Source organism: Shewanella basaltis (genome assembly GCF_023283885.1).
Lineage (GTDB): Bacteria > Pseudomonadota > Gammaproteobacteria > Enterobacterales > Shewanellaceae > Shewanella > Shewanella basaltis.
This window is the reverse complement of the sequence record NZ_JAKILA010000011.1, coordinates 57,672-115,342: the sequence shown is the minus strand read 5'-3', so window position 1 is coordinate 115,342 and position 57,671 is coordinate 57,672. Positions and strand designations below refer to the sequence as shown.

Sequence of the window (57,671 nt, the reverse complement as noted above, 5' to 3'; positions counted from 1 at the left end):
TCCTGGACCGTAGGACATATTGTCTGTAATCGACAACTCATTAAATGATTATAACAATGGCTTGTTTGACGTTTCTGAATATATTTTGTTCTAATGTAAAGCGATGCGTGATTGACTAAGGCCGCATTCGACAGCGCATATTGCCATTTCGACTTCGTTAACAAGTTATTATTACTGTTTATACGAGAAGAAATTCAATTAAGTTCATTATTTATAAACGTTTTCACTATAAATTGACTCACTACTCACTATAGTCAGTAGGTATCATTATCACAACATGGCACAGCATCAAAAAATGATAAAAAAAGCAGAACCTGAGTCCTGCTTTTTTATTAAAAAGGGTTTAGCCTACCCGGGACTTGGCTTTACTCCCTACGTACTCAAGCCCCCATACTAAACCTATGCCAATACAAGCACAGACAACAGCAATCATTATTTGCGAAGGTTCACCTGTAACCTGCTCAAATTGCCATGGTGACAAATTTTGCTCCAGTAATGGCACTTGTTCCCCCTTGCTGTTTTCGCGCCAGCTGATCACTTCTTTCCACGGCCAAATTTTACCTAATGTACCTAGCATCAACCCGGTTAAAAACAACACAGTAGCGTCGTGAAACTGACGCAGCAGTGCCGACAGCACATGACTAAAACTGAGTAAACCAATCGCCGCCCCCGCGGCAAAACACGCCAAGTAAACAATATCGACCCCTTTTGCCGCAGCCAGTACCGCGGGATACATGCCCAGTAGCAGCAAAATAAAACTGCCAGAAATCCCAGGTAAAATCATGGCGCATATTGCAATGGCGCCACAAAAGAAGAAGTTGAGATAAGTAATCTGCATCTCTATTGGGTGCAATACCGTGATAGCCCAAGCAAAAGCGACCCCGAAAATAAACATCAAGATGCGCATGGCGCTGTATCTATCGACCTGTTTAACCATGTGCACCACAGAGTAAATAATTAAGCCAAAAAAGAACGACCATACTGGGATGGGATGCGTAGCCAACAGCCACGAAATCAACTTAGCTAAAGTGAAAATACTGGTTAAGATGCCGCCAAACACACACAACAAAAATGGCCCATTAATGTGCATAAACGCCGCGTTAATCCCTTGCTGCTTAATAATACCAAACAAAGAAAAATTAATTTTACGGATGCCTTCTAAAAGTGGGTCTAATATTCCGGTAATAAATGCAATGGTTCCGCCTGACACCCCCGGAACCACATCCGCCGCGCCCATGGCCATACCTTTGATATAATTCAACAACAAGTTCGATTTCACAATTTATCCTTAACTGTTCAGCACTGATAAAATTATACCTGTCACCAAGCAAATGAGCGATGAAAAAGAGTTGCCATCTCTTCACCCAAGGTTACAACAATGTTAACCTCGTCCGACCAGATTGCTTTTTCACAATAATAGAGTTCTTTATATGACACTAACTAAACCCAACAAAGTCATGTCACTGTATAAAAAAGTGACCTCATACCCTTTTGGTAAACATATTTTTTCTAAAATGGTTGCCCGCATGGCACCTTATTTTGGCACGATTCACCCTTACATTACTGACTTAACAGTCAATCGTTGCGAATGCCTAATCAAAAAACGCAAAAAAGTGCAAAACCACATAGGTACTGTACATGTGATTGCAATTTGTAATGGTTTAGAAATGGCAATGGGCACCATGGCCGAAGCCTCTATACCAGCTCATTTACGTTGGATCCCAAAAGGCATGTCGGTCGACTATACCGCCAAAGCAGGAACTGATATTTTGTGTGTAGCAGAGGTAACACCAGAACAATGGCAAGTCGGTGATATGTTAGTTGACGTAAAAGCCTATGACACAAATGGTGTGGTAGTTGTTCAAGGCCACATTAAACTGTGGATTTCAGAAAAACCAAAAAAATAGTTACAAAAATCATACTATCATCATACTCATTTTATTTTTGTAAGGGACTGCTAATCTTTGCTGGTTTAATTTGGTTCGAGTTAAACACGTGTTTAGCCGAACCTTTAAGGCAGCGTTTGTTGGCCATTTTTACTGCGTTATCGACTTTTTATGTAGAATAACGACACCTTTACGTCTCTGACGCGCACTTGTATATGAGTAATGGTCAACAATTCGCTGCAAAAACAACCTTGAAAAGTCAACAACCGCTAAGGAAGCACAATGTTAAAAAACGATCTATCAAGAGTGAGTACTAATCATTTAGGTAAAATCATTCCAGTTTCTATATTACTGCTATTGCTGATTAGTCTGTATGGCAGTTGGTATACCGTCGACCAAGGTGAGCGTGGTGTGGTATTACGCAATGGTAAAATCATCGACACTGCAGAGCCTGGGCTTGGATTTAAAATTCCATTAATGGACACTGTGGTAAAAATCTCAACTCAAACGCACACCGCAAGCTACCAAGCATTGCAAGCCTATAGCCGCGATCAGCAACCTGCCACCTTACGCGCGTCAGTGACGTTTAGTGTGCCGCCTGATCGTGTTGAAGAAGTCTACGCCAAGTTTAAAGGTATCGACTCTATGGTTTCGCGCTTACTCGATCGCCAGGTACCCACTCAAGTTGAAAACATTTTTGGTAAATATACTGCGATTTCTGCGGTGCAAGAACGTATTAAGTTTGGTATTGATGTAACCGAGGCAATCACTAAATCAATTAAAGGTCCGGTAACCATTACCTCAGTACAAATTGAAAACATCGACTTCTCTAATGCTTATGAGAAATCGGTAGAAGACAGAATGCGCGCCGAAGTCGAAGTTCAAACCCAATTGCAAAATCTTGAAAAAGAACGTGTAAGTGCGCAAATTGCGGTGACTCAAGCACAAGCTGAAGCAGACTCACAATTAGCCCGCGCGATTGCCGAAGCCGAAAGTATCCGCATTAAAGGTAATGCCGAAGCATCAGCCATTAAAATGCGTGCTGAAGCCCTAGCGCAAAATCAAAATTTAGTAGAACTGACTAAAGCAGAAAGATGGGACGGTAAACTCCCATCGACTATGTTGCCAACGGGTACTATTCCGTTTTTAGAAGTGCAAAAAAACAAATAACACAATTAAATCCTTAAACGATAAACCTAACAGAACCAAGCTAAGTGCTTGGTTCTTTTTTTTTATTTTAAAAAGAGTCATATTGACTGGCATGCTCGATTCATTAATGATGGCTTTTATCGGTCACACATTACAAAAGGAATACTGTAATTAACAGTGCAACCTCCATGGATGAACATTGCCAACAAACTCACCCACCCCGTTTAGCCAACCTCGATGCGATTCGTGGTGTTGGCGTATTAGGGATATTTTTCCTCAATATTTACTTTATGGGCAACAGTTTTTATGGTTATGCCCCACACGCAGTGCAGCCTTATAGTGACATTGCCATCGAGCTGTTGAGTAACTTCTTTTTAGAAGGACGCTTTTTTAGTTTATTTGCGATCATTTTTGGCGCGGGTATGTTAATTCAGTTTCAAAAATACCAATTAGCGTTAACACAACCATCATCACATCAGTTCCTCAAACAACAAAAGTGGCGTTTATACTGGCTGATCATCTTTGGTATTATTCATGGGATTTTTATCTTCCCGGGTGATATTTTACTGTCATATGGGATCAGTGGATTACTGGCGTTTAAATATCGCTACCTCGATGCAGATGCGTTAATTAAACGGGCTAAATGGTTTATTTTTTTGTCGCTTATTCCTATTGCACTCATTTCCCTTAGCCCAGATGACCAAGTGTATCTGCGTGACTCAGCGTTATTTACTGAGCAATTATCAGCCTGGACTGGTACTTATACAGAACAACTGCTCATGCATCTTATGTTGGTTGGTTACATGGTCATGGTTATTCCATTAACCTTAATGTGGTATATCGCCGGATTGATGCTTATTGGCATGGCCATGTACAAACGTCATGTATTTAGCGAGGGATTTGATACTCCATCAGTTAAGCAGTTTACCTTTTGGGCTATCATGTTATCGCTAATTGATTGCGTGCTCAGTTTTAGCGGCAACAGCATATTGATGAGTTTATCTGATGTGATTTTACTGCTCAGTGCTTTAGCGTGTGCGTTAGTGTACATCCATATTATTTGCCTCGTGTGTAACAACAGCCCACAGCGTTTAAGCGCGCTGCAAAACGTCGGGAAGCTAGCATTCAGTTTATATATTCTACAGTCCATTGTCGGGATTGTATTGTTGCGCTACTTTGCACCTCAATGGCAGCAAGAGCTCGACCGTATTGGTTATTTCTTTATCGCGATGATTTATAGCATGGTGCAACTAGGGTTGGCACATGTGTATTTACGCTACTTTAACCAGGGGCCGTTAGAAAAACTATGGCGTTATTTGGTATCAAAGTGTGCATAAATAACCGTAAACGCAACATTAAGGAAGCAGTACAATGAAAGCAAAATCGCTCTCTTTAGCTCTGGGATTAGCCTTGTGTTTTACAGTCAGTAGCTGTGTTAGTTGGCTTGCACCATCGGTGAACACGAATCTGGTTACACTCGAGTCTGGACAATATAAACTCGACCCAAACCATGCTGCATTACTATTTAAAATTCAACATTTAGGCTTATCAACTTATGTAGGTCGTTTTAATCAATTTGATGCCAGCTTAAATTTTGACCCGCAAAATATCAGTACTGCGAGCTTACAAGCGCTAGTCGATATTCGTTCAATTGATGTCAACAATGCCGACTTGGCTGACACCTTGCAGGGCAGTGACTGGTTTGACAGCCAACAATTTCCTCAAGCCAAATTTGTCAGCCAAGGTGTAAAACCATTAGCAGATGATCAATTTGAATTTTATGGCCAATTAACCCTACATGGCGTAACACGCCCAGCCAGTTTTATTGCTCGTTTTCATGGTGGTGCCGATAACTGGATGACAGGTAAATACACATTAGGATTTAGTGCAACAGGCAATATAACGCGTTCTGAATTTGATATGGCAAGTTACATCCCTTTAGTTGGTGATGAGGTACAACTTGAAATTTATGCAGAATTTCTAAAACAATAATCTTTTACTGTTAAATAACCTGAGTTCGGGATGAGGGATGAACTTATGCTATTTTAAATCAACATGTTACCTTTTATCACTTTCAAGCTTGTCATTTGTTCTGCTAACAAGGCGAATTGACGCGTCAATAGCTAACCTATTGCAAGTCGATTCAACGCAATTAACAGGGCAAAGGACTGTTTGAAAGGCGTTTATTATCCCGAACTCAGGTTAAATAATACACTCAATGATATGAATACATTTTCTTGGCTACTCCTAGTATTTTCCCTCAGTTTAACCCTTATCCAGCCTTGGTTGGGTGCAGGTTTTTTGTTACTGAATTTACTCACTCTTGGGTTGTATTTTATCGATAAACGCGCATCGATAAAAAACGCATCACGCATCAGCGAGAAAACCTTGCATATTGCAGCTGTACTCGGTGGCTGGCCAGCGGCGCTGCTCGGGCAACATTACTTTCGCCATAAAACGCAAAAAACATCGTTTATTCGTATTTTATGGTGCTGCATATTGACCAATACGATGCTCGTGAGTGTGGCCAGTTATTGGTATTATTCGTCGGCAACAATACAATAAGGCCGCGCCTGTGGTACCGCCATATTTAGAATGACAAGCTGTGTAAGCCTAAGTGGTTTTACGGTAAACTCAAGCAACAAAAACCAATATTTAGAGAATGACTATGCGTATGATTTTGGCCGTCGTGGTAATTGCTGGAGTAATATTTTACTTTTTTACTCAAGCTAATAACTCAAAAGCAGCAAAAGAAAACATCGAAAAAGGGAAACTATTTTTAGCCGAAAACGCTAAACGCGAAGGTGTCATACAAACCTTGTCTGGTTTGCAGTATGAAATCCTCACCAAAAGCGATAACACCGAAAACCCTAAAGCCAATAGTAAAGTAACAGTGCATTACCATGGCACATTAATCAACGGTACTGTATTTGACAGTTCGGTTGATCGCGGTGAAACCATTAGCTTTGGCTTAAACCAGGTGATTAAAGGCTGGACAGAAGGCGTACAATTAATGACAGTGGGCGACAAGTTTCGCTTTTATATTCCAAGCCAACTCGCCTACGGTAACCGCTCAACCGGCAAAATTGTTGGTGGCTCGGTACTGATATTTGATGTTGAGTTATTTGAGATTAACTAATTACAACGCAAGATAATCGAACATAAAAATGAAAAGCCTCCAAAGACGGAGGCTTTTCATTTTTCAACGCATGTGCGATGACAATTTAACGCTTAAAATCAGCCTAGGTAAAACGGGTCGTCAATTGATTTAGCTGGCGGAGTAAACCATTTAGGCCCTTGAGGCGTCATGTAAAAGTGGTCTTCATGACGAATACCAAACTCACCTGGCACGCACAACATGGGCTCGTTACTAAAACACATGCCACTGGCCAGTAAAGTTGAATCATTGCCGACTAAATACGGCCATTCATGAATATCTAAACCTATGCCATGACCTGTTCGATGCGGTAAACCTGGTACTTTGTAACCAGGGCCAAATCCTGCATCTTGTAATACTTTGCGTGCGGCAACATCAACCTCACAACAAGGCGTACCAATTTGTGCAGCAGCAAATGCCGCAAGTTGTGCATCTTGCTCTAACTGCCATAACTGGCGTTGACGTTCACTGGGCTCACCAAACACATAAGTGCGAGTAATATCAGAGTTATAACCGTGCAACTGACAGCCGGTATCAATCAGCACTGTGTCGTTAATCGCTAACGACTTTGGCGACTTAACGCCATGGGGATAAGCGGTATCTTCGCCAAATAATACAATGCAAAAGTACGACCCGTTCGGTGCTCCTACCGCATAATGTGCCTGGTCGATAAAGTCTTCAACCTCCGCAGTAGTAATGCCTTCAAGCAATATACTTGCAGCCGCTTTATGCACCTCAAGCGTCATGTCTTTTGCTCGTTGCATTAACGCAATTTCGGCAGCAGATTTAATCATACGACAACCTGCTGTTACGGTTGTAGCGCTGGTAAAGCAATGTTGAGGCGCAGCTTGAGCAATGCCGTTGCTTATAAAAAACGGGGTGGACTCATCAATACCAATTTGGCCTTGCGTTAGGCCCATGTTGTCGAGCACATTGGCAAATAATTGGTATGGACTTTGGTCTTCATGCCAGGTATTAACCTGACCTTGAATGGCCATATACCCTTGCAAGGTATCGAGTTCAAATGCAGGAGCAATATATTGCATGGCCCCCACAGCAGGAATAATCGCCCCAACCATACGCTCGCTTGAATACCAGCGCGTACCAGTAAAATAATATAAGTTCGTCCCCGCATTTACATAAATAGCATCTAAGCCATGTTGTGCCATTAACTGCTGTGCACGCTGTATGCGTTGATGAAATTCATCCTCGCTTATTGCTGCTACACCGTCTGTCATTTTACATAATTTAGCTAAAGCCTGCTGCGGGCTAACACCACCAACGCCGATTGTCATCACGAGTCCTTTATTATTGTTATTGTCAGATAAACGCTAACAAGAATAGCGCTTACAATGCAGAGTGACCATTGTATACAATATAAGTTTACAATTTAAGCCACGCTATTGTTAGCGACTTTACTTGCAAGGCTGCTGTTGCCCTTGCGATAATTGAGCCTCATTTACAGAGCTGAGTTCATCAGTCGCCTCCAACGGAGAAACCATGTCTAATAATATTGCCACCCGCCTTAATGCCATTCGCCAGCAACTTGAAGTTAACCAAATCGATGCTTTTATTATTCCCCGTGCCGATGAATATTTAGGTGAATACGTACCTGCGCGAAATGAGCGCTTACACTGGGCCACCGGCTTTACCGGCTCAGCAGGTATGGCGATTGTATTAAAAGACCGCGCCGCTATTTTTACCGACGGCCGTTACACAGTGCAGGTGCGCCAACAAGTTGATGGCAGTTTATTTGAATACTTAAGCCTGTATGACGACCCACAAATTGACTGGTTAATCGATACATTACCCGCAGGAGCTAGCGTGGGTATCGACAGCCGATTACATACCCTTGCTTGGTATCAACAAACCAAAGCCCAATTTGATAAGGCCCAAATCAATTTGGTTGAAGTGAATGACAACCCCATTGATGTGAGCTGGCTAGATCGCCCCGCGCCATCAGCATCAACCATGACCTTATTTAGCCATGAAGGTGCTGGGCGTAATAGTGTTGAAAAACGCCAACAAATTGGAGCACTTGTAAAAAAACAAGGTGCCGATGTGGCACTTATCGCGGCATTAGATTCATGCTGTTGGCTGTTAAACATCCGTGGTAATGACGTGCCACGCTTCCCGGTCATACTGGGCTGCGGTTTATTATCGGCCAATGGCGACATGACCTTTTTTACCGATTTAGCCAAAGTGCCTAACAACATTGCTGAGCATGTAGGCGCTGGTGTGAGCTTTAAAGAAGAGTCTGAATTAGCATGCGTTTTAGCTAAAATGGAAGGCGTTAAGTTATTAGCCGACCCACATTCAGCCAATGCATACTCACAATTATTGGCGCAAAAAGGCGGTGCTAAACTGATTGCCGGTACAGATCCTGTCGCAATACCTAAAGCGCAAAAAAATAGCGCAGAGCTTGCTGGTATGCGCGCCTGCCATATTCGTGATGGCGTTGCTGTTAGCCGCTTTTTAGCCTGGTTAGACAGCCAAGTTGAACAGCACATCATGCACGATGAAGCACAATTGGCAGATAAATTAGAAAGCTTTAGACTGCAAGACCCTCTCTACCGTGAACCAAGTTTTGACACTATCTCAGCCACCGGTGCCAATGCCGCCATGTGTCATTACAACCACAATAATGGCACCCCAAGCACCATGACCATGGACAGTATTTATCTGGTTGACTCTGGTGCGCAATATATTGATGGCACCACCGATGTCACCCGCACTATCGCCATTGGTAAAGTTACTGACGAGCAGAAAAAAATGGTCACCTTAGTACTAAAAGGCCATATTGCATTAGATACAGCACGCTTTCCTAAGGGCACTTCGGGCCAACAACTCGACGCTTTTGCCCGCCAGTATTTATGGCAACACGGTTTTGATTATGACCACGGTACCGGCCATGGCGTTGGCCACTTTTTGAGTGTGCACGAAGGCCCACAGCGTATTGGTAAAAACGTTAATGGCGTTGCGCTGTTACCTGGCATGGTATTGTCAAACGAGCCAGGCTATTACCGCGCCGACGGTTTTGGTATTCGTATCGAAAACCTTGTGGCGGTGCAGCCGTGCCAAGCCCTACAAGGGGCTGAACGTGAAATGTATGAGTTTGACGCATTAACTCACATCCCAATGGATGCCCGCTTAATAGACAAGTCATTATTAACTGATTTTGAAGTAAATTGGTTTAATCAATACCAACAAAAAGTACGTCAAACCCTTGCGCCATTAATGCAAGGCGACGAGCTAGCCTGGTTAAATAAAGTCACTGAGGTCATTTAAAATAGTGGTTAAAGCATAACAAGATAAAGGCTTAGAGTGAGTTAATCTTCTAAGCCTTTTTTTACAACGAATCAAAGTCAAAAGGTATGGCAGTGATAGAAAACACGCTATCTGCTTTGGGTAGCGCAATGGTCTAACCGATAAAGTGGATCATTATCGATGCCATTATTGAAGGGGGCTCTTTGTGGTTATGGTTATGGTTATGGTTATGGTTATGGTTATGGTTATCTTAGCCTCAAACTCATCACCTTAAGCAACTACCCTAAAGCGGATCAACATAATAATGCAGGGGGATTATCTGCGGTGTGATTGCCACTATACCAATGAGTATTGTTGTGTTGTTTATCGAGCCAAACCTGGCATATTAACAATAAAAAACGCAGGCACTTACAAGCCTGCGTTTTTATTATGTTAACCTCAACTCTGGATAAGAGATGTATTGATAACGATATAAATCAATAGATTGACTAAAATCCACTGTCAAGCTTGTGATTTGTTTTGCTAACAAGGCGAATTAACGCGTCAATAGCTAGCCTATTGCAAGTTAATTCAACGCAGTGAGGAAGGCAAAGGACTGCTTGAAAGGCGTTTGTTATCCAGAGCTGAGGTTATGTTAGGTCAAAAATTTAGTTTACATCACGTACTAAACGAACATAGTTGTAAATGCGAACGCTATCGTATTGAGGGCCATAGCCACCAGAGTAGTCTTCACCATCCCATACTTTTGGGTCGCTGCGTTGCGCACCGGCACCATGCACATCGACCCAACGTCCGGCATCACTGTCGTAGCCAAGCGCTTTACCAAAGGCGACATAAGAGGCTGCATTACCATAGGTTGTATTTAACTCCGTATCATCAGAATAAGCACCGTCTGTTGCATGGGTTGTGCTGCTCCAATATAGGCCATAATCAGCTTCCCCATTTTCGTCGGTAATCGTGGTAATGTTAAACACATCGTCAATCACAGCATAATCGGTATCAGCGAGTTTTTCGGTGTATTCAACTAGGCTATGTAACTCTTTTATGTTCGGTAAACGCCAATCGCTGTAACCTAAATAATTAGCCGCATTCATGGCTTTAACGTAAGCAAAGGCATCTTGCCATAACATTGCACCAGCCAAATCTGTGTCATCGGCAATGATCAAGCCATTGCCATCGGCGTCGGTCCAATCAAGTTTGGTGTAATCAAACCCTGCCGACTCTGTCACAGTGCCCGTTGTTTCATCATAATCTGCACCACTGTCAGATTGCGCCCACATTAAGTTAGTGGCATTGTCGGTAATAGTATGATCACCGTTGTCGATAAAATCGTTGGTCGCATAACTGGTATTGCCACGCATACACATGACAAAATAGGTTTTGTCGCCATTAAAGAACTCTTCTTCGTAACCTTTAATACGTCCATCAGCAAAATTCACCCCAAACATCATCGAAGTACCTTCACCATTAGTAAACGTTGAAGTTGTTGCATATTGAGAATCGATGATTCGTTCATTGTCGGTGCTGCCGTAGGCAAAAGCAAAATAGTTCCAATCGATAAACGGTTGTAGGTAAGTAAGATCGTCAGACGTTGGATCGGTTCCTTGAAAGTTCATCAATGAGTAAAGCTGTTTTACATTAGGCAGTTGCCAATCGGTTTGGCCTGCGTAATCTAATGCTTCACAATAACTTGCCGCTGCACTAGAGCTTAGCTTGTCATCACTGGTAATTTCACCATCATTGTTCATTTCTGGGCTTTGGGTCCAGATAATTCCTGTGACATTATCGGTGACCGTAATGTCGCCATCATCAGTTACATTGGTGGTGTAACTTTGCTCACTGCCATTGACGGTTTGACCATCTTGACCATAAAAATCTTCTAATGATGCAGGGCAAGCTAGCTCGATATTATTGTCATAACACAGGCTTTGGGCAGAATCGGCAATGGCATAAGAATATACCGTTGCTGCATCCTCACCTTCTATCGTTTCTGAAGTTCCATCCGTTACAGCAAGCTCTGTCGTTTCATCTGAAGATGAGCTACCACACCCACCCATTATCAGTAGCATTACAAGCATGCTAACTTGGGTTAACTTAGTTTGAATTTTCATTCCTAATCCTCTGCACCTGGCGTATTAATGCTTTACAACCTGGCTGTACAATAGCGCCTTAACGTGCAGAAATTGTGCATAAAAAACGCAAATACTGTTAGCTATTGCTAAAGCGGGATCGAGCTCACATTGGCATTAGGAAAGTTGAATGTCAGTATTGAGGAAAAAGCATAAAATGCGTTAACAGGTGCTAACTTGTCGCCAATGGCAAGCGAAACAAGTTATTGATATTGCAGGCACAACGCTTCAAAGTCATCTTTGGGGTCCAGTAAAAAGTCTTTACCGACAACTGAGGTGATTTCAGCTTCTGAAATATAAGGATTATCAATTTTGAAAATTAATCTGTTATATAATTTTGCATTGAGCAAAAACTCGCAGTGATGTTGGTAAAACAATTGATCAAATTGGCCATTGGCAATAATCCGCTTTAAGCCAACCTCAATTCTCTGAGCAAGCCGAGGTTTGTTTGGCGATACATAATAGTAAGTTGCCAGAGGAATGTGCAGTAACACATGCTCATCAACCACTAATTCCGGATACAAGGGCTTAAAGAGCGACAACTCTTGAAAAACCTCATTAACTCCCCGCCCAAAAGTGATAAAGCGGTCTTTAGACAGCATATTAAATAAAGTTTCATACTGGGTGCTTTCAACAACATCAAAACCTGCTTTTGTCATGGCAAATTTTGTCGACCACTGGCTACCTGAGCCGGTTTTAAGCACCATTAACTGCGCCAGAGTGCTGACATTAGCAAGCGTCCTTATATTGTCTTTTTTAATAATAAATAATCGAAAGCCCTGAATGCCCTTGCGTATAGGGATTTTTATCGGAATAAGCTCTTGGTTCCACTCAAGCTGTGGCGCTTCGGCAATAACATTAACGCCTTCGCCGCCCTTTAATGATCTAAAAATACGATTTCGGCTCATTCTAGTATCTGCAACCACTAAACTCCCCTCGCCAAAATCAGCATGAGTTGCCTCAATCACCAATGCCAATAGGTCATAGGTATATTGGTAGCGACTGTCTAATTCTGATTCAGAGCGATTAATCACAAATTGGTCTTCTGAATGGCAGGTAGAGGCAAGCATCATTCCCCCTGTAATAAGGAGGGTTAATAATAAACAAGAGCGCTGAACTGCATTCATCAATTAACTCGTGACAGTAAAAAAAGCATAATGGGGACATACCTATAATAGCCGTAAAAGGCAGCACTGTTTGATAAAATCGACAGCTTTATCAGATTTATTTTAGATTGGCTTTGTATGAATATCAAACAACAGTACAACACAATTTAACGAGCGTGATATGGGCTTGTAATGCAGATGACCAAGCAAGTGAGATGTGCAACACCTCACAGAATGAGCAAGTACGCCCCTCAACTTAAGCATGGTTGAGTTGAGGGAGCCAATTAACAAATGACTGCACAAGATGCTCACACAAGATTACGCAACCGATTGCTCCGTTGGCGAGCAACTGCCATCCTGCTTGGGGCTATAATAGTTTGAGAACATTTTTAACAATGCTTCGCGGCGGATCACACCGCATAATCGCCCCTGTTCAACCACAGGATAAACGCTTGGCACTGCCGCTGACGCACCACGTAAACGTGCTTCGTAGCTTTGATACCCTCCACTGATGTACATTCCATTGTCGCTCACAGGGAAGAGCTTGTTTTTATCAACCACCATAAACTCAAGTAACTGAGCAAGATTGTCGTTGGGCGACACGGTAAGTATGTTAGTTTGCATAATGTCTTTAACAGAAATCGGTAATTTAGCTGAAAACTCCTCAGACCAAAGTAAACGCATTAAATCTTGTTCAGAAACAAAACCTAACAACTGATTATCACTATCGATCACTGGCGCACTAGGCACATTATTACGAGCAAGCAATGTCAACGCGTCATAGATAGACATATCAATTGAAAGTGTGGCAGGTTTAGTGTCCATCAATTCACTGACGATAAGTTTTTGGATTTTATTTTTCATGGCGATGTACTCTTTACTGTGTGGATGTTGAGTGTGTAAAGCACTGTAAGTTTGTTGCAATGGATCAAAATCAGGCGGGCCTTGCTGAACACTAGGCGTGTGAACATGTACAGATGTGTGGATATGGGCGTCGCTAAAAGGACTAACATGCAGCGATGTCGCGGTTTGATTAGCATAAGTGCCTTTATTATCAATCCAGTAATAACCTAAACCGACAAATACAGCGCCACCCAAAATATTACCCAGTGTCACAGGGATCAAGTTATGTACAACAAAATTACTGATCGTTAAGTCTGCAAATACTTGTGGTACCACACCTAAAGCAACAAAATACTCACTGCCTGCAAAATGCTGAATGGCAATGCCTAAAGGCACCATAAACAAATTGGCAATACTGTGCTCAAAGCCGCTTGAGACAAACATAGCCACGGGCAAAATCAACAATAAAGATTTGGCCAAAACCTCTTTACAGCTAAAAGTCATCCAAACACCCAAACACACTAATAAGTTGCATAAGGTGCCTAAAGCAAAAGCTTGGCTCCAGTCATGGTGAATTTTATGCTGGGCCAGGTGTAGCGCATTGAGCCCCCACTCATTACCATCTAAGCCATACATTTTTGACAGCATCACCAATAGCAATATCAACATGGCGCCACATAAGTTGCCTAAATACACACGTATCCAACAGCTTAATAACTGCTTAGTAGTGACCTTGTTTTGTGCCCAGGCAATGGCACTTAATACGGTACTGGTAAAAAGCTCTCCACCTAGCACCACGACGAGGATCAAACCTAAGCTGAAGGCCACACCACCACTAAACCTCACTAAGCCCCATGAGTGTTGAGCCGAACCTGTGGTGACAGTAAGGTAAAATACAAATGCTAACGCGATAAAAGCCCCTGCAAAAACCGATAATCCAAATGATTGCGCAACATTTTTCGTGACTTTGGTTTCGCCATAGTTGGCCGCTTTGTCAAATGAGCTCATCGGTAAAGGTGTTTCAACTACCGTAAGGTGGTTTATTGACCGACAAGGCCCATGATGATGAGGTGCCTCTTGAATGTAAGGCGCTCTCATAATGTCATCCTCATCGTATTGCAGATAACATAATAAGAGGAATATCCAGTAGCTATATACATAGGTAACTCCTTGAATTTGTTTATGACATAAATCACTACATATTGAGCATATCCCCAGCCAAGCAAAAATAATATTGAGTCTTTTTTAGGTGTAGTATCAATAAAACTGATACCCAAAGCGTGCAAAAAATACTGCTGTAAACAGGCTTTTTTGAGGGGTGACTGGTTTAAAAAAGGGGGGAAGTGTAAAAAACAAGCGGTTTGAATTAGGCTCCACACGCTGAATTGAATGCCAAAGCGCCCACTCTTATTCCATTGCGCATTAATAAACCTCAGCTCTGGATAACAAACGCCTTTCAAGCAGTCCTTTGCCTTCCTCACTGCGTTGAATTAACTTGCAATAGGCTAGCTATTGACGCGTTAATTCGCCTTGTTAGCAAAACAAATCACAAGCTTGACTGTGGATTTTAGTCAATCTATTGATTTATATCGTTATCAATACATCTCTTATCCAGAGTTGAGGTTAATCAGTGACTATGCAGAATGCGTCCAGCGGTTGTTGATTAAGGCGTCGCTATGTCGTCATGGTTGTTCCCTTTCAAATAGCGAGAACGCAAAGCCCAGTAACGACGTGGAAAAACAGACTTGATACTAAGTAACCTGAGCGCGGGATAATAAATGCCTTTCAAACAGTCCTTTGCCCTGCTCACTGCGTTGAATCGACTTACAATAGGCTAGCTATTGACGCGTCAATTCGCCTTGTTAGCAGAACACATGACAAGCTTGAAAGTGAGAATGGGTAACATGTTGATTTTAAATAGCATAAGTTCATCCCTTATCCCGCGCTCAGGTTAAGTATCAAATTTACAGGTAACCACAAGCAATTAAATTGAAGGTTGATACAAAGGCTAATATAGATAACTGCTGTTGATGAGGTAACGCGCACTTAAGTTAGGGATTCTAGGGTAAAATAAGCACGATAATATTGAGCGAGTATAGCAATAATCCTTTATACAGCCTCAACCCAAGCGTTGTCATGTGCATACCAAATTATCCTGGCAGCGACTTGTTTGACTGGGTTTACTGTATCGAAAAAAACTTATCAACAAACACAGATAAAGTTCAGGATTTAAACAAAAGTTTGTTATACTCCGCGACCGCTTATTGATGGCGCCCCAATAGGGTATCTCATTCAAGCTTAACGTTTTTCAACTATCCTAAATAAGTTAACAACACTGTTAAGCATGAGTTTAGCCAATTCAATCACGCTAACGACCTAAATTATCCAGATTTACCTTGTTCAGCTAGCACGCTAGACGCAACTAAATCGCTTTGTTTTGATGTACATACAGGAACCGCACCATGAAATTCGAATCTTTTAGCTTCGCCCCAGAAATATTACGCGCGATCGCTGAGTGCGGTTATCAATCAATGACCCCCGTGCAAAAACAAGCGATACCGGCCATACGCCGTGGTGAAGATGTCTTAGCAAGCGCCCAGACCGGTACAGGCAAAACCGCAGCCTTTGCTTTACCCATATTGCAAAAAATGTGCGAAAACCCAAAAGACACCTTACCGTCTAATACTCGCACTCTTATTTTAACGCCGACACGTGAACTGGCCGCACAAGTTGCCGACAACATCAGCGCTTACAGTAAACACCTCAATGTGACGGTATTAACCATTTATGGGGGGGTGAAAATGGACAGCCAGTCACAAAAGCTCAAACGCGGAGCAGACGTGATTGTTGCCACTCCTGGTCGTTTACTTGAGCATATTGTTGCTTGTAATTTAAGTTTATCTAACGTCGAGTTTTTAGTGCTTGATGAAGCTGACCGCATGCTTGACATGGGCTTTAGCGCCGACATTCAAAAAATCCTTCAAGCGGTAAACAAAAAACGTCAAAATATGCTGTTTTCTGCAACTTTCTCAAACGAAGTGAAAAAGTTAGCTAATGACATGCTCGATAGACCTAAAGTGATCACGGTAGATAAACAAAACACCACCGCAGCAACAATCAGCCAAGTTATTTACCCGGTTGAACAACGCCGCAAACGTGAATTACTGTCTGAACTGATTGGCACTAAAAACTGGCGCCAAGTATTGGTATTTACTGCCACGCGCGATGCCGCTGACACCTTAGTAAAGGAGCTAAACCTAGACGGAATTACCTCTGGCGTAGTTCACGGCGAAAAAGCACAAGGTAGCCGTCGTCGCGCTTTACGTGAGTTTGTCGAAGGTAAATTGCGGGTATTGGTCGCCACCGAAGTTGCTGCTCGCGGCCTTGATATTCAAAACCTTGAATACGTGGTTAACTACGATTTACCGTTCTTGGCTGAAGATTATGTGCATCGTATAGGCCGCACAGGTCGAGCGGGGAAAACAGGCGTGGCGATCTCGTTTGTTAGCCGTGAAGAAGAGCGCACACTGGCAGATATTGAAAAACTCATAGGTCAAAAAATTCGCCGCATTACCGTACCAGGTTATGAGGTAGGTAGTCGTGAGATGTTGCTTAAACAAATTGAAAAACGTCGTAGCTTTGCCAAAAAACAACAACGTAGCGACAATGTTGGCGCACAGATGATTGCAGAGAAAAACATGGACGGTCGTCGTGTGAAAGTGGGTAAAACGACCAGCGCTGTTAAATACAAAAAAATTAAGTAACCTCAGTTCGATATATTTTACCTACCCACGATAAAGGGTCGGCAAACAAAAAGGCGCTTCGGCGCCTTTTTTGCTCTTGAATGAAATTATTACTGTCATTGGCAGGTCTGGTTTTGTAACTTATACGTACTTTTGTGACATCGAATTCTTCAGGACAACAACACAAGGACTTACCATGTTTAAAAAACTGCTTATCACCACCTCGTTATTGTTAGCCAGCGTTGCCAGTATCGCTAAACCTATTGCTATTGACGAAAACAATGTCATGCCACTGCTCAATGGCCATCAAATACCAGCCATCACCTTACAAGATGTTAATGGCAAAGCGGTTGCACTGGACAAACTTGTGGCACAAAAGCCAACCATTTTCTTCTTTTATCGTGGCGGTTGGTGTCCATTTTGTAACTCACAAATGGGTCAATTAAAGGCAATTGAACCTAAACTGATTGAAATGGGTTTTCAGCTAGTGGGGATTTCTCCCGATACACCTGAAAAAATGCGGGCGTCAATAAACGATCAAAAACTCGATTACTTATTGCTGTCTGACACCGCAATGGCAGCATCACAAGCCTTTGGTTTGGCCTATTACACCAGTGCAGATATCACTCAAAAGTACACAGCAAGTCTTGCTGTTACCAACGAGCTATTCACCACGCCAGAAGGTGATAAACGCCTAGTGTTACCTGTTCCGGCAGTTTATCTGGCCGATAAAAATGGCTTAATTCACTTTCAATATGTTAATCCAAACTACAAAGTGCGCCCTGCTCCTGAGTTAATTTTAACGGCTGCAGAATTACTGGTTAACTAGTTTATCATTAAGTCATTGCGATACATTGAGCCAGCAACAGGAGGTTGCTGGCGTTTTATGATAGCAAACATCAGCTAACCTTAGCGCCTCTCATCGCTCACTTATTGCTATTAAACACAATCTGACATCACAAAAAGTGACCAAAGATACAATAAAATCATCATTTAATGCTTTTTGTATTGGATTTTTAAGCGCGCATCTCGCTACACTGTTCGCCAAATAAAAATATCCCTATACAAAGGCTGTTAATCATTATGTCAATCCCTACAACATTCGGTACAGCAAACACCCCAGGTACGATAAAGGCAATGCTGTTAGGTTGTGGCGAACTCGGTAAAGAAGTCGCCATTGAGCTACAACGTTACGGCATTGAAGTTATCGGCGTAGACCGTTACCCAAACGCGCCAGCAATGCAAGTGGCACATCGCTTTCATGTGATTAATATGCTCGATGCCCAGGCGCTCAAAGCGGTTATCGAATTAGAAAAACCAGATCTCGTTATCCCAGAAATTGAAGCCATCGCAACACAAACCTTAGTCGAATTAGAGGGACAGGGATTGCATGTTGTACCAACGGCTAACGCTGCCAAGCTCACTATGGACCGCGAAGGTATTCGCCGCTTAGCCGCTGAAACCTTAGCCCTACCAACATCACACTATGCCTTTTGCGATAGCCAATTAGAGTTTGAGCAAGCGGTCGCTAACATTGGCATTCCGTGTGTTGTGAAGCCAGTAATGAGTTCATCGGGTAAAGGCCAAAGTGTCATTAAGTCTAGCGATACCATTGCCAAAGCATGGGCTTATGCTCAAGAAGGCGGTCGTGCAGGACAAGGCAGAGTAATAGTAGAGGCCTTTATTCCATTTGATTATGAAATCACCCTACTCACCATTAGCGCGATTAATGGTATTCACTTTTGCGCCCCAATCGGTCACAGACAAGAGGACGGTGATTACCGCGAATCCTGGCAGCCTCAACAGATGTCGGAGCTTGTGTTACAAAAAGCCCAAGCCGTAAGCAAAAAAGTGGTTGAAGCCCTAGGCGGCTTTGGCTTATTTGGTGTTGAGTTGTTTGTAAAAGGTGATGATGTGTATTTCTCAGAAGTATCACCAAGGCCACACGATACCGGTTTAGTGACACTTATTAGTCAAGATCTATCAGAATTTGCTTTGCATGTGCGTGCTATTTTAGGTCTGCCCATCAGCAGTATTACTCAACATGGGCCCAGCGCCTCTGCGGTGATTTTAGCCGAGGGCACCTCAACCAATATTCGTTTCCAAGGTATGGCACAAGCCCTAGCGCCTGCTGATACACAATTACGCTTATTCGGTAAACCTGATATTAATGGTCGCCGCCGGTTAGGTGTTGCCCTTGCACGTGACACATCCATAGAAAACGCCATTGAAAAAGCCACAAAGGTCGCCAGCAACATCAAGGTATTGTTTTAACCTATACAGGCGTAAACTGCCGAACATCGCTTAATACATACAACAAAAGCCGTAAATTATTGCGGCTTTTTGTTGCTTAACCCTCAAACATCTTTTAGCCGTTTACACAATTAACCACATCCCCTTGCAGGAACTGCTTTATGTTATTTACAGCAATGTTGAGTAAATTTTGTCTTGCTTGCAAGGTTGCCCAAGCAATGTGCGGCGTTAGGGTAATATTAATCGCACTTAGCAATGGGTTGTCTGGGCTTGGTGGTTCTGTTGATAATACATCGACGGCCGCAAACCCCTTATGTTGATTGAGCCATTGCGCTAAATCGGCTTCGTTAATTAAATCGCCGCGGGCAGTGTTGACTAATAAACATCCAGGCTTTAACAAGCGCAAACTGTTACTGTTTATCATGTGCTTAGTGGCGATATTAAGTGGGCAATGCAGTGAAATAATGTCAGCTTGCTGAAACAGGGTATCGCGCTCACACCAGGTTATCGCCCCAGGTAAATCGGCTTTAGGTTTACCACTTGTGATTAACACTCGCATGCCAAACGCCACACCCAGATTAGCCACCTGCTGGCCAATATCACCATACCCAACCACACCCAAGGTTAACCCCTTTAACGAGGTTAGCGGACTTAAGGTAAAACAAAAGTCTCGCTGTGACACCCATTGACCGGATTTTACGGCCTGATCATGTAAGGCCACCTGTTGATAATGGTGCAATACATGTGCAAACACCATTTGGGCGACAGCATCAGGGCCGTATGCAGGAATATTAGTCACACAAATGCCGTGTTCTGTAGCATATTGAATATCAACAACATTGGTACCTGTTGCTAATACGCCAATATAGTTAAGTTGCGGTAGATGGCTTAGAGTGTGTGCAGTTAACACGGTTTTATTGGTCAACACTATTTGTGCTTCTGCACAACGTGCTACCACTTCAGAGGGTAATGTATGCTCGTAAATCTCACTTTCACCTATGGCTTGCAGTGCTTGCCAATCTAAATCCCCTGGGTTTAGTGTGTAACCGTCTAAAACCACTATTTTCATCTTAGGTTCACTCCCTGTTAAACAAAACGCTAACGCATTGCGCGTGAGGTTTTAATACGCTCATAAGCGGCTTGAATATCCTGTGCTTTGGTTTTGGCTAAGGCCATCATTTCTTCTGGTAACCCTTTAGCCACGAGCTTATCTGGATGATGCTCGTTCATTAATTTACGGTAAGCGCGTTTAATCTCTTGGTCGCTAGCAGACTCGGCCACACCTAACATCACATAGGCATCGTTCAGCGGCATTTTATTGCCTTGTGGTGATTGATGATGGCTAAACTCAGCTTGCCATCGTGCCAACAAGGCATCAAGCTGTGCTGCTAGGCCTAGTTTATTGGCGATAACCGACAATATTTGTTTCTCTTTGGCATGCAACTCACCGTCAGACAGGGCCGTCTGAATTTGAATTTCCAAAAACATTTGTGCTAATTCGGCGCGTCCTTGAATAACATGGCGAAATTGCTCTAACTGCTTGAGCAAATCAAAATCAGCTTGACGCCCATGCCTAAAAGCATCTTGAGCATCAATGCGCGATTGGCCCGATAGCTTCATCTGATCCATAAGCATGGTGGCAATACGAATATCATTTTCAGTCACACGACCAGACGCTTTAGCCACATGGCCCATTACCGCAAAGGTTGCATTAAAAAACATCGCCTGACGTTCGCTGCCTTTACGCAATAATGACGTCAGCCCCTGACGTTTATCGTAAGCATGCCCTAACCATAATCCTAAAAGGGCACCAAAAAACCGACCAAACATAAAGCCGATAATAAACCCAAAAACTTTACCCCAAATGCGCATTGTACCTTCCGCTTTGTTTAATGTTCATTCTTGTATTGCAACATATTAGACGCAACTTGCTGGCCTAAATTTACGCTTGTAACCGAGCTTCGAGTTGCTCAAGTCTTGTTATCGTGCCCACATCGCACCAATAAGTATCTAAATACGCACCCATAACTTGTTGGTTTGTTATAGCCTCTCTTAGCAAAGGCCCAAGCGCTTGTTTGCCTTCTGGTACAGCATGAAAAAATTGAGGGTGATAAATACCGACACCCGAAAAGGTCAGTTTTTCATTCTCTTTCAAACTCAGTCGTGCTGCTGTGTCTATTGCAAAATCGCCTTGAGGATGGTGCTCAGGATTGTCAACTAACCACAAAAATGCCTCCCCATGACCTTGAACAATGTGCTCGTAAGCGCGATGAAGATCATTGGGCAAGTTATCAAGGTAAATATCACCATTGATGACTAAAAAAGGTGCAGTACCCAGTAAAGGTAATGCACGTTTAATACCGCCTGCGGTCTCTAGCGCGTCGCCTTCTTCACTGTATTGAATATTGAGCCCCCATTGATGCCCATCGCCGAGCATTTCAGGTAACTTATGTCCTAACCAGGCATGATTAATCACCACATCTTTAACGCCTATCTCTGCCAGTTTTTCAAGGTGGTACACTATTAAGGGGTTACCCGCTACGCTCACCAATGGCTTAGGTAAGGTATCGGTAAGTGGTCGCAAGCGCTCACCTCGCCCAGCAGCCAAAATCATCGCTTTCATAGTGTATTTCCTGCATCAGACTGCTGTTTAACCAGTGGCACAATAATGCGTTCAACCCAAGAGCTGAAGGCGGTAATTTGCGAGTAGTGGCTGCCAATATCAACGATATATTGCAAGGTTAATGGAATATCAGCCAAATACCCACTCTTGGCATCGCGGTGATATAAGCGAGCAAAAATACCGGCAGCCTTGATGTGACGCTGTATTCCCATTAAATCAAACCATTGTCGATAAGTCACAAAGTCAAGGGTATCGTCGATTAACTGATGCGATTTAAGTAACCCGTAGTGATAATGCATTAACTCATCAACTTGTTGATCTGGCCAGCGTACATAACAATCCCGCAGCAAGGACACCGCATCGTAAGTCACAGGCCCAAGCACTGCATCTTGAAAATCAATCACGGCAAGCGCATTTGCATTCAATAATAAATTACGGCTATGGTAATCACGGTGCATCCCAACTTTAGGTTGAGATAAAGCACTTTGCGTTAACACCTCAAAAGTACTGGTTATCATTTGCTGTTCATTGTTCGACAGCCGGTAACCTAAGTGTGTATTGACTAACCAATCAACAAATATCGCCAACTCACGCTGTACAAATGCCCCATCGTAGTCAGCCAACGGCCCTAATTCAGTGACCGTTACTCCGGCAATGGTCGGTAATAAATTGAGTGCTTGTTGATAATAATCGACAACATTGTGTTGATTTAATACTGACAATAGCTGTTTTTCGCCCACATCCGTTTGTAAAACAAACCCTTGTTCATCGTCAGTGGCTAATACCTCTGGCACGCATAACCCCGCGGTTTTATATGCCTTTGCCATTGCCACAAATGGCGCGATTGGCACTAAGTTAATGGGTGAGTCTGACACTATGTAATGCTCACCCAAATGCTCAATGCGAAAGTAACGACGAAAACTGGCATCACCGCAAATCAAGTATGGAGTCACTTGTTCGGCAAAATATTGATTTAACCAGTGGCTTAAGGCGATAAATCTTGGGTCAGTTAAACTCATCTCAATGGCTCTTAACGAAAAATTGCTTTATTATAGCCAGCATAACATTTGGAAACAGCTAAAGAATGGAATGTTTTGTTTAGCTGAGTATCTTTTTCTCTCCAAAAATCTTTCTGAATATGAAATCATAAATTATTGACAACAATGCAGATCCGTTATTTTCTGGCGTTATGCCTACTCCCCAATATCGTTCTTGCTGAAGAAGCAGAAACGACCGAGCTGCCGACATCGCAATGCGTTGTTACGCCCCCAGTATCTCGTTCATTTGAAGACAGAGCGGCATTAACGGGTATTGATGACGAGCAAATCGTAATTATCAGCGACTATTCAAACGCTGCATTTAACAACAAAGCACAATTTATTGGTGATGTCAGTTTTAGTCAGGGACAGCGCCATATTGCAGCCGACAGTGCGATTTTGGATCAAAAAAATCAACGCTTAAATGCCGATGGCAACTTAATTTTTAAAGACGAATTATTCACTGTCACTGCCGATTCTCTTGAAGCGCAAATGAGCACCAACAGTGCCACGCTACAAAATACAAAATACTGGCTTCATGGCCAGCAAGTTCATGGTGATGCCAGCAAATTACAAATTACTTCTGAAAACAATTTACTGTTAACCAAAACTAACTTTACAACCTGCCCGCCCGGTGACGAATCATGGCTACTTGAAGCCGACATGATCAAAATCGACAGCACTGAAGAGTGGGGAGAAATTTGGAATGCAAAATTAAGAATTGCCGATGTGCCAGTGCTTTACATTCCTTACATGACCGTTCCTGTTTCGGACAAACGTAAAAGTGGTTTTTTGTTTCCAAGTTTCAGCACAAGTACCACTAACGGTATCGAGGTCATTACTCCTTATTACTGGAACATCGCGCCAGAATATGATTTAACTTTTACTCCCAACTTTATGTCTTCACGTGGTTTGTATACCAAAACAGAATTTCGCTATCTGGCTGGTGAGCAGCAAAACGGCCAGTTTAATGTGGAATACCTAGGCAGTGACGATAATTCAGACACCAATGCCAACCGTTACCTATACCACTGGAGTCACCAGGGCGCGATTAACAAAAATTGGCGAGTAAGATCAGATTACACTGACGTGTCTGATAATAATTACTTCAATGATTTAGACTCAGATGTTAACCAGTCTACAGATAACCAGTTATCACGAATTGGTGAAGCCAGTTACTTTGAACGTAACTGGGATTTCAACATGCGTGTTCAAGATATTAAAGTGCTTGGTGAGGACGAAAAGCCATATCAAGTGATGCCACAGCTTAACTTTAACTATCGCACTGCAGATTTTATTGATTCTATCGATTTTAAGTTTAATTCTGAACTGACTAATTTCAGCCATCAAGATAACGAATACAATACCGCAACCCGTTTGCATTTAGTGCCAAGCTTAATTTGGCCAATTCAAGGCCCTGCTGGGTCATTTACCAGCGAAGTCAAAGTCATGCAAACACAATACTGGCAACAAAATCTGGAGGAAGATAGCTCGTTAGACGACACGGTGAGCCGTACTATTCCTCAGGCGCGCCTACATGGTCAAGTCAATTTTGAGCGCGCTGCGCAGCTGTTTGACAGCCAGTATCGCCAGACATTAGAGCCTCAGATTCAATACCTATATGTCGGGTACGACGACCAATCTAATATTGGGATTTACGACACCGCTGAACTTCAAGAAGATTACTATGGTTTGTTCCGCGACCGTCAATACTCTGGTTTAGACCGTATTGCTGATGCCAATCAATTTACCCTTGGGTTTACAACTCGGTTATTTGACACAAATAATCGCGAGAAATTTAAGTTTAGTGTTGGTCAAATCATGTATTTAGAGTCATCAAAAGTCGCTTTAGATACAACATACGAAGAAACATCGCCGTCTACATCAGTCCTTGCAGCTGAACTAGATGCACAGTTATATAACGATTGGTTTATCAGCGGTTCGGTTCAACATGACACCGAAACCGGTGAAAACAAAAAAAATGAAGTTACCTTAGATTTTAGACCAAGCAATGACAAATTATTGCAGTTAAGTTATCGTTACGTGCCTGATCTGTTGAATACCAATACCAATGACCAAGTCGATATCTCCCAAGCGGGGCTACGAACCTCTTGGCCACTAAGCGACAGCTTGTATTTTGTGGGTAATTATTATTATGACCTCAATGAATCTCGCAATATTGAAACCTATACAGGTGTGCAATACGAGTCATGCTGCTGGGCTGTTCGCCTCAGTTATCACTACCGTATCAGAACCAATTATGACGATGATTTGTCGAGCACTGAAGATAACAGTGAAGAATTTGAAAGCGGTGTTTACCTAAACTTTGTGATAAAAGGACTGGGCGGTTCAGGTCCGTTAGGCGTAGCAGACATGCTAAATGAAGGCTTATTTAACTACCGTAAGCCACTTTACTTGAGGAATTAGTTATCTTTTATGATAGATTGCTGAACCTAGCGATAAACTCATAGTCCAATAACAACAAACATGCTGTTGAGTATGAAGTAGTAACCTTATTTTGGCGATATATTGCCAGTTTATATTGAATTGAATGTGCCAAGGATTTTGTGGATGAAACACAGTAAAAAAATGATTTTTGCGTTACTTGCATTGGCCATGAGCCAAAACAGTATTGCAGCCCCAGTGCCATTAGACAGAGTATCAGTGCAAATCAACGATGGCATTGTGCTCGAAAGTGAAATCAACAATATGATTACCACTGTGAGAGCTAACGCTAAAGCCGCTAACCAAACATTACCTTCGGAGCAAGCACTTCGCACCCAGGTAATTGAACGCCTTATTCTAACCCATTTACAAATGCAAATGGCTGAACGCATTGGGTTACAAATTGGTGATTTACAATTAGACCAAACAATAGAAAATATCGCTAAAGAACAGAAAATGACGGTAGCGCAAATGCAACAGGCTATCGAAAGTGAAGGCACGAGTTTTAGCCAATACCGTGAGCAATTACGTCAAGAAATCACCCTTGGTGAAATTCAACGTATTCAAGTACAACGCCGAATTCAAGTCTCACCTCAAGAAATCAATGGCCTAGTCAAGCTTATTGAAGAGCAAGGCTTAAAAGATGTTGAATTCCAAATTGGCCACATCTTAATTGAAATCCCCAGCGAGCCAAACAGTGAGCAATTAGAAAACGCTAGCCGTCGAGCTGACATCGTTTTAAAACGCTTAAATGCCGGAGATGATTTCCGCAGTACAGCAATTGCCTCATCGTCAGGCCCTAAAGCGCTAGAAGGCGGTATTTGGGATTACATGAACATCAATGAAATGCCAACCTTGTTTGCTGAAGTAGTCAGCGGCGCGAAAAAAGGTGACATTATTGGCCCAATCAAGTCAGGGTCTGGTTTTCATATCATTAAAGTGATGGACACCCGTGGCCTTCAAACTCAAGAATTATCTGAAGTGAAGTCTCGCCATATTCTGTTAAAACCGTCACCCATTTTATCTGAAGAACGCGCCAAAGCGATGCTGGATAACTTCTTAGTTCAATTACGCAGTGGCGAAGCCGACTTTGCTACGTTGGCGAAACAATATTCAGAAGATCCTGGTTCGGGTGCTAAAGGTGGTGAGTTAGGTTGGGCAGATCCTAACGTATACGTACCTGAGTTTTCGCAAACTCTTGCTAACTTAGATGAAGGTCAAATCAGTGAGCCTTTCAGAACCACTCACGGATGGCATATTGTGCAACTTGAGTCACGACGCAAAACCGATGCTACCGCTCAGTTCAACAGTAACCGCGCTCATCAGTTAATTTTCCGTCGTAAATTTAACGAAGAATTGCAAAACTGGTTAGATGAAATGCGCTCAGAAGCTTATATCGAAATTATTGAACCAATAGATACGCAACGAGGTTAAGCAAGCTCAATGACTAAACGTATTGCCATTACTCCAGGTGAACCAGCAAGCATTGGTCCTGACTTAGTCATCAAACTCGCTCAGCAGGCTTGGCCTGCTGAGTTAGTTGTTTGTGCCGACCCTGATTTGCTAATGAGCAGAGCCAAATTGCTTGGCTTGCCATTACAACTCAAACCTTATCAACCGTCACAAGCACCAAAACCTCAAGCCGCTGGCACATTAACCATCGTCCCCTTTGCCCTCGCTGAGCCTGCCCAATGCGGTGTATTAAACGAGGCTAACAGTGCCTATGTTGTTGATACACTTCGCTATGCCGGCGAAAAAAACATGTCTAATGAATTCGATGCCGTTGTCACAGGGCCGGTTCATAAAGGCATCATTAATCAAGCCGGTATTCCATTTAGTGGCCATACTGAGTTTTTTGCACTGCAAGCAAACTGTGCAGACGTAGTGATGATGCTAGCAACGCCTGGTTTACAAGTCGCTTTAATGACAACCCACATACCATTGGCCTATGTTTCTAAAGCGATTACCCGCGACAGACTGCACCACATCATCAGTATTTTACACCGTGAACTAGTCAGTAAATTTGGCTTAGGCTCACCTAAAATTTATGTATGTGGCTTAAACCCACATGCTGGAGAAGACGGCCACTTAGGTCGTGAAGAAATTGATACCATGATCCCCGCGCTTAACGAGTTACGCGAGCAAGGAATGGATATTGTTGGCCCATTGCCAGCAGACACGCTATTTCAGCCTAAGTATCTTGAACAAGCAGACGTGGTGCTGGCCATGTATCATGACCAAGGATTACCTGTGCTTAAATCATTAGGATTTGGCAAGTCGGTCAATATCACCTTAGGTTTACCTTATATTCGCACATCAGTTGACCATGGTACGGCACTTGAACTTGCTGGTACCGGCAAAGCGGATAGCGGCAGTTTTACCTGTGCATTAAACAAAGCCATCGAATTGGCTTCAAAAAGTAAGTAACCCATTTTAATGAGCAATAAAGTACACTTAGGCCACACGGCCAGAAAACGTTTTGGACAAAACTTCCTTACCGATGAGGGTGTGATCAGCAGTATCGTAGGGGCAATTACGCCTGATAATGATCACGTCATGATTGAAATTGGACCCGGTCTTGGTGCATTAACTGAACCTGTGGCTGACACCATTGATAATCTGACAGTGGTAGAGTTAGACCGTGACCTAGTTGAACGTTTACAACAACACCCGATCCTTAAAGATAAGCTGACAATTCACCAGGGCGATGCGCTGCAATTTGATTTTTCAACACTGCAACAACCTGGCAAAAAAATGAAAGTGTTTGGTAATTTACCCTATAACATTTCAACGCCACTGATGTTCCATTTGTTCGAGTTTGCCGAGCAAATAGAAACAATGCATTTTATGCTGCAAAAAGAAGTGGTATTACGTCTTTCTGCAAGCCCTGGTTCTAAGGCTTATGGTCGTTTAACCGTTATGGCGCAATACTTTTGCCAAGTTGTGCCGGTACTTGAAGTGCCCCCACATTGCTTTACTCCGCCCCCAAAAGTGGATTCAGCAGTAGTGCGTTTGTTACCGTATGAAGTTAAACCTTGGCCGTGTAAAGATGTTTCAGTGTTACGCCATTTATGTTCTGCAGCATTTAGCATGCGCCGTAAAACATTACGTAATAACTTAAAAGCCATGCTGTCTGATGATGATTTTGCCTCATTAAATATTGACTCCAGCATGCGGCCAGAGCAAATCAGTGTCCCGCAATATGTCGCTATGGCTAATTTACTGTGTGACAACAAAAAGTAATAATAAGGGCATGCCGATACGAGCATGCCCTTTTGTTTTAGTACAGGATGTGAAATGAGCCAAAGCGAATCACCGATAAAAATAAAAGTCGACACTCAATACCTAGAACAACAATCTGATGCCGCAGACAATAAATACCTTTTTAGTTATACCATCACCATCATCAATTTAGGCGACACCAATGTCACACTCAAAGATCGTCATTGGATAATTACAGACGCCAACGGCAAAGAAAGCGAAGTAAAAGGTCCCGGTGTTGTAGGAGAAACCCCAACGATTAGCCCAAATACAGCCTATCAGTATTCCAGTGGTACAGTGATGGAGACACCGGTTGGCTTTATGCATGGCTTTTACGGAATGGAAGACGCACAAGGCAAACGCTTTTTAGCCTCTATTCCAGCATTTAGATTGGCAGTACCAGGTATTTTACAGTAAATCATGGCGCACTATTTTGTTGGTGACATCCAAGGCTGCTTTACTGAGTTGAACTTTCTTTTGCAAAAGGTCGACTTTTGTCCATCGAGAGATGAGCTATGGGCAGTGGGTGATTTAGTCGCAAGAGGTACTGAGTCGTTGGCAACATTAAGGTTTTTTGCATCATTGCAAAACGCTGCCAAAGTGGTGCTTGGCAACCATGATCTGCATTTATTGGCACTTCATGGCAAATTAAAAAAGCCTCACCCGCAAGATAATCTTAACGAATTACTTAACGCTCCTGATATCGATGTGTTAATTGATTGGATAAGACAACAACCATTAGTTCGCACATTGCCTGAACACAATATCATCATGACCCATGCAGGCGTTCCGCCGCAATGGGATATGGCCACCTTATTACAAGAAGCCAAGCAGGTCAGCATAGCACTGCAACGTCCTGATTATTTAACCGCAGTCATTGCAAAAATGTATACCGAAGATTCTGCTAAGTGGTCACCTGAGCTACAAGGCATTAATCGCTTACGTTACTGCATCAATGCCTTAACTAGAATGCGTTTTTTACACTTAGATGGCCGCCTCGACTTTAAATGCAAAACACCGCCACAGCAGCAAACCACCTCAGAGCTTAAACCCTGGTTTGAATTCCCATCACGTTGTGCACCACAAAACACACTGATATTTGGCCATTGGGCTGCACTGATGGGGCACACGAACCAGCCTCATTTTATCGCACTTGATACCGGTTGCTGTTGGGGTGAGCATCTCACTTTGTGGCATCTCGAAAAGGATGAAAAAATTACCCAAAAAAGGTTAATTTAACGTTAAACTAACGTAGCAATTTGCCGATAGTATTACCATTCGTATTGATTATCTGGTCATGCTGCAAAGCTCAAACTACCCTATAAATAAAAGTGAAGCTTCAATAAACACTGTCCGTGTAAGCCAGCCAAGCCTTCTGGCAGGCTACGACACAACAAAGTGATTGATAAAAATATGAGAATTAACGAAATTTGCCTGAGAAACATACATTTGTTAATCCACTCAATTTGACTAATAAGAAAACCAGGATCAAATAATAATAGCCGGAGTATTGTATGAAAATTAATGTAGCGACCAGAGTTATTGGCGGTTTTACCGTTGTAACACTGTTACTTGTGGTCCTCGGGTTTGTCACTCTTTTTAGCAACAACAGTATCAAGGACGGCACAACCATCCTTAAAACGGTCAGCTTACCAGCGTTAGAGGCAACCAGCATTTTAAGTGAGAACCTCAGCACTCAACAAATCGAAGCGGTACTCGCTTACTACAGTACTCATTCATCTAAAATCCCTGCTATCGAGAAAAAACTGACCGATCTCGACAGTCGTTTTAAAAAAGATTTGGCCAATTTAGGTAATTTAGTCAGCCAACAGGCCCTACTTTCGGCCCCCTTAGACGGCTTAACCAAAAGTTATAACGTGTACGAAGCTAGCGCAAATACCATGCTAAACGAAAGAGAAAGTGCACTTAGCTTGCAAGAAAAACTCTTAACAATGCGCAGCAATTTAGAAAATGCCGCTGATGATTCTTCATCCATTCTTTTAGACGTCATCGACTTAGAAACCAGCGAAGATGATACTGAGCGCAGCCTCGCCGCGTCAGCCAGTTTAGTTGATGGCACCCTGATTAATATTATTACCACGATTTACGATTTAGTGGCTGCCACCGAGCAGAGCAAGTTTGACCTTATCATTAAAGAATTAGATTACATGGTCAGCGAAGCAAGAACTAAAATCGACTACATTAATCGCCAAGGCACTGGCGTGGTCAGTAGTTCTATTTTGGAAGATCTGTTAGCCGAAAGCACCAAGGTATTTGAATTACTCAGTGGCAACAACTCAATTATTGCCCTAAAACAGCAACAGCTTAATCATGAATTTGCTGCAACCAAGCAATTAAATGATACTCAAACTGCGGCAAAAGATGTCAACGCAAAGATGACCGTATTAGCCAAATCGATTGACACTTTTGCTGGCGATATCAGCAATGAAGCGCTCAACATCATTGATTCAGCATTTTATAAAACCCTTGGTGTCGTGCTTTTTGCTATCGTGGTTGCCATTGTGGTCAGCATTGCCGTTATCACCCCATTGACCAAATCGTTAGAGAAAGTAAACCAAGCATTAAACGTATTAGCCTCTGGTGATTTAACTCATAAATTAGATGATTCTGGCTATGACGAATTTGCTGAGTTAGCCAAAAACTGTAATCGCCTCGTAGACAGCTTGCGAAGCCTAATTGTGGGTATTGTGGACAGAGCCAATCAGCTTGCTGCGGCGGCCGAACAAACCTCTGCCATTACCTCGCAAACCACCATTGGAATTCAAGAGCAAAAGAGCCAAGTCGATCAGGTCGCGACTGCAACTACCGAGCTCAGTTCAAGTGCACAACAGGTTTCAATGAGTGCGGATCAAGCCTTAAATGAAATCAAACAAGCCGATCAAGAAGCACAACACATGCGCTCACTGGCACAAGAAAGTAAAAACACCATATTGGCATTGGCTGAAGAAGTCGCTAAAGCGGGGATTGTAATTAATAAGGTTCACTCAGACAGCGCCTCAATTGGCTCTATTCTGGATGTTATTCGTGGTATTGCTGATCAAACTAATCTACTTGCACTAAACGCAGCCATTGAAGCTGCTAGGGCTGGCGAACAAGGCCGAGGCTTTGCGGTTGTAGCCGTCGAAGTACGAAACCTCGCCTCGCGTACTCAACATTCGACCAGCGAAATTCAACAAATGATTGAAGTGCTTCAGGTCGGCACTCAAGAAGCCGTAGCGGTAATGGAACTTGGCCGTACTCAAGCCAATAGCTGTGTTGAGAAAAATGAACAAGCTAACATCGCCCTTGAAACTATCAGCAAATCAGTTCATAGAGCGTACGATTCAGGTAACCATATTGCGCAAGCAGCACAAGAACAAAACATTGTGAGCCAACAGGTATCTGAAAAACTTGAACATATAGCATCTATTTCAGAAGAGACAGCCACCGGAGCCGATCAAACAGCACAATCTAGCCATCAAGTTGCAATGCTTGCTGAAGAGCTACAAGCTTCGGTAAGTGAGTTTAAAGTGTAATACTATTACACGTTAATAAGATGACTTGCGAGAGTTAAAATGAGAACCTAGCAGCTTCTGCGCTAGGTTCTCGCTTTTTAAAGGGAATATCCATAACAATATAGCGGCGCCTTAATCAAAAGGCGCTCAGCGCATTCTGAGTGGTCACCAATTAATGGTCAATAGTATTATGATTGCTATACAAAGCTCATTAGCGTCTTTTAAAACACATAAAAAAATACCGATAATTGCTTATCGGTATTTTTATCTTTACTACATTTTAATCATTTAAACGATTACTCGTCTTCACCGCCAGCACCACCAATACGACCTTTTATCGCACCGGTTATAGGGCTGCCGTCATGGCCATTAGCCGAAGCCCAATCGAGAATGGTTTTACCATCTGCTTCTGGCGCAGCTAGGTCAGACGATGGCATACGTTTTGCGATAAACTCTCCGACATCATTCGCATTTGCATTGTAGGCAGTACGCAATAAACTGCTGCCATCACAAGAAATGCCTGAATAAAGGTTACGTAATTTGACACGGCTTTCTTTCATCTTTTTACGCAAACGATTTTTGTCATCAGATTTAACATAATCACAAATATTCGCTACTAATTGATCTGTATTGGCAACAGCAGGGGCTGACACAGAAGATGCTGCAATCAGGGCCGCAATAGCCACAGGCAATAGACGCATCTGACACTCCTTTATCTTTATAGTTATATAGCTATACATACTGTAGACAGTAAAGTTTACAGTTGCATATTAATTTCAGGGTATAAACGTGATTAATTTAACACTTTTTTACGAAGGTGTTAAAGCTATATTGCAATCCTTTGTCGTTTGTTGCAGTTTCTGAGTTCTCAATTTTCCACGAACCATCATCCCACTCAGGAAAAACGGTATCCCCTTCAACGTCTAACGCTATCATGGTCAGATATAACACGTCGGCTTTAGGCAGTAATTGTGCGTAAAGTTGACCACCACCAATGACAACAACTTCGTCGCAATCACCGGCTGATACAAGGGCTTGTTCAAAGCTTGTCACACACGTCACCCCATCAATAGCTAACCGACTATCACGACTGATCACAATATTATGCCGACCGGGCAATGGACGTCCAATAGACTCATAGGTTTTACGTCCCATAATCACAGGTTTAGACAATGTCATGGCTTTGAAATGGCGTAAATCTTCAGGTAAATGCCATGGCATCTTATTGTCTTTACCAATCACTCTATTATTTGCCATGGCGGCAATCATCGCGATACGCATTGTAAAAATCCTTATGTAAAATGGCTTTAGGCAAATGAGCTGATAACCACAATGACAGCGTCAAAGGGGTTAATAACTTACTCTGCAATGATTAAGTTCATTGAGCAAAGATATTGTTAACGGTTGTGCCTTAGCATTTGTCTGCTTAACTAACTTGATGCAGCGAATCAACCCCAGATTAAATAATCGGTCGAGTGCGGTAATACAATAAACTTGGTAAAGCGAGCCCTACTGCAAGCGCACCTAAAATAAACACCGTTTTTAAACCGTTAAGAATCACCTGGGCAGTTAATTCTGGACTGACTTGGCTTTGCGCAGTTAATTGAATAAGCGCAATCACAGTATTGAAGGCATAGGTTCCTGGTACCATAGGAATAATTGCAGCAACAGCATACATTAATGGTGGTGCAAGATGACGTTTTGCAAACTGTATGGTGATGACACCCACCAATGCAGCGGCAACAAAAGTTGCCCACTCTATTGGCATAGAAAATTGCAGCAATAATGTTCTAAAGCTATGACCTATCGCACCTGCTATTGCACAATAAATTAAATACCGCTTAGGAACATTAAACACCATTGCAAACCCAACAGCAGGTATTGCAGAAAAAAAGGCGTCATGTAGTAAGACACTTAACAAATCCAGCATCAAAAGATTCCGCCCATTTGCATCGCAATCGTAATACCAATCACCGACGCCAAAGTTAACAAAGAGGCATGGCCCCACCGAGAAATACCAACATTCATGTGGCCTTTAACCATATCAGAAATGGCATTTATCAATGGGAAACCAGGAACTAACATCAATACACTGGCAGCCATCGTCGCTTGCGGAGTCGTTGTTATTGGCCAAACATAGCCAATTTGCGCAATAGCAGTAATCACAAAAGCAGTGATTGAAAAATTCACTAAAAGATTAAAGTGCTTAGATGCAAAAAATAACCTAACCATCATGCCAATAGAAGAAGCAAAAAAAGTTAGGATGCAGGCGATCAGATCACCATCAAACAAATGACAAAAACTGGCACAAGAGAGGCCAATCATAGGAACAACAGCAATGGCGGGGTAAGTGTTAGGTTTTATATGGGCTAAACGACGTCGTACTTCGTTTGCGCCATAAATCCCTTTTTCAGCTAAGATACAAATGCGTTGAAGTTCACAAATGACCATCATATTAATGCCGTGAGCACGAATACGCCGAGTCGTTGTGATGCAACGCCCATGTACAAGGCTTGTTAACACCAAGGCATTTGAGGAAATCGATAACTCAATACTGGCAAGCCCTAACGCTTTACCAAGGCGCTGGCTGATCTCTTCAACAAGATCAGACTCAGCACCATAGGCTAACAGTAACTGTGCGCAGCGTACAACAAGACGGGTTATATCATTTTGGCTATCTGCGTACACAATGTCCTCAAATGAATAAATTAACGTTGGTAAATAACTTCGACATCATAATCATCATCGTCGAAATCATCATCAAAGTCGTCATCATAATCTTCATTAAAGGCATCGTCGGCACCTTGATGATAGTTATCCCATTTAAACTCAACGTCTTCATCAGCAATAACTTCTTCTTCAACCACAGGAATGCTTTTAATGTAATCAAGCATCTTGATACTTAGCTCTTCAGTACCTGTACGGTTATAAGCAGACATGGTATATACATCACCCTGCCAATCAAGGGCTTTAACAATAGCATCTACTTTTTCTTGTAACTCTTCTTCAAGCAACAAGTCGGTTTTGTTAAATACTAACCAACGAGGTTTCGCGGCTAATTTAGGTGAGTATTTTTCTAATTCACCCACAATAGCGCGAGCTGAATGCACAGGGTCGCTGCCATCGATCGGCTCAATATCGATGATGTGTAACAACATACGACAACGCTCAAGATGCTTAAGGAAACGAATCCCTAAACCCGCACCTTCTGCAGCGCCCTCAATAAGACCCGGAATATCGGCAATAACAAAACTTTGACCAGGACGAGGATTAACAACCCCTAAATTAGGCACGAGCGTAGTAAATGGATAATCTGCCACTTTAGGCGTTGCGCGTGACACCGCACGAATAAATGTCGACTTACCGGCATTAGGCATACCTAATAAACCCACATCAGCAAGCAACAATAACTCAAGTTTAAGTGAACGAACTTCACCCGGTGTACCCAGTGTTTTTTGACGTGGTGCACGATTTGTACTGCTTTTAAATCGCGTATTACCTAAGCCGTGGAAACCACCTTTAGCAACAAGCAGTTTTTGTCCGTGGGTAGTTAAATCACCAAGTGATTCTTCAGTTTCTTGATCAATAGCACGCGTACCCACAGGCACTTGAAGAATCAAATCTGCGCCGCCTTGGCCCGTACAATCACGACCACGACCATTTGATCCTCGTTCAGCCATATGGAAACGAGTAAAACGATAATCAATCAGCGTGTTTAGGTTTTCGTTAGCCTGTAGATATACACTACCGCCATCGCCACCATCACCACCATCTGGACCACCATCTGGAACATATTTTTCGCGTCTAAAACTTACGCAACCGCTACCGCCGTCACCCGCTTCTACGCGAATATTCGCTTCATCAACAAACTTCATACTGACTCCTGACGCCACTTATTCTGTAATTATAACCCCAAATGAATGGGATTTGCAGGAAAGCGCTGAAGATAGCATTCATCACGATATCGCCTACTGCATACAAACAAAATCATTAAACTATCAACTGAAGTTTAATGATATAAAAAACACAAAAGCCCCACCATAGGCAGGGCTTTCGAGATCTAGCTTAGTAAAGAATTAAGCTTCGATGCTAATAAACTTACGGTTATTAGGACCTTTAACTTCAAACTTTACTTTACCGTCTGTTAATGCAAACAGAGTATGGTCACGACCAACACCCACATTTACACCAGCGTGGAATTTAGTACCACGTTGACGAACGATAATGTTACCAGCTAGAACTGATTCGCCGCCAAAGCGCTTAACACCAAGACGTTTACTTTCTGAATCGCGGCCGTTACGAGTAGAACCGCCAGCTTTTTTATGTGCCATGAGTTAGACTCCTAAATTATGCGTTAATCGCAGTGATTTTAACTTCAGTGAACCACTGACGGTGGCCCATCTTTTTGTCGTGGTGCTTACGACGACGGAACTTAACGATAGTAACTTTATCGCCGCGACCGTGGCCAACAACTTCAGCTACGACTTTACCGCCAGCAACTAAAGGAGCACCAACATGTACTGTTTCACCGTCAGCAATCAATAAAACTTGATCGAATTCTACGGTTTCACCAGTAGCAACTTCTAATTTTTCTAAACGAACTGTATGACCTTCAGCAACACGGTGTTGCTTTCCGCCACTTTGAAAAACAGCGTACATAGCTATTTTACTCCAAATGACTAACACACTAACTCATATAATTGACGAGACTAGGTGCTAAAAAACTTTTAATGACAATGGGCGCGGATTCTACGCGAAGATTTATCATCAGGCAAGCCCTAATTCACATTCAAATAAAAAAGAGCACATAACTGCACACTATTCACCAATAGATAATGTGCGTTTGCTAAAAATTAGCTACCATATTACCGGCTTATCGACACGCTTAAAGTCATTAACTAAATACTGTCACAGGTTAATGGCTCGCCCTGTGGTTGAACTTAACGGTTAAACCACGGCAACAGTAAACGCAATAAGCCACAGGTAGCAGTAACTCAATATGCATTGTGAAATACTTATTTAATACAATACTTACTTTGAAAAACAGCGTCGATATCCTGTAAGATATGCGCTCAAATTCGATATAATAAATAAAGGGTGCAAACCCTGTCGCCCAACAACCAGAGACTATTATGGATTTAAACGCCATTCGTCAACTGGCTGACACTGATATGCAAGCAGTCAATCAGCTGATATATAAACAACTTGAATCTGATGTAGCCCTGATTAATCAACTTGGTTATTACATCATCAATGGCGGTGGTAAGCGCTTACGTCCGTTATTATCAGTACTGGCAGCCAAAACGGTTGGCTATAAAGGTGAACATCACCTCAAACTTGCAGCCATTATCGAGTTTATTCACACAGCCTCATTATTACACGACGACGTGGTGGACGAGTCAACATTACGCCGCGGCCGTGAAACAGCCAACGCCCTTTTTGGAAATAGCGCGAGTGTGTTGGTTGGCGATTTCTTATATACGCGCTCATTTCAAATGATGACCGAACTTGACAGCATGAAAGTGCTTAAAGTGTTAGCACATACAACCAACGTGCTGGCTGAAGGTGAGGTTTTACAGTTAATGAACTGTAATGATCCTAATACCAGCGAAGAAAACTACATGCGGGTAATTTACTGTAAAACCGCCAAGTTATTTGAAGCCGCAACACAACTTGCAGGCGTATTGGCCGATGTCAGTGCTGAACAAGAACAAGCCCTTGGTGATTACGGTAAATTTTTAGGCACAGCATTTCAGCTCACTGACGACTTACTCGATTACACCGCTAATGCCGACGAACTGGGCAAAAACATCGGTGACGACTTAGCAGAAGGTAAACCCACCTTGCCATTGATCTATGCCATGGAGCATGGTTCTGAAACAGCAAAAAAACTGATAAGAGAAGCAATTGAACAAAGTGATGGAACCAAAGCCATCGACGAAATATTGTCAGCTTTACATGAATCAGGTGCGTTATTGTATACCCAAGAAAAGGCCCAAATCGAAGCACAAAAAGCCATCGATGCGTTAGCCATTTTCCCGGACAGTGATTATAAACAAGCTTTGATTTCGTTAGCGCATTTATCAGTTAATCGTAATAACTAACCTCAATAACGCACTTGTGCCTATCCGCATTAGCAAAAAGCTGTTAACAAAATGATTAGTGCGGTTTTGCGACAGCCATGAGGGCACAGTGCGTTAGACAACAACTGCTGTGCCCATACCGTTGACGACAACTGCCGCTGCGTGGTTTTTCTCTAGCGAATACCAATCCTAACAACCACGTTAAACCTGCCAGTCAATTTGGCTGTCGCCTTGCTCGACTAATATTTTATTGATGGTAGAGAAATGGCCACACCCAAAAAAACCACGATATGCAGACAATGGTGACGGATGCGGGCCCGTTAATACGGTATGCTGTGATGCGGTAATTAAACGACCTTTTTTTATCGCATGATTACCCCAAAACACGAATACAATGGGCCGTTCCTGCTGATTGAGCAGGCTTAAAACGTCATCAGTGAATGTTTCCCAGCCCAATTTAGCATGAGAGTGAGCGACCCCTTGCTCAACTGTCAGCACAGTATTGAGTAACAATACACCTTGCCTAGCCCACGCCGACAAGTCTCCATGATTTGGAATACAAAAGCCTTCAATATCATTACTGAGCTCCTTGTACATATTTGCTAATGACGGAGGCGGCTTGACTCCCTTTTTAACTGAAAATGACAGTCCATGCGCTTGATTAGGGCCATGATATGGGTCTTGCCCTAGCACAACCACTTTAACCTCATTTAGTGGCGTTAAATCAAATGCTGTAAACACCTCATTTTCTGGCGGGTAAATCACTTTTCCCTGCCCGCGTTGAGACGCGATACATTGTTGTAGCTGCTGAAAATAGAATTGACACGATTGCTGTGCTAAGAAAGTTTGCCAGCTAGTCACCATGTGACTTCCTCTTTGAATAAACAGGCCCTAAAAATATGATGCCATGGCAAAACGAGAAACACGAGCCAACATCAAAAAATCAAGCCTATTTTCAACGGGGTTAACAAGCACTTTTGAGTTAACATTGTTCCTAACTAGCAACAATACAATATAGCTTGAGATCTCAATCGCCAATTTATTACCTGATATTTTCAATAGAAATCGTTACACTCAAGGGAAACTTACTCACCGACAAAGTGGATCTGATGTCTGAACAAAAAACCGAACTCACCATGTACCAAATTGCCGATCAATTTATCGCACTTGCTAATCAACTGAGCCAACAAGAAAACGACATTGGTAAAGTAGGCACCGCAATGAGATTTGCCGCCGCTCGCTATAACGCGTTTGAAGCTGCAATTAAGTCTACTGATTTAGCCGCTGAAAAAGACAATGCCCTAGAGTGGTTTTCAAATGAATTTAAAGCGATGCTCAATGAAAATTTAGACGACCACATTGTTAACCCGCCTATCCCTGTGCAAAAACCAACAGATGAAGCCGTCGAAATCTTTAAATCAGAATAACGATATGCCTTATCGGTAAAAATTAAGCCATCAACTTTGATGGCTTAATTGCTTAAAATAGTGAGTAAATAACTCTTATTGCCAACAAAATTAACACCACCCCAGATAATCTATCTATCAATTGTGACTTTTCCCGTAACTTAGGTAACACCGCAGAATGCGATAACACAAAAGCAATAATGGTATACCATAATCCATCAATCACTAATGGGGTAAGTACAATCAAGCCTTGCCCGACAGGAGTTTGCGCCGCAAGCACAAACTGACTAAACAATGCCAAAAAAAATAGTAAAATCTTTGGGTTAAATAATGAAATAGCAAGACCATCACGTGCCGCTTCCCATAAGCTACTTGGTTTTCCAGCCGCTAAGGTTTGCTGCGTTCCCCCTTTAGACTGTAATGCTTGTATGCCAATCCAAGCCAAATATAGCGCCCCTATTAAGGCTATGGCATTAAAAATCACTGGCGAAGCCTTAAGCACAACCGCTAAGCCTAATAAGGTCACTAATGCATAAATACCAATTCCAATAGAATGTGCCCATGCGCAAACCACACCATGCAGTCTCCCGCCACTTAATGTGTGTCTTACTACCATGGCTAAACTCGGGCCGGGCGACATCGCCCCCAAACAACAAATTGCCAACAATCCTAACCAAGCACTAAACGTCATAACACCTCTTTTTTATGTTGAATTTTAACCGCCAGTTAAGCGAGCGCTGCTAATGTTACCTTACTTTGCACTCTCATAAATAACAGACTATATGACAATTTTAATGATGATATTACTGGCGGTATTATTTACTGCTGTTGTGGGTCTCATTTGGGCTAAAACAAAAGGTAAGGCAATCCCAACACTTGTGATTATTATGCTTGCATTCATGGGCCTGTGTTTTGCTGGAGTCATTGCATTTGTTAATAAAGGCGAAAATTACTTAGCTCATCAAACGTTACGCTGGCAGGCACTAGAGCCTGATAAAATTACACAATATGTATCCCAAGGTCACACAGTGTTTGTCGATATTACTGCCGATTGGTGTGTCCCCTGCCAAACCAATAAGGCCAATGTATTGCATCGCGAGCAGGTGGTAAACCAACTTAACCAAGCACATATTATATTAATGCAAGGCAATTGGACTCAATCAGATGAGGTTATTGAACGTTATATGGGCCAGCAAGCCGTTGCCGGTACACCATTTAATAAAGTTTATGGACCAGGGTACCCACAAGGCATAGAACTGCCAAAAGCACTGATGATTGATGACATACCAAAAGCTTTAGCTTTAGTGAATAATACCATTGCGCGTTAATAAGTGATTAAAGTTTACAGGGCTTAAGGCAGATGGCTGAATGAAAAGTGGTTCTCCTTCTAAGTCATGCAACGCAGTGCCCTCGACGCTTTGTGTTGCATTCTCGCTATTTGAAAAGAAACAACCATGACGACATAGCGACGCCTTAATCAAAAACCGCTAGACGCATTCAAAGTGGTCATTTAGTAATGCGCAATGGTATTAATATCTAGGGCCTGTTGACCTTTCAAGGATGTTTTTGCAGCGAATTGTTGGCCATGACTCATATACAAGTGCGCGGCGGAGACTTTGAGATGTAGTTATGCTACATAAAAAGTCGATAACGCAGTAAAAATGACCAACAAACGCTGCCCACAGGGTTCGGCTAAAAACGTTTTACTCTTTGTTGAACGATTCTTTATAAATAAAGAGTTACTTAACCTCAGCTCTGGATAACAAACGCCTTTCAAGCAGTCCTTTGCCTTCCTCACTGCGTTGAATTAACTTGCAATAGGCTAGCTATTGACGCGTTAATTCGCCTTGTTAGCAAAACAAATCACAAGCTTGACAGTGGATTTTAGTCAATCTATTGATTTATATCGTTATCAATAAATCTCTTATCCAGAGTTGAGGTTACTTAAGTGACTAGGCTACAATCCATTCGCCTCGATTAACACGTTTTTAACTCGAACAAAACTCAACCAGCAAAGATCAACAGGCCCTAGGTCACACAAATAAAAAAGACTGCCGAAGCAGTCTTTTTTCAATGCTATTTCATCACGTTCTAGAAACGATAGTTTACACGGCCATAGTAGAAACCGCCGTTGTAATCAAATGGACCACTTTCGTAGTACACTGCACCTAACACACCTAGAGTACCGTCTTTTAGCTTCTCAGCTTCTTGATCGAAGATGTTGTTGGCACCAACAGACACGGTTAAGTTATCCATTACTGCGTAGCTCACTTCAAGGTCAACCGTTACAGCAGAACCTGCCATTTCAGAACCCCAATCAGAAGTGTCATCAGCATGAGTTGCGTAGTATTCACCAAAGTAGTTACCACGAACAGACATACTTAGGTCATCCCAGCTTTGTCCCCATGTCAATGTAGCACGGTGCGCAGGAATACCGTCTTCTAAACGACGCACTTTGCCCGCATCAGTTGTTGTCTCATCGTATTTATCAACGTTAGTGTCAGTCCAGCCATAAGCTAAACTAAATTTAGCATCACCAGAAAACAGGTCCATGCTGTAAGAACCGACGATATCAACACCTTGAGTGGTTGTATCAAAGTCATTGGTGTAATAAGTTACCGCAGAAATTAACTCCGGAAACTCAACTCCAGCCGCTCTTAATGCATCATAGTCACTTTCTTCAACCGTAATTTGACTAGATTGAGCAATACGACCTGTTACTTCAATATTGTAGTAATCAACCGTTAAGAATAGGTTCTCGTATTCATACACAAAACCTGCGGCATAACTGACAGACTCTTCAGGTTTTAACGTTTCACCACCATAGAAAGCTGACAATGGGTTAGTTGGTGGCGCGATAAAGGTCTGGATCAAATCACCGTTAACAATCGATGTTTGAGTGTTTACTACGTTTTCTTGACCAACCGTTGGTGCGCGAAAACCCGTGCTGTGAGAAGCACGGAACGACAACTCGTCAGTAGCCATGTACTGAGCGGTTAACTTGTAGTTTAGCGTATCACCAAAGGTTGAGAAGTTTTCATAACGCAATGCAACCCCAACCAAGAACTCATCGGTCAAATATGCTTCAACATCGGTATAAACACCGATATTGTTACGCTTGTTTTTACCTGCCGATTCTGGACCAAACCCTTTAAAACCGTGTGAACCAATGTTAAAGCCTTGGTCTGCATATGGGCCTGCAATCCAAGAAGCTTCTTCACCTTGACCAATTTCAAACGACTCTTCACGCCATTCAAAACCAGTAGCAAAGCTAATGTCTTCTAAACCACCGATAGTCACAAAACGATTCATATCAACGTTGAAGGTTGTCTCTACTTGCTCATAAGAACCTGTATCGAAGTCGGTTGGAGTCTCTAAACCCAAAGATGGGTTAAGTGAATTTTTTAAACCGAAGCTGGCTTTGTTGCTACCAGTACCAGCACTTACATCATACATCCACTCGCCTGACTCACCTTTAATACCAGCAAAGAAAGACATGTCTTCAATTTTACCAGTAAACTGAGGTGTATAGCCGCCCGGACGAATTTGGTTCATAGAGAAACAGTTTGGATCAGCCACCATAGCTAAGTATTCAGGTGTATCAAGCACGTTATCAACGTTTGCAGGCACAATGCTACAAGTTGATTGATCGCCATTTACCGCACCAACTAATAACGTTTCACCACCGTCATTTGAATAAACGTTGCCACGATTGTGCGGGTTACGGTAATAGAAACCACCTGTTGCTTCGCGTGATGAAACGTTACCAAATGCGTACAATTGGGTGTTGTCGTTTAGGTCATACCCTGAGTTTACAAACACGGTAAAATCATCGTTAATCTCTGGGTTACCCCAGGTTTGTGCAGGGTCTTGAATGAATTCATTACCCGCAGCAGCAATGGCAGCGGCATCTGGACGCTGTACACTACGACTGGTTGCATCCGCAGTTTTATATTGCGCACTGATATTAACAAAACCATCATCAGACAAAGGTAAACCAAGGTTACCGTCGATGGTTGTTGCCGCGCCGTCACCTTCGTAGTACTCACCTTGGCTAACGGTAATCGAGCCGCCATCTGAGTCATCTTTTAAAACAAAGTTCATCACACCGGCAATGGCGTCCGAACCGTACTGCGCGGCAGCACCGTCACGTAAAACTTCAACTTGCTTTAACGCAACACCAGGAATAACTGAAATATCTGGGCCTTGAGCACCGTCGTTAATACCACCACCTTGGAATGCAATAACCGATGCACGGTGGCGACGCTTACCGTTAACTAAAATAAGCGTACTGTCTGACGGCAAACCACGTAAGTTTACAGGACGAACAAGTGTTGCAGCATCACTAATAGGTTGTGCACGCGAGTTAAAAGACGGCACTGAAGTCACTAACATGTCAATCATGTCAGTTGAACCGTTTTTCTTTAAATCATCGCTGCTGATAATATCAACTGGAACTGGCGAGTCACCAATTGAACGAGGAGCTGCACGAGAACCGACTACAGCAATTTTTTCGACATTTTCTTTCACTGCCTCTTCGTCAGCAGCAAAAGCTTGAGAGCTCATTGCTGTTCCGGCAAGTGCAAATGAAATGGCTAAACTCAATGAGCTCACACCAAACTTAGTTTTTTTTGATTGCATCATTATTTTCTTCCCAACTACTTATTATTGTATTTTCAACTTGTTTTTTGGGTGATTCAGTCCCAAAAACAGTTCCTTCCGGTTGAAATAATCCCTATCTCAGATACATTTTTATAACAACCAAAACACAATTGCTAACACTTTCTGACACAATTAAGCATCAACTAAACAATAAATAGGTGAAAAATATCTTAATACGCTGATTTAATGAGACATTCATCACAACACTCATTTTTTTCATCAATCTAGCTTTTGCTGATAAAACAACCAAAAAAATCATGCGTAAACATTAATTTACGTTTTAAACACACTCTTTTTTATTCTCATTAAGCCCAGCTGCGATTAATCAAAATCAATTTTAAACTCAACCTTTGCCAATTAATCTTTACCCGTGTAGGTTAGTTAAACAATCTAAACGGACGTTTGATTTAATCACAATAACAGCCCAAAATTTAAAGGGGATAAGCATGGCTTATGATGCAGATTCAACACTCGATTTACAGCAATACACTTCCATCGTCGATCTTATTGAAAAGTCTTGTCACAAGTTTGCAGATAACACCGCATATGCCTGCCTAGGAAAAAACACCACCTTCAAGGAAATAGAACAAGACTCTCGCCATTTTGCCGCCTACCTCCAACATTGCACAGACCTGCAACCAGGCGACAAAGTTGCGCTACAGTTACCCAACATTACCCAGTTTGTTATTGCCGCCTATGGCATCATTAGAGCAGGCATGGTGTTAGTTAACACCAACCCTATGTACACCGAACGGGAACTGACACACCAATTTAATGATTCGGGTGCAAAAGCATTAGTCGTGTTATCTGATTTGTTACCTACATTAGTTAATGTGGTCAACAACACGGGGGTTGAGCTCGTTATTTCAACTCATGCCATGGATCTCATTCAGCCACAACCCCAGCCAGACACACCGTTTGCCACAGTGACATTTTTAGCCGTGTTAAACGAAGGAGCAAAGCACCCTTATCTTGCTGTTAAGCCGACACATAATGATTTAATCGCCTTACAATACACCGGCGGTACAACAGGTTTATCAAAGGGTGCCATGCTCAATCATGGCAACCTTTTAGCTAACTCAGCTCAAGTCAAATCACGCATAGCAAGCACAATGAATCCTGGGCATGACGTATTTGTTGCTCCTTTACCGATTTATCATATTTACGCTTTTATGGTGAATTTAGTGCTGTATTTCGAATCAGGAAGTTGCTCTGTGCTGATCCCTAATCCACGTGACATTTCTGGATTAATTAACACCATGAAAGCATACCCCTTTACTGGGTTTGCAGGCTTAAACACTTTATTTGTTGGGCTTTGTCACCAGCCGGAGTTTAAAGCTTTAGATTTCAGCAAGATGACCATTACAATTTCAGGCGGCACGGCACTGACCAGTGCTGCGGCAAATTTATGGCAACAAACCACAGGTTGTATGATTTCAGAAGGATATGGTTTATCTGAAACATCACCAGTAGTGAGCCTAAACTCCCCAGGCTACCAACGCTTAGGTACCATTGGCAAACCCGTATTAGGCACAGAGGTTAAAGTGCTTGATATGGATGATAAAGAGGTTGCTACCGGCCAAGCAGGAGAGTTAGCGGTTCGTGGGCCACAAGTTATGCAAGGCTATTGGAATAAACCAGAAGAAACAGCCAAAGTCATGACACAAGATGGCTTCTTTAAAACCGGTGACATTGGCATTGCTAGCGAAGACGGTTACCACACCATAGTTGATCGTAAAAAAGATATGATTATTGTGTCGGGGTTTAATGTTTACCCAAATGAGGTCGAAGATGTGCTTTCAACCAATGAGCTGGTCCTTGAATGTGCGGTTGTTGGAGTTGACGATGAGCGGACAGGTGAAGCCGTAAAAGCCGTTATCGTATTAAAACAGCCCTCAACAGACATCGAAGCAACTCAACAAGCGATTAATGATTATTGCCGAAGCCAACTGACCGCATACAAGGTGCCACGGATTATTGAATTTACAGCGCAGCTTCCTAAAAGTACTGTAGGTAAAATTTTACGCAGAGAGTTGCGCAAATAAACACAAAATTGCACTGCAATTGATACAAAAAAGATGCCGAGGCATCTTTTTTTTTACTCAGTCAACACAGTATCGTTCTCCATTAATAATACCATTCGCATTAATAAACCTGAGCTCGGGATAATAAATGCCTTTCAAACAGTCCTTTGCCCTGCTCACTGCGCTGAATCGACTTACAATAGGCTAGCTATTGACGCGTCAATTCGCCTTGTTAGCAGAACAAATGACAAGCTTGAAAGTGAGAATGGGTAACATGTTGATTTTAAATAGTATAAGTTCATCCCTTACCCCGAACTCAGGTTAATAAGTGACCACTGCGAATGCGTCCAGCGTTTTTTGATTAAGGCGTCGCTATGCAGTAATGGTTGTTCCCTTTCAAATAGCGAGAACGTAAAGCAAAAGCCGCTGGGGCATTCCTTTTTGGCGAGTTTTAAAAGGGCTTATACTGCGTTGCATGACTTCGAAAGAGAATCTATTCATTCAGTCATTCGCCTTGTTTAAGCCCTTTTAAATTCTCGCTGAGAGATCACTTGCTAACGCGCAATGGTATAACTGAAGGCTAGCAAATTCGCGATACAAATCATTACTTTCCATTAGTTCACTGTGCGTTCCACAAGCGACCAGTTGCCCCTTATCCATTACAAAAATCCGATCAGCATTAATTACCGTCGCAAGACGATGGGCAATAATCACTGTGGTTCGATCCGCCATTAATGAGTCAAGTGCTTGCTTGACTTTTACTTCGCTCACCGCATCTAAAGCGCTGGTTGCTTCATCAAGCAACAGTATCGGCCTGTCGGCGAGAATAGCTCGAGCAATGGCAATGCGCTGTTTTTGCCCGCCCGACAACCTTACCCCACGCTCGCCTAAATACGTTGAATAACCTTCTGCAAACTCCCTAATAAACTCATCCGCTTTTGCTGCAATACAAGCCTGGATCACTTCATCGTTGCTTGCATCTAAGCGGCCATAGCGAACATTATCAAACACATTCATCGCAAAAATTACCGACTCTTGTGGAACCAAGGCATACTGTTGGCGTAAATCCGTTAATGATAATGTCGAAATATCCACATCATCTAACAAAATTCGGCCCGCTTTAGGCTGATAAAACCGCATCATTAATTCAAACAATGTGCTTTTACCCGCACCGCTTGGCCCAACGAGCGCAACACGCTCACCAGGTTTAATGGCTAACGACAACTGCCTAATTACGTGTTGCTCACTGTCTGAAGGATATGCAAACACGACATTATCAAACAATAATGCCCCCTTTACCGGTAAAGTTAATTGGTTTGGTTGCGCCAGTTGCAAAATATCAACCGGCGTATCAACCAACTCCATTAAACGCTCAGCGGCCCCTGATGCACGCTGTATTTCACTGAATACCTCGCTAATCGTTGCCACAGACCCAGCAACCATGACGGCATAAAACATAAATGCAGATAGCTCTCCACCTGAAATATTGCCGCTCATGACATCTTTAGCCCCAACCCAGGTAACAAAAGCAATGGCGCCAATACTTAAAAACATCACAGTCGAAATCAATAACGCTCTATATTTAATCCGTCCCTTGGCCACCGCCATCACAGCCTCGACACGTTCGGCAAATAATTGGCGATCTTTGGTTTCATGGGTATACGCTTGAACGGTATGAATTTCGTGCAGGGTTTCATCGATATATGCTCCTAAATCCCCCACCCTATCTTGGCTTTTACGCGACAACAGCCTTACTTTTCTGCCAAAAAAAGTCACAGGTCCCAACACCAAAGGCACAGCTAACAGCACTAATGCAGTTAGTTTTATGCTGGTAAACCCCATCATCGCAATACCGCCCAACACGGTAACACCTGATCTTAATGCCATTGATAAACTCGACCCCACGACACTTTGGATCAGCGTGCTGTCTGCAGTAAATCGAGAAATCACCTCACCCGTTCGTTGAGTCGCAAAAAAGCCTGGCGATAACGACAACAGATGCTGATAAACCTGCAAACGAATATCCGCACTCACTCGCTCTCCTAGCCAGGTCATTAAATAAAATCGACAAAAAACTGCCGCGCCGCTGATTGCGGTAATACCAACAATCATTAACATAATCTCATTGAGCCGGGCAGCATTGTCGGCAATAAATCCTTCATCAACCATCATTTTTACCCCCTGCCCTAGGGATAACCAGGCAAGCGAGCCAATAAACAGAAACACAATGGCAGCAACAACCTTGCATTTATAAAGGGATAAAAAGTGCACAATCCAGGGTAAAACACGAGGTGAGTTTGTTATATTAGCGGTCGAGTTAGATGTCTCAGTAACAGAAGATGGCGTTGTCGGTAAATTGGTCACAGTATTAACCAGCAAATAAAACTAGGATAAACTGATAGTAACAACAAAACAGAGGATTGTAGATGCCTTGTTTAATACTCGCTGAGTCATCATTATTAATCCGCAATGGTATTATCAGCTCAGCCGTTCAAAACACCGACGCCCAGAACACATAACAACAAGAAACCGATTATGCAAAATACGCTAAATAAACCGACAGGATTTACCTTGGTAGAACTCGTCGTGGTCATCATTGTATTAGCCATTCTAGCGATTGTTGCCAGTGGCAAATTAATTAGCTTACGCAAAAATGCCATTGTATCGACAATGGAAGGGATGGAAACCGCTATGCAATCAGCGGCGACGTTAACTTACTCAAAAGCCACCATTGCTGGAGTAGAAAAACTGGCAAGCACAACCCTCAATATTGATGGAACTACGGTAAGCTTGGCCTATGGTTATCCCAACGGAACCGCCGCAGGGATTGCAATGTTAATGGATGTACCTCAAGGCGACTGGCAAAAGCGAGCCAGTGTGTACAGCGGAGCCTGGGTTTATTGGCATGGCGTGATAAATGAAGATGCTGGCGTTGCACAATGTTATTTGCGTTACAGGCAGGCCACATCAAGCACTGCAAGGCCTGTTATTGATGTTCAAACCAGCGGTTGTTAACTGCTGGTTAGTTTATACCAATCAGCACAAAAATATGATCATGCTTACTGGTTAACACCGCTTATCGTTTTATTGAAGGCATTGTTAAATATACCACCTAAAAAACAACAGCTTAACTAAACATTCATCTTTTCTAAGCGCTTTTTCCTACGAAATCTCTGATGACTTATTTATCCTAATTGGCATTAGGCATCTGGATAGCGGCTATCAATCGCTTTTAACGAGCGTAAAAACAAGCCCAAGCCACCCATACTCAGCACTAGAATAACAATTAAGTCGAAGGCACTCATATTCGAAAATCTAAAATTAATTGAACTTATCACCCCAAAAATAAGCGCCACAGTTGATCCAAAAGTCAATAACCAACCTAGAGGGTTTTTCCCATTGTAAAACATTAATCCCACACCAAAAATAAAGGGGATCATCACCATGCCGCTGGTCAATCCAAAGCCGCCAAATTGATATAAATGACTGCCAAAGCCAAATGAACTGGTGACTTTAATGGCATTAAGTAACATATAAAAACCACCACACATCATGGCTAAGCCAATAAAAAATTGCCCTACACCGCCGCTTGTTCCACCAGCACCTTTCATCACGATCCCTTCGAAATATTTTTTGATATTGACAATTTACTCAACCGCTTAGTGAATAGCAATCTTTGCCCATCTCGCTGTAGCGAGATATCAGAGCGAATACCACCGCGCATTAAAGTAATACCCATCCTTACTAGAAGGTGATCTATTTCAGGCTGCATCACTAGACCCAGTACAATCAAAATGACCGAGGTGTCGTCATCTACATCAACGTCATTTAAAGCTGTAATGGGGGTTGTGACGCTACTGCCAAGAGCGAATTTATCAGCGTGGCCTTCTTTGTAAGCCTTTCTTAACATAGTGCACTAATTTGAAAGGAAATAAGCAGCCACGACATAACGACGCCTTAATCAAACACGGCAGCAAACATTCTGGGTGGTCACTTATTAATGCGCAATGGTATAATACTGAAGTATTTATTGATCCACATTAAGTGCATACATTCCCTCTTGGCAATTGATCACAATTTATAGTTAGGTAACTCACCCATGACCACCCAATTTGCTTGCGCAGGCATTGAACTTGAGCTTTTTCGTTACCCCACCCAACAAGCATCAAATTTACAAGCATGGGACGCAGCTGATGAGCATTTAATTCAGCACATCATTGACTCACAACAAACTGCAAAACCGACAGTCATACTCAACGACAGCTTTGGCGCTTTATCTTGCGCCTTGATATCAATTGATCCTCAATGGCCAATAACGCTTGAAACCGATGCAAAAACCAGTTTGCTCGGCTGCCAACACAATCAGCAACACAATCAGCAACACAATCAATTAGCACCATCGTCTTTGCACATTATCAATAGTCGTGATCCTCTGCCTCAACATCCTCAACTTGTGTTGATGAAGCTCCCTAAAAACCTACATTATTTTGCGCAACAACTCGCTCGTTTATCAGCCGTGTTGCCCGCAGAAACTCAAGTATTAATTGGGGCTAAAGCCAAATCAATCAACGCCGCACTGCTCAGCCTTATTAACAAGCATTTGGGTCCAGCTAGCGCCAGTTTAACCTGGAAAAAAACGCGCGTTATCACCTGTATCAGCGACGGAAAACCACGCCCAACGGCAGCCCCAGTAAACTGGAAGGTTGAAGGATTGGGGTTAAATATCACTAATTTGGCAAATGTGTTCGCTGCCAATAAGTTAGATATTGGAGCAAGGTTTATGCTCGACAACATGCCTAAAGGCGACTTTTCGCAAATAGTTGACCTTGGCTGTGGCAACGGCATTTTAGGACTTCATGCGAAACAATGTTACCCACAAGCGCATATCCACTTTGTTGACGATTCAGACATGGCAATAGCGTCAGCGCAATACAACTGGCAGCACAATGCGCTAGACAACCCAGATTTTAAAGCACCCCAAGGACACTTTTATTGGGATGATTGTTTGACACACCTTCCAGATCATATCAGTCCGGACCTTATACTTTGTAATCCACCGTTTCACCAAGGAGAAGCCATTACCGATCATATCGCATGGCAAATGTTTGTTGACGCGTATAAACGGTTAAAAACCGGCGGTATATTGCATATCGTTGGCAATAGACATTTAGCCTATCATATTAAAGTAAAACGTATTTTTAATAACTGTACGACGATTGCGTCTAACGGTAAGTTTGTTATTTTACAAGCCAAGAAATAATCCCTTTCATCGCTTTTGTGCCCAAGTGTGATGACTACTTGGGCACCCCCATGACAATATTGAGTGTCAAAACAACCACAATACAGGCGATCTTAAACATCACAAAATTGGACTGACCAATAAAATAAATTGGTTGACATGACTTATAACCAAAGCATAAAATCAATTTATTGACTAAAACAGGATAACACTTAAGCCCTAAAGCGATGTTAAAACCTATTTACATTAGCTTTTATTGCGTTTGTTAAGTTTTGTGAGCTGAAATTTATCCTGTTTGGCTTATGGTTATGTCACTTATTTTATCTATGACAACACTCGACATGGAAGTCGCTTGTATTAAGGTTGAGCTCCTCTGTCTCATACCACTAGTCGGCCCCTTAGCTTTCTTTGGGGTCTTTTTTTTTTGCAAAAAAAACGCACTGACATGGCTGTCAGTGCGCTTAGATAGTTTTAGCTGAAATGAGATTTTTTAAAAAATCATCCTTTAATTTTTACTAAGTTTTCAATCGAGTATAAATCACGGTTGGCGCTATTTTTACGGCGCACTTCCTCTAGAGCTTGCTGCTCTAATTTGTCAAATAACACATTGATTAATCTATTAAAGTGCTTATGCATTGCTAAACGAGCTTCAGCTGCATCATGGGCAGATAATGCCTCATAAATCGCCGTGTGTTCAGCCAATGTTTTATTATTGTCGGTACTACAAACAATATTGTAATCTTCAATGATTTCGTTACTTGATGAGCGCAATGCCCACATATTCTCAAACAAATTAATCAGCGCACCATTTCGTGTAGAATGAGCAATAATTTGATGGAATAGCTCATCCGCTTCTTCGACATTTTCCATGTCTTTCATCATCACTAATGTGCCATGCAGCCTTTCAAGCTCTTCTGTGGTAATGGTCTTAGCCGCAAGTGCAGCGATTTCGCCTTCAACCAGTGCACGGGCTTGAGTCAACTCAAAGGCATTTACGCTACTTGCGTTAACGCTTTGCTTTTGGTTGTTCACTACATACACACCAGAGCCTGTTTTCACCTCTACTTTTTCACGTACTTCTAGCGCAATAATCGCTTCGCGAATGGTCGGCCTGCTCACTTCAAACTTCTCTGCAAGCTCACGCTCTGGGGGTAAACGACTGCCTACCGGATACTCGCCACAGGCGATGGCGGCTTCAATCGTATCGACTATTCGCCAAAATAAACGACGGTTTTTCATATACCTTCCTTCGAAAAGTAAAACCAATTTAGTGGTTTAATACTGACATATTATCGGTTAAAACCGTGGCAGCAAACAACTAAATAACACGACATGCCACTCACATTACAAAAATAATAGCACATTGTCATACCATTAAAAGCATTGGTAATAACAAATAAAATATACATAATTAAATTGGTAAAGCAATTTGGTTGACACTACGTTAATAGTTGGTTAGTTTCTATGCTGACACAAAACAGTCTTTAAAATAAAAATTTAAACGTTGTGTTTACGTTAAGAGAAGGAAATCAATTAATCTGGGGAGATTAACGTGAAACTTAACAAAATCAGCAACGCTTTGAGGTTAATAGACCTAAAATGGCAACCTAAGTCAGCAATTTACTGCTCGGCACTCGTATTACTGTTAAGTACAAGTGTGTACGCACAAGAAGAAACTGAAACAAGATTACAAAACGAACACATCAACACGACTAAACAACTGGAGAATGACAGCAATGCCGCTACAGTCCCCGCCAATGGAAATCATTAAAGTGGGTGGATTACGCGGAGCGATGTCCCGTTCATTGAACGAGAATAAAAATACCACCGCCATTACAGACGGTATCGCTACAGTCGATTTTGGTGAGCTATCAGGCTTGTCCGTTTCTAATTTAATCGAAAATATTTCAGATGCCACAGGTCATAGACTCAAAGGCAGCCAAAATGAGATATCCATTCGCGGTTTAGGATCATACTGGGGATACTCTACACTCAACGGCCGTAACATTATTAACGCAGGCCCAAGCCGTGCTGTTAACTTCAAAAAATGCCCATCCGAACTGGTCGATAAAAGGGTGATTGATAAATCACAACAGGCAAACTTAGTTGAAGGCGGAACATCCGGTACCATCGATGTCAGTTCATTAAAACCCGTCGATTTTGGCAAAAGCCAAACCACCGTTGAAGCCTCTGGAGTATGCCACTCTTATGATGATAAGGCGGCGCATCAAGCACTCACCTCAGGCATTATCGATAACTGTATTAATGACCATAATAACGGCAATTTATTCGAAGATGCTGGCGGCGGTTCTGGGCAGTTTGCCACCTATGACTCCGAATGTTTTATTGGTCAAATGTTGGGGCAAATTCCAAGTCACAGCCGAGATACCAGCTTTTATGAGATTGGTGAAAGAGTCGATGGCCGCTCTGGTAGTGATGTTGACCTTACAGAAGACATCTTAGCTGCCTACATCATGGCAGACATTAATAGCGAAGTCGCAGGCTTACCTGTTTTTGGCCATTTGGGTGTGCGTATGGTTAAAACAAAGACTCTCTCTGATAGTTGGGGTGACAAGATTTATATCACCACCAACGATGATGGCACCTTCAGTGCTGATATCAAGGTCACAGGTAAAATTGAAGCAGTTAATCTAGACTCAAGCTACACAGAATACCGGCCAAGTTTAAATACTTTCGTATTGGCTCCTGAATGGTATTTAGGTGTTGCAACTTATAAAGCCATTTCACGCTTCCAAATGCATGCCATGTCTTCAGGGGTTGAGTACTCATTGTGTGACGAAGGTGACAACGGAGATTATGAACTGAGCACAAACACTGACTTAGGCAGAGTCATTGCAAATGTCAGTGCCAGTGGTAATCACACGGACCCGAACCTGTCGAACAATTACGATCTCTCGCTAGAGTGGTACCCAAGCAAAAATGCCGCCGTCTCGTTAACCTACAACTACGCAGACTCCATGTTTGTTACCGCAGAGCCGGGTAGCCCGGAGATTGTTTCTGATGCAAATTTATTTGGATTTTCACCTCAAGTCGCCTCAGCCTCAATTTATTGGGAAGGCGACTGGGCGAAGTTGCACTTACTGTATAAGCACCGTGAAAGCGACTTCCAGCCCAATGGCTTACCGTTCCCAGATCGTTCTAATCGCTATGTGCAAGACAATGATCACCTCGATTTCTCGGCTAACGTTACAGTCACCGATTACCTATCGGTTTCTCTAAAAGCCTTGGATCTGTTGAACGAGCCACAAATCATGATGCGTGGTAATAACACTACCGTTGCTGATTATTCACGTTCAGGCGCTAATTATTTCTTAAGTGCGAAAGTGAAGTTTTACCCGACCGCCCCGCAACCGCATTTAATGCCGTTGCGGGGTTATTATTAACCTTGTAAGAATCGAGAGACTAGATGAATAAATCCTATACCAATTCGCCATCAAGGCATTGGTTGTTCAAGCAGTTGTTAGTCTTAATAATACTTTCCACTCCATCTATTTATGCACAAGCGGCAGATCGTCTGGTGGCGACTCAAGCTGAATATAAAAAAGCATTAGAGCAGGTTAAACCTGGCGATAAAATTATTTTAAAAAATGGTATTTGGAATAACTTTGAAATAGTGTTTGTGGCAAATGGCACTGCTGATGCGCCTATCGAACTCACCGCAGAAACCAAAGGAAAAGTGATTTTATCAGGCCAATCGAACCTACAACTGGCAGGTGAATATTTGCAGGTTTCAGGACTGGTGTTTAAAAATGGCTACACCCCAACAAACGAAGTCATCGTCTTTAAAAAAGGGCAAAAGCAATTGGCCAACCACTCTCGCGTCACCGAAGTGGTTATCGACAATTTTAGTAATCCAGACAGACAAGAAGCAGACAACTGGGTAGGCCTTTACGGGCAAAATAACCGACTGGATCACAACCATTTTATCGGGAAACGCAACGCGGGTGTAACCGTTGCGGTTCGTTTAGAGGGCAAAAAAAGCCAACAAAACCACCATCAAATTGACCACAACTACTTTGGTCCACGCCCTATTTTAGGCTCTAACGGTGGCGAAACGATCAGAATTGGCACCAGCAAGTATTCGCTAACAGACTCATTTACGGTAATCGAAAATAATTACTTCGATCGCTGCGATGGTGAAGTTGAAATTATTTCGGTTAAATCAGGTAAAAACCGTATACAAAATAACGTCTTTTATGAGTCAAGAGGTACATTAACGCTAAGGCATGGCAACGGCAATCTTATCGACAGCAATGTATTTTTAGGTAATGGCGTTGAACATACAGGCGGGATCAGAGTCATTAACCGCGATCAAACCATCACAAATAACTATCTAGAAGGGTTAACGGGAAGCCGCTTTGGCAGTGGTTTTACCATTATGAATGGCGTGCCAAACTCAGCTATCAATCGTTACCATCAGGTCGTTAACGCCAACATAAAACACAATAGCTTTATTAACCTTGCCCATATTGAATTAGCTGCCGGCAGCGACCAAGAACGAACTGCTGTGCCACTTGATAGTCATTTAAGCCAAAACTTATTTATTGGTTCAACGCCGCCATTTACTTTATATGATGATGTTAGTGGTCTTTCATTTACCGATAATCTAAGCAACTTTACAACAGAGCTTAACCCCGAACTTAAAAAAGGGATTAACGCCAAACACATCACCCTGACACGAGCCGCGAATGGCTTGTTGTATCCAAGTGATGTCACACTTGCAAAATACGGTGCTAACAGCATGCTATCACCTACATTAAAGCAAGACACTGGCGTAGCTTGGTATCCAAAATCAGAGCCCACTGTCGCCTTTCAATCGGGTAGCACCATTAATGTAGGGGCAACCGATGATGAATTAGCAAACGCCGTTGAACAAGCAAAATCGGGCGACACCATCTTGCTCAGCGATGGCAAATATAACGTTACACACATACTCAACATCAATAAAACATTAACCTTTAAAGCCGTAAATCCGCACAAAGCCATTATTCGGTTTGAGCGCCCAACCCTATTTGAAATTCAAAATGACGGAAATTTACAGCTAGACGGCTTAGTCATCAATGGCTCAAACAGCCCTGATGCTGCAGGCAATAGCGTGGTAAGAACTCGTAAATGGGGAATGTTAACTAATTATCGATTTGACATGACAAACAGCATTGTTGAGCAGCTCAACGTCAATCAAGCATTTAACTTTTTTGACTCCGGCGATCGCGCATTTGCTGATGCCATTACAGTGAGCCACAGTCAATTTCGTCATATCACAGGTGCCCTATTCCGTCTGGACAAAGAAACCGACGACATAGGGATCTACAACGCCGAGTACCTGATCTTAAATCACAATCAATTTATCGATATAGAAGGTGTAATTGCCACAGTTTACCGTGGCGGAACTGATGAAAGTACATTTGGGCCTCACGTATCAGTGAACAACAATCAATTTACACGGGTCAGCCTAGGTAAAAACAATCTCACAGGTGGCGTGTTTAAATTACATGGCGTTCAAGTCAGCACAATTGAGCTCAATCAATTTAACCAAAGCGCGCCGATTATTGTTGAACATACCGTAGGAGAGCCGCAAACACGCATTGCTAATAATCTACTTAATAATACAGCCCAGCCCGTTGTCACTGAGCTTGTGGCTGTGGGCAAACAAACCGCGATAATCAACAATAATAAAGTGCAGTCACTATGAACAACATTAAGCACAAAACAGGCTTCTGGCAACAAACACGCACAGTGTACAGCGCGGTTAATTCACGGATTAACCGTATTGCTAACATCACATTACTGGCTGTAATTGCCTGGAGTATGTCATTACCAGC

49 protein-coding genes (1 of these 49 only partly in view) are annotated in these 57,671 nt (G+C 42.5%); 27 read left to right on the top strand and 22 right to left on the bottom strand.

Annotation, left to right across the window (positions count from 1 at the left end):
• Positions 1–343: 343 nt before the first annotated feature.
• On the bottom strand, positions 344–1,279 hold the full coding sequence (locus L2703_RS10005; RefSeq protein ID WP_487250751.1) for a polyprenyl-phosphate transporter: 936 nt from the start codon (positions 1,277–1,279) through the stop codon (positions 344–346).
• 151 nt (positions 1,280–1,430) lie between these two features.
• On the opposite strand from L2703_RS10005, the gene L2703_RS10000 reads away from it, so the two are divergent.
• From L2703_RS10000 to bamJ, 6 genes are all read left to right on the top strand, one after another.
• The gene (locus L2703_RS10000) at positions 1,431–1,907 is read left to right on the top strand and encodes a hotdog fold domain-containing protein (protein WP_248970948.1); all 477 of its coding nucleotides are present in this window, start codon (positions 1,431–1,433) and stop codon (positions 1,905–1,907) included.
• A gap of 261 nt (positions 1,908–2,168) precedes the next feature.
• A complete protein-coding gene (locus tag L2703_RS09995; RefSeq protein ID WP_248970947.1) occupies positions 2,169–3,056 on the top strand; it encodes a prohibitin family protein in 888 nt (295 codons plus the stop codon).
• Positions 3,057–3,223: 167 nt separating this feature from the next.
• Complete coding sequence (locus tag L2703_RS09990) at positions 3,224–4,372, top strand: DUF418 domain-containing protein (RefSeq protein WP_248970946.1); 1,149 nt, start codon at positions 3,224–3,226, stop codon at positions 4,370–4,372.
• Between the two features lie 34 nt (positions 4,373–4,406).
• Positions 4,407–5,027, top strand: a complete 621-nt coding sequence (locus L2703_RS09985) for a YceI family protein (protein WP_248970945.1) — start codon at positions 4,407–4,409, stop codon at positions 5,025–5,027.
• A 231-nt stretch (positions 5,028–5,258) separates the two neighbouring features.
• Positions 5,259–5,600 carry a DUF1294 domain-containing protein gene (locus L2703_RS09980; RefSeq protein WP_248970944.1) on the top strand — a complete coding sequence of 114 codons (342 nt, stop codon included), beginning with the start codon at positions 5,259–5,261 and terminating at the stop codon, positions 5,598–5,600.
• Between the two features lie 103 nt (positions 5,601–5,703).
• On the top strand, positions 5,704–6,174 hold the full coding sequence (gene bamJ / locus L2703_RS09975; protein ID WP_248970943.1) for a BamJ family beta-barrel-assembly machinery protein: 471 nt from the start codon (positions 5,704–5,706) through the stop codon (positions 6,172–6,174).
• A gap of 98 nt (positions 6,175–6,272) precedes the next feature.
• On the opposite strand, the gene L2703_RS09970 is transcribed toward bamJ, so the two are convergent.
• The gene (locus L2703_RS09970) at positions 6,273–7,487 is read right to left on the bottom strand and encodes a M24 family metallopeptidase (RefSeq protein ID WP_248970942.1); all 1,215 of its coding nucleotides are present in this window, start codon (positions 7,485–7,487) and stop codon (positions 6,273–6,275) included.
• 205 nt (positions 7,488–7,692) lie between these two features.
• On the opposite strand from L2703_RS09970, the gene L2703_RS09965 reads away from it, so the two are divergent.
• Complete coding sequence (locus L2703_RS09965; RefSeq protein ID WP_248970941.1) at positions 7,693–9,480, top strand: aminopeptidase P family protein; 1,788 nt, start codon at positions 7,693–7,695, stop codon at positions 9,478–9,480.
• 159 nt (positions 9,481–9,639) lie between these two features.
• A complete protein-coding gene (locus L2703_RS09960; RefSeq protein ID WP_248970940.1) occupies positions 9,640–9,789 on the top strand; it encodes a hypothetical protein in 150 nt (49 codons plus the stop codon).
• A gap of 317 nt (positions 9,790–10,106) precedes the next feature.
• Here the strand turns inward: L2703_RS09960 and L2703_RS09955 are convergent, their stop codons facing one another.
• From L2703_RS09955 to focA, 3 genes are all read right to left on the bottom strand, one after another.
• Positions 10,107–11,570: an Lcl C-terminal domain-containing protein gene (locus L2703_RS09955; protein WP_248970939.1), complete on the bottom strand. Its 1,464-nt coding sequence runs from the start codon at positions 11,568–11,570 to the stop codon at positions 10,107–10,109.
• A 221-nt stretch (positions 11,571–11,791) separates the two neighbouring features.
• A complete protein-coding gene (locus L2703_RS09950; protein ID WP_248970938.1) occupies positions 11,792–12,715 on the bottom strand; it encodes a hypothetical protein in 924 nt (307 codons plus the stop codon).
• Between the two features lie 297 nt (positions 12,716–13,012).
• Positions 13,013–14,635, bottom strand: coding sequence for a formate transporter FocA (focA, locus tag L2703_RS09945; RefSeq protein ID WP_248970937.1), 1,623 nt, complete (start codon positions 14,633–14,635; stop codon positions 13,013–13,015).
• A gap of 1,364 nt (positions 14,636–15,999) precedes the next feature.
• Between focA and L2703_RS09940 the strand changes: the two genes are divergently transcribed.
• The 3 genes from L2703_RS09940 to purT all read left to right on the top strand — a co-directional run bounded on the left by L2703_RS09940 (position 16,000) and on the right by purT (position 19,554).
• On the top strand, positions 16,000–17,301 hold the full coding sequence (locus L2703_RS09940; protein WP_248970936.1) for a DEAD/DEAH box helicase: 1,302 nt from the start codon (positions 16,000–16,002) through the stop codon (positions 17,299–17,301).
• A 175-nt stretch (positions 17,302–17,476) separates the two neighbouring features.
• Positions 17,477–18,109 (top strand): peroxiredoxin-like family protein, encoded by a 633-nt coding sequence (locus L2703_RS09935; protein WP_248970935.1) that lies wholly within the window; start codon positions 17,477–17,479, stop codon positions 18,107–18,109.
• Positions 18,110–18,363: 254 nt separating this feature from the next.
• Positions 18,364–19,554, top strand: coding sequence for a formate-dependent phosphoribosylglycinamide formyltransferase (purT, locus tag L2703_RS09930; protein WP_248970934.1), 1,191 nt, complete (start codon positions 18,364–18,366; stop codon positions 19,552–19,554).
• Between the two features lie 94 nt (positions 19,555–19,648).
• Here the strand turns inward: purT and L2703_RS09925 are convergent, their stop codons facing one another.
• From L2703_RS09925 to L2703_RS09910, 4 genes are all read right to left on the bottom strand, one after another.
• Positions 19,649–20,602 carry a D-2-hydroxyacid dehydrogenase gene (locus L2703_RS09925; RefSeq protein ID WP_248970933.1) on the bottom strand — a complete coding sequence of 318 codons (954 nt, stop codon included), beginning with the start codon at positions 20,600–20,602 and terminating at the stop codon, positions 19,649–19,651.
• A gap of 29 nt (positions 20,603–20,631) precedes the next feature.
• On the bottom strand, positions 20,632–21,405 hold the full coding sequence (gene djlA, locus L2703_RS09920) for a co-chaperone DjlA (RefSeq protein ID WP_248970932.1): 774 nt from the start codon (positions 21,403–21,405) through the stop codon (positions 20,632–20,634).
• Positions 21,406–21,475: 70 nt separating this feature from the next.
• The gene (gene murU / locus L2703_RS09915; protein WP_248970931.1) at positions 21,476–22,156 is read right to left on the bottom strand and encodes an N-acetylmuramate alpha-1-phosphate uridylyltransferase MurU; all 681 of its coding nucleotides are present in this window, start codon (positions 22,154–22,156) and stop codon (positions 21,476–21,478) included.
• Positions 22,153–23,175, bottom strand: coding sequence for an aminoglycoside phosphotransferase family protein (locus L2703_RS09910; RefSeq protein ID WP_248970930.1), 1,023 nt, complete (start codon positions 23,173–23,175; stop codon positions 22,153–22,155). Before L2703_RS09910 ends, murU begins: the two co-directional genes overlap by 4 nt.
• Before the next feature lie 144 nt (positions 23,176–23,319).
• On the opposite strand from L2703_RS09910, the gene lptD reads away from it, so the two are divergent.
• The 7 genes from lptD to L2703_RS09875 all read left to right on the top strand — a co-directional run bounded on the left by lptD (position 23,320) and on the right by L2703_RS09875 (position 32,435).
• A complete protein-coding gene (lptD, locus tag L2703_RS09905) occupies positions 23,320–25,620 on the top strand; it encodes an LPS assembly protein LptD (RefSeq protein ID WP_248970929.1) in 2,301 nt (766 codons plus the stop codon).
• 144 nt (positions 25,621–25,764) lie between these two features.
• Positions 25,765–27,072: a peptidylprolyl isomerase SurA gene (surA, locus tag L2703_RS09900; RefSeq protein WP_248970928.1), complete on the top strand. Its 1,308-nt coding sequence runs from the start codon at positions 25,765–25,767 to the stop codon at positions 27,070–27,072.
• Positions 27,073–27,081: 9 nt separating this feature from the next.
• Positions 27,082–28,065: a 4-hydroxythreonine-4-phosphate dehydrogenase PdxA gene (gene pdxA, locus L2703_RS09895; protein WP_248970927.1), complete on the top strand. Its 984-nt coding sequence runs from the start codon at positions 27,082–27,084 to the stop codon at positions 28,063–28,065.
• 9 nt (positions 28,066–28,074) lie between these two features.
• A complete protein-coding gene (gene rsmA, locus L2703_RS09890; protein WP_248970926.1) occupies positions 28,075–28,881 on the top strand; it encodes a 16S rRNA (adenine(1518)-N(6)/adenine(1519)-N(6))-dimethyltransferase RsmA in 807 nt (268 codons plus the stop codon).
• Between the two features lie 54 nt (positions 28,882–28,935).
• Entirely contained in the window at positions 28,936–29,316 is a 381-nt protein-coding gene (gene apaG / locus L2703_RS09885) for a Co2+/Mg2+ efflux protein ApaG (RefSeq protein ID WP_248970925.1), read from the top strand.
• A 3-nt stretch (positions 29,317–29,319) separates the two neighbouring features.
• Positions 29,320–30,138: a symmetrical bis(5'-nucleosyl)-tetraphosphatase gene (locus L2703_RS09880; protein WP_248970924.1), complete on the top strand. Its 819-nt coding sequence runs from the start codon at positions 29,320–29,322 to the stop codon at positions 30,136–30,138.
• 275 nt (positions 30,139–30,413) lie between these two features.
• Positions 30,414–32,435 (top strand): methyl-accepting chemotaxis protein, encoded by a 2,022-nt coding sequence (locus L2703_RS09875; RefSeq protein WP_248970923.1) that lies wholly within the window; start codon positions 30,414–30,416, stop codon positions 32,433–32,435.
• A 275-nt stretch (positions 32,436–32,710) separates the two neighbouring features.
• Here L2703_RS09875 and L2703_RS09870 read toward each other — a convergent pair whose 3' ends face one another.
• From L2703_RS09870 to rplU, 7 genes are all read right to left on the bottom strand, one after another.
• Positions 32,711–33,115, bottom strand: a complete 405-nt coding sequence (locus tag L2703_RS09870; RefSeq protein ID WP_248970922.1) for a DUF3718 domain-containing protein — start codon at positions 33,113–33,115, stop codon at positions 32,711–32,713.
• A gap of 97 nt (positions 33,116–33,212) precedes the next feature.
• The gene (folA, locus tag L2703_RS09865) at positions 33,213–33,695 is read right to left on the bottom strand and encodes a type 3 dihydrofolate reductase (protein WP_248970921.1); all 483 of its coding nucleotides are present in this window, start codon (positions 33,693–33,695) and stop codon (positions 33,213–33,215) included.
• Positions 33,696–33,873: 178 nt separating this feature from the next.
• The gene (locus tag L2703_RS09860) at positions 33,874–34,344 is read right to left on the bottom strand and encodes a threonine/serine exporter family protein (protein WP_248970920.1); all 471 of its coding nucleotides are present in this window, start codon (positions 34,342–34,344) and stop codon (positions 33,874–33,876) included.
• Complete coding sequence (locus L2703_RS09855) at positions 34,344–35,102, bottom strand: threonine/serine exporter family protein (protein WP_248970919.1); 759 nt, start codon at positions 35,100–35,102, stop codon at positions 34,344–34,346. Before L2703_RS09855 ends, L2703_RS09860 begins: the two co-directional genes overlap by 1 nt.
• A 20-nt stretch (positions 35,103–35,122) precedes the next feature.
• The gene (cgtA, locus tag L2703_RS09850) at positions 35,123–36,289 is read right to left on the bottom strand and encodes an Obg family GTPase CgtA (protein ID WP_248970918.1); all 1,167 of its coding nucleotides are present in this window, start codon (positions 36,287–36,289) and stop codon (positions 35,123–35,125) included.
• A gap of 201 nt (positions 36,290–36,490) precedes the next feature.
• A complete protein-coding gene (gene rpmA / locus L2703_RS09845; protein WP_011621691.1) occupies positions 36,491–36,745 on the bottom strand; it encodes a 50S ribosomal protein L27 in 255 nt (84 codons plus the stop codon).
• A 16-nt stretch (positions 36,746–36,761) separates the two neighbouring features.
• Positions 36,762–37,073 carry a 50S ribosomal protein L21 gene (rplU, locus tag L2703_RS09840; protein WP_248970917.1) on the bottom strand — a complete coding sequence of 104 codons (312 nt, stop codon included), beginning with the start codon at positions 37,071–37,073 and terminating at the stop codon, positions 36,762–36,764.
• 473 nt (positions 37,074–37,546) lie between these two features.
• On the opposite strand from rplU, the gene ispB reads away from it, so the two are divergent.
• Positions 37,547–38,518, top strand: a complete 972-nt coding sequence (gene ispB / locus L2703_RS09835) for an octaprenyl diphosphate synthase (RefSeq protein WP_248970916.1) — start codon at positions 37,547–37,549, stop codon at positions 38,516–38,518.
• A gap of 180 nt (positions 38,519–38,698) precedes the next feature.
• On the opposite strand, the gene ung is transcribed toward ispB, so the two are convergent.
• Complete coding sequence (ung, locus tag L2703_RS09830) at positions 38,699–39,361, bottom strand: uracil-DNA glycosylase (protein ID WP_248970915.1); 663 nt, start codon at positions 39,359–39,361, stop codon at positions 38,699–38,701.
• A gap of 245 nt (positions 39,362–39,606) precedes the next feature.
• On the opposite strand from ung, the gene L2703_RS09825 reads away from it, so the two are divergent.
• Positions 39,607–39,924, top strand: a complete 318-nt coding sequence (locus L2703_RS09825; RefSeq protein ID WP_248970914.1) for a DUF3144 domain-containing protein — start codon at positions 39,607–39,609, stop codon at positions 39,922–39,924.
• Between the two features lie 52 nt (positions 39,925–39,976).
• Here the strand turns inward: L2703_RS09825 and L2703_RS09820 are convergent, their stop codons facing one another.
• Positions 39,977–40,594 carry a LysE family translocator gene (locus L2703_RS09820; protein WP_248970913.1) on the bottom strand — a complete coding sequence of 206 codons (618 nt, stop codon included), beginning with the start codon at positions 40,592–40,594 and terminating at the stop codon, positions 39,977–39,979.
• Positions 40,595–40,697: 103 nt separating this feature from the next.
• Here L2703_RS09820 and L2703_RS09815 point away from each other — a divergent pair, with 103 nt between their 5' ends.
• Complete coding sequence (locus tag L2703_RS09815) at positions 40,698–41,231, top strand: thioredoxin family protein (protein WP_248970912.1); 534 nt, start codon at positions 40,698–40,700, stop codon at positions 41,229–41,231.
• Between the two features lie 763 nt (positions 41,232–41,994).
• Here L2703_RS09815 and L2703_RS09810 read toward each other — a convergent pair.
• A complete protein-coding gene (locus L2703_RS09810; RefSeq protein WP_248970911.1) occupies positions 41,995–44,547 on the bottom strand; it encodes a TonB-dependent receptor plug domain-containing protein in 2,553 nt (850 codons plus the stop codon).
• A gap of 464 nt (positions 44,548–45,011) precedes the next feature.
• Between L2703_RS09810 and L2703_RS09805 the strand changes: the two genes are divergently transcribed.
• Entirely contained in the window at positions 45,012–46,610 is a 1,599-nt protein-coding gene (locus L2703_RS09805; RefSeq protein ID WP_248970910.1) for an AMP-binding protein, read from the top strand.
• Between the two features lie 507 nt (positions 46,611–47,117).
• Here L2703_RS09805 and L2703_RS09800 read toward each other — a convergent pair.
• Complete coding sequence (locus L2703_RS09800) at positions 47,118–48,893, bottom strand: ABC transporter transmembrane domain-containing protein (protein ID WP_248970963.1); 1,776 nt, start codon at positions 48,891–48,893, stop codon at positions 47,118–47,120.
• 231 nt (positions 48,894–49,124) lie between these two features.
• Between L2703_RS09800 and L2703_RS09795 the strand changes: the two genes are divergently transcribed.
• Complete coding sequence (locus L2703_RS09795; protein WP_248970909.1) at positions 49,125–49,604, top strand: prepilin-type N-terminal cleavage/methylation domain-containing protein; 480 nt, start codon at positions 49,125–49,127, stop codon at positions 49,602–49,604.
• A gap of 185 nt (positions 49,605–49,789) precedes the next feature.
• Here the strand turns inward: L2703_RS09795 and L2703_RS09790 are convergent, their stop codons facing one another.
• Positions 49,790–50,200 (bottom strand): hypothetical protein, encoded by a 411-nt coding sequence (locus L2703_RS09790; RefSeq protein ID WP_248970908.1) that lies wholly within the window; start codon positions 50,198–50,200, stop codon positions 49,790–49,792.
• 488 nt (positions 50,201–50,688) lie between these two features.
• Between L2703_RS09790 and L2703_RS09785 the strand changes: the two genes are divergently transcribed.
• Complete coding sequence (locus tag L2703_RS09785; protein WP_248970907.1) at positions 50,689–51,849, top strand: methyltransferase; 1,161 nt, start codon at positions 50,689–50,691, stop codon at positions 51,847–51,849.
• Between the two features lie 477 nt (positions 51,850–52,326).
• Here L2703_RS09785 and L2703_RS09780 read toward each other — a convergent pair whose 3' ends face one another.
• Positions 52,327–53,067: a FadR/GntR family transcriptional regulator gene (locus L2703_RS09780; RefSeq protein WP_188739433.1), complete on the bottom strand. Its 741-nt coding sequence runs from the start codon at positions 53,065–53,067 to the stop codon at positions 52,327–52,329.
• Positions 53,068–53,564: 497 nt separating this feature from the next.
• Here L2703_RS09780 and L2703_RS09775 point away from each other — a divergent pair, with 497 nt between their 5' ends.
• The 3 genes from L2703_RS09775 to L2703_RS09765 form a co-directional block, all read left to right on the top strand.
• Positions 53,565–55,232 carry a TonB-dependent receptor gene (locus L2703_RS09775; protein ID WP_248970906.1) on the top strand — a complete coding sequence of 556 codons (1,668 nt, stop codon included), beginning with the start codon at positions 53,565–53,567 and terminating at the stop codon, positions 55,230–55,232.
• A gap of 23 nt (positions 55,233–55,255) precedes the next feature.
• Positions 55,256–57,541: a polysaccharide lyase 6 family protein gene (locus tag L2703_RS09770; protein ID WP_248970905.1), complete on the top strand. Its 2,286-nt coding sequence runs from the start codon at positions 55,256–55,258 to the stop codon at positions 57,539–57,541.
• 116 nt (positions 57,542–57,657) lie between these two features.
• A protein-coding gene (locus tag L2703_RS09765) for a heparinase II/III domain-containing protein (RefSeq protein WP_248970962.1) crosses the window boundary here: on the top strand, positions 57,658–57,671 show its beginning. It continues 2,200 nt past the right edge of the window; the window shows 14 of its 2,214 coding nt (coding positions 1–14); its start codon is at positions 57,658–57,660; its stop codon lies beyond the right edge, outside the window.

Coding starts and splice junctions, on each gene's coding strand:
- L2703_RS09785 (WP_248970907.1), top strand. CDS start 50,689: ATGACCACCCAATTTGCTTGCGCAGGCATTGAACTTGAGCTTTTTCGT.
- L2703_RS09805 (WP_248970910.1), top strand. CDS start 45,012: ATGGCTTATGATGCAGATTCAACACTCGATTTACAGCAATACACTTCC.
- pdxA (WP_248970927.1), top strand. CDS start 27,082: ATGACTAAACGTATTGCCATTACTCCAGGTGAACCAGCAAGCATTGGT.
- L2703_RS09795 (WP_248970909.1), top strand. CDS start 49,125: ATGCAAAATACGCTAAATAAACCGACAGGATTTACCTTGGTAGAACTC.
- surA (WP_248970928.1), top strand. CDS start 25,765: ATGAAACACAGTAAAAAAATGATTTTTGCGTTACTTGCATTGGCCATG.
- L2703_RS09820 (WP_248970913.1), bottom strand. CDS start 40,594: ATGACGTTTAGTGCTTGGTTAGGATTGTTGGCAATTTGTTGTTTGGGG.
- rsmA (WP_248970926.1), top strand. CDS start 28,075: ATGAGCAATAAAGTACACTTAGGCCACACGGCCAGAAAACGTTTTGGA.
- L2703_RS09770 (WP_248970905.1), top strand. CDS start 55,256: ATGAATAAATCCTATACCAATTCGCCATCAAGGCATTGGTTGTTCAAG.
- bamJ (WP_248970943.1), top strand. CDS start 5,704: ATGCGTATGATTTTGGCCGTCGTGGTAATTGCTGGAGTAATATTTTAC.
- lptD (WP_248970929.1), top strand. CDS start 23,320: ATGCAGATCCGTTATTTTCTGGCGTTATGCCTACTCCCCAATATCGTT.
- L2703_RS09960 (WP_248970940.1), top strand. CDS start 9,640: ATGCCATTATTGAAGGGGGCTCTTTGTGGTTATGGTTATGGTTATGGT.
- L2703_RS09860 (WP_248970920.1), bottom strand. CDS start 34,344: ATGCTGGATTTGTTAAGTGTCTTACTACATGACGCCTTTTTTTCTGCA.
- ispB (WP_248970916.1), top strand. CDS start 37,547: ATGGATTTAAACGCCATTCGTCAACTGGCTGACACTGATATGCAAGCA.
- L2703_RS09940 (WP_248970936.1), top strand. CDS start 16,000: ATGAAATTCGAATCTTTTAGCTTCGCCCCAGAAATATTACGCGCGATC.
- L2703_RS09955 (WP_248970939.1), bottom strand. CDS start 11,570: ATGAAAATTCAAACTAAGTTAACCCAAGTTAGCATGCTTGTAATGCTA.
- L2703_RS09870 (WP_248970922.1), bottom strand. CDS start 33,115: ATGCGTCTATTGCCTGTGGCTATTGCGGCCCTGATTGCAGCATCTTCT.
- folA (WP_248970921.1), bottom strand. CDS start 33,695: ATGCGTATCGCGATGATTGCCGCCATGGCAAATAATAGAGTGATTGGT.
- djlA (WP_248970932.1), bottom strand. CDS start 21,405: ATGCGCATTTGGGGTAAAGTTTTTGGGTTTATTATCGGCTTTATGTTT.
- L2703_RS09875 (WP_248970923.1), top strand. CDS start 30,414: ATGAAAATTAATGTAGCGACCAGAGTTATTGGCGGTTTTACCGTTGTA.
- murU (WP_248970931.1), bottom strand. CDS start 22,156: ATGAAAGCGATGATTTTGGCTGCTGGGCGAGGTGAGCGCTTGCGACCA.
- L2703_RS09985 (WP_248970945.1), top strand. CDS start 4,407: ATGAAAGCAAAATCGCTCTCTTTAGCTCTGGGATTAGCCTTGTGTTTT.
- L2703_RS09980 (WP_248970944.1), top strand. CDS start 5,259: ATGAATACATTTTCTTGGCTACTCCTAGTATTTTCCCTCAGTTTAACC.
- L2703_RS09950 (WP_248970938.1), bottom strand. CDS start 12,715: ATGAATGCAGTTCAGCGCTCTTGTTTATTATTAACCCTCCTTATTACA.
- ung (WP_248970915.1), bottom strand. CDS start 39,361: ATGGTGACTAGCTGGCAAACTTTCTTAGCACAGCAATCGTGTCAATTC.
- L2703_RS09910 (WP_248970930.1), bottom strand. CDS start 23,175: ATGAGTTTAACTGACCCAAGATTTATCGCCTTAAGCCACTGGTTAAAT.
- L2703_RS09880 (WP_248970924.1), top strand. CDS start 29,320: ATGGCGCACTATTTTGTTGGTGACATCCAAGGCTGCTTTACTGAGTTG.
- apaG (WP_248970925.1), top strand. CDS start 28,936: ATGAGCCAAAGCGAATCACCGATAAAAATAAAAGTCGACACTCAATAC.
- L2703_RS09995 (WP_248970947.1), top strand. CDS start 2,169: ATGTTAAAAAACGATCTATCAAGAGTGAGTACTAATCATTTAGGTAAA.
- L2703_RS09780 (WP_188739433.1), bottom strand. CDS start 53,067: ATGAAAAACCGTCGTTTATTTTGGCGAATAGTCGATACGATTGAAGCC.
- rpmA (WP_011621691.1), bottom strand. CDS start 36,745: ATGGCACATAAAAAAGCTGGCGGTTCTACTCGTAACGGCCGCGATTCA.
- L2703_RS09825 (WP_248970914.1), top strand. CDS start 39,607: ATGTCTGAACAAAAAACCGAACTCACCATGTACCAAATTGCCGATCAA.
- cgtA (WP_248970918.1), bottom strand. CDS start 36,289: ATGAAGTTTGTTGATGAAGCGAATATTCGCGTAGAAGCGGGTGACGGC.
- L2703_RS09935 (WP_248970935.1), top strand. CDS start 17,477: ATGTTTAAAAAACTGCTTATCACCACCTCGTTATTGTTAGCCAGCGTT.
- L2703_RS09775 (WP_248970906.1), top strand. CDS start 53,565: ATGCCGCTACAGTCCCCGCCAATGGAAATCATTAAAGTGGGTGGATTA.
- focA (WP_248970937.1), bottom strand. CDS start 14,635: ATGAGAGCGCCTTACATTCAAGAGGCACCTCATCATCATGGGCCTTGT.
- L2703_RS09990 (WP_248970946.1), top strand. CDS start 3,224: ATGGATGAACATTGCCAACAAACTCACCCACCCCGTTTAGCCAACCTC.
- purT (WP_248970934.1), top strand. CDS start 18,364: ATGTCAATCCCTACAACATTCGGTACAGCAAACACCCCAGGTACGATA.
- L2703_RS09810 (WP_248970911.1), bottom strand. CDS start 44,547: ATGATGCAATCAAAAAAAACTAAGTTTGGTGTGAGCTCATTGAGTTTA.
- L2703_RS09965 (WP_248970941.1), top strand. CDS start 7,693: ATGTCTAATAATATTGCCACCCGCCTTAATGCCATTCGCCAGCAACTT.
- rplU (WP_248970917.1), bottom strand. CDS start 37,073: ATGTACGCTGTTTTTCAAAGTGGCGGAAAGCAACACCGTGTTGCTGAA.
- L2703_RS09970 (WP_248970942.1), bottom strand. CDS start 7,487: ATGACAATCGGCGTTGGTGGTGTTAGCCCGCAGCAGGCTTTAGCTAAA.
- L2703_RS10000 (WP_248970948.1), top strand. CDS start 1,431: ATGACACTAACTAAACCCAACAAAGTCATGTCACTGTATAAAAAAGTG.
- L2703_RS09790 (WP_248970908.1), bottom strand. CDS start 50,200: ATGAAAGGTGCTGGTGGAACAAGCGGCGGTGTAGGGCAATTTTTTATT.
- L2703_RS09815 (WP_248970912.1), top strand. CDS start 40,698: ATGATGATATTACTGGCGGTATTATTTACTGCTGTTGTGGGTCTCATT.
- L2703_RS09925 (WP_248970933.1), bottom strand. CDS start 20,602: ATGAAAATAGTGGTTTTAGACGGTTACACACTAAACCCAGGGGATTTA.